This is a genomic window from Thermithiobacillus tepidarius DSM 3134 (assembly GCF_000423825.1).
Lineage (GTDB): Bacteria > Pseudomonadota > Gammaproteobacteria > Acidithiobacillales > Thermithiobacillaceae > Thermithiobacillus > Thermithiobacillus tepidarius.
Window position 1 is genome coordinate 1 of record NZ_AUIS01000018.1, and the last position, 51,905, is coordinate 51,905.

52 protein-coding genes, 1 tRNA gene, 1 pseudogene and 3 riboswitches are annotated in these 51,905 nt (G+C 66.7%); of the genes and pseudogenes, 17 read left to right on the forward strand and 37 right to left on the reverse strand.

The window, feature by feature from the left end:
- Window positions 1–189 (forward strand): annotated as a pseudogene (locus tag G579_RS19190) ((Fe-S)-binding protein); the annotation flags it as partial.
- A gap of 308 nt (window positions 190–497) precedes the next feature.
- Here the strand turns inward: G579_RS19190 and G579_RS19730 are convergent.
- The 7 genes from G579_RS19730 to rpsU form a co-directional block, all read right to left on the reverse strand.
- Window positions 498–725: a helix-turn-helix domain-containing protein gene (locus tag G579_RS19730; RefSeq protein WP_081662703.1), complete on the reverse strand. Its 228-nt coding sequence runs from the start codon at window positions 723–725 to the stop codon at window positions 498–500.
- A tRNA-Ile gene (locus tag G579_RS0109445) sits at window positions 684–760 on the reverse strand. The genes G579_RS19730 and G579_RS0109445 overlap by 42 nt, the downstream gene beginning before the upstream one ends.
- Before the next feature lie 106 nt (window positions 761–866).
- Window positions 867–2,717 (reverse strand): RNA polymerase sigma factor RpoD, encoded by a 1,851-nt coding sequence (rpoD, locus tag G579_RS0109450; RefSeq protein WP_028989989.1) that lies wholly within the window; start codon window positions 2,715–2,717, stop codon window positions 867–869.
- Between the two features lie 118 nt (window positions 2,718–2,835).
- Window positions 2,836–4,590: a DNA primase gene (dnaG, locus tag G579_RS0109455; RefSeq protein WP_028989990.1), complete on the reverse strand. Its 1,755-nt coding sequence runs from the start codon at window positions 4,588–4,590 to the stop codon at window positions 2,836–2,838.
- A complete protein-coding gene (locus tag G579_RS0109460; protein ID WP_038019250.1) occupies window positions 4,590–6,914 on the reverse strand; it encodes an endonuclease MutS2 in 2,325 nt (774 codons plus the stop codon). The genes dnaG and G579_RS0109460 overlap by 1 nt, the downstream gene beginning before the upstream one ends.
- Window positions 6,915–6,951: 37 nt before the next feature.
- Complete coding sequence (locus G579_RS0109465) at window positions 6,952–7,404, reverse strand: GatB/YqeY domain-containing protein (RefSeq protein WP_028989992.1); 453 nt, start codon at window positions 7,402–7,404, stop codon at window positions 6,952–6,954.
- Window positions 7,405–7,408: 4 nt separating this feature from the next.
- On the reverse strand, window positions 7,409–7,624 hold the full coding sequence (rpsU, locus tag G579_RS0109470) for a 30S ribosomal protein S21 (protein WP_028989993.1): 216 nt from the start codon (window positions 7,622–7,624) through the stop codon (window positions 7,409–7,411).
- Between the two features lie 224 nt (window positions 7,625–7,848).
- Between rpsU and tsaD the strand changes: the two genes are divergently transcribed.
- Window positions 7,849–8,853 carry a tRNA (adenosine(37)-N6)-threonylcarbamoyltransferase complex transferase subunit TsaD gene (gene tsaD / locus G579_RS0109475; RefSeq protein ID WP_028989994.1) on the forward strand — a complete coding sequence of 335 codons (1,005 nt, stop codon included), beginning with the start codon at window positions 7,849–7,851 and terminating at the stop codon, window positions 8,851–8,853.
- A complete protein-coding gene (locus tag G579_RS0109480) occupies window positions 8,850–9,374 on the forward strand; it encodes a tetratricopeptide repeat protein (protein ID WP_028989995.1) in 525 nt (174 codons plus the stop codon). Before tsaD ends, G579_RS0109480 begins: the two co-directional genes overlap by 4 nt.
- A gap of 53 nt (window positions 9,375–9,427) precedes the next feature.
- Here G579_RS0109480 and G579_RS0109485 read toward each other — a convergent pair whose 3' ends face one another.
- Both G579_RS0109485 and plsY read right to left on the reverse strand, forming a co-directional pair.
- A complete protein-coding gene (locus tag G579_RS0109485; protein ID WP_155989798.1) occupies window positions 9,428–9,850 on the reverse strand; it encodes a DsrE family protein in 423 nt (140 codons plus the stop codon).
- A 128-nt stretch (window positions 9,851–9,978) separates the two neighbouring features.
- A complete protein-coding gene (gene plsY, locus G579_RS0109490) occupies window positions 9,979–10,569 on the reverse strand; it encodes a glycerol-3-phosphate 1-O-acyltransferase PlsY (RefSeq protein ID WP_028989997.1) in 591 nt (196 codons plus the stop codon).
- An 80-nt stretch (window positions 10,570–10,649) separates the two neighbouring features.
- Between plsY and folB the strand changes: the two genes are divergently transcribed.
- Window positions 10,650–11,006, forward strand: coding sequence for a dihydroneopterin aldolase (gene folB, locus G579_RS0109495; RefSeq protein WP_028989998.1), 357 nt, complete (start codon window positions 10,650–10,652; stop codon window positions 11,004–11,006).
- Entirely contained in the window at window positions 10,999–11,514 is a 516-nt protein-coding gene (gene folK / locus G579_RS0109500; protein ID WP_051181334.1) for a 2-amino-4-hydroxy-6-hydroxymethyldihydropteridine diphosphokinase, read from the forward strand. Before folB ends, folK begins: the two co-directional genes overlap by 8 nt.
- 194 nt (window positions 11,515–11,708) lie before the next feature.
- On the opposite strand, the gene G579_RS0109505 is transcribed toward folK, so the two are convergent.
- Complete coding sequence (locus G579_RS0109505) at window positions 11,709–12,458, reverse strand: pteridine reductase (RefSeq protein WP_028990000.1); 750 nt, start codon at window positions 12,456–12,458, stop codon at window positions 11,709–11,711.
- A gap of 20 nt (window positions 12,459–12,478) precedes the next feature.
- Here G579_RS0109505 and G579_RS0109510 point away from each other — a divergent pair, with 20 nt between their 5' ends.
- Window positions 12,479–13,690, forward strand: coding sequence for a class I SAM-dependent methyltransferase (locus G579_RS0109510; protein WP_028990001.1), 1,212 nt, complete (start codon window positions 12,479–12,481; stop codon window positions 13,688–13,690).
- Here G579_RS0109510 and G579_RS0109515 read toward each other — a convergent pair.
- Together G579_RS0109515 and G579_RS18660 are read right to left on the reverse strand one after the other, a co-directional pair.
- Window positions 13,685–14,737, reverse strand: a complete 1,053-nt coding sequence (locus G579_RS0109515; protein WP_028990002.1) for a complex I NDUFA9 subunit family protein — start codon at window positions 14,735–14,737, stop codon at window positions 13,685–13,687. The genes G579_RS0109510 and G579_RS0109515 overlap by 6 nt on opposite strands.
- A 245-nt stretch (window positions 14,738–14,982) precedes the next feature.
- The gene (locus G579_RS18660; protein WP_081662704.1) at window positions 14,983–15,135 is read right to left on the reverse strand and encodes an entericidin A/B family lipoprotein; all 153 of its coding nucleotides are present in this window, start codon (window positions 15,133–15,135) and stop codon (window positions 14,983–14,985) included.
- 325 nt (window positions 15,136–15,460) lie between these two features.
- Here G579_RS18660 and G579_RS0109525 point away from each other — a divergent pair, with 325 nt between their 5' ends.
- Window positions 15,461–15,931, forward strand: coding sequence for a hypothetical protein (locus G579_RS0109525; RefSeq protein ID WP_028990003.1), 471 nt, complete (start codon window positions 15,461–15,463; stop codon window positions 15,929–15,931).
- A gap of 20 nt (window positions 15,932–15,951) precedes the next feature.
- Here the strand turns inward: G579_RS0109525 and lgt are convergent, their stop codons facing one another.
- Both lgt and G579_RS0109535 read right to left on the reverse strand, forming a co-directional pair.
- On the reverse strand, window positions 15,952–16,752 hold the full coding sequence (gene lgt, locus G579_RS0109530; RefSeq protein ID WP_028990004.1) for a prolipoprotein diacylglyceryl transferase: 801 nt from the start codon (window positions 16,750–16,752) through the stop codon (window positions 15,952–15,954).
- A 12-nt stretch (window positions 16,753–16,764) separates the two neighbouring features.
- Window positions 16,765–17,973 (reverse strand): EAL and HDOD domain-containing protein, encoded by a 1,209-nt coding sequence (locus tag G579_RS0109535; RefSeq protein WP_038019252.1) that lies wholly within the window; start codon window positions 17,971–17,973, stop codon window positions 16,765–16,767.
- A gap of 211 nt (window positions 17,974–18,184) precedes the next feature.
- Between G579_RS0109535 and G579_RS0109540 the strand changes: the two genes are divergently transcribed.
- Complete coding sequence (locus G579_RS0109540; RefSeq protein ID WP_028990006.1) at window positions 18,185–18,574, forward strand: rhodanese-like domain-containing protein; 390 nt, start codon at window positions 18,185–18,187, stop codon at window positions 18,572–18,574.
- A 127-nt stretch (window positions 18,575–18,701) separates the two neighbouring features.
- Here G579_RS0109540 and G579_RS0109550 read toward each other — a convergent pair whose 3' ends face one another.
- Window positions 18,702–19,643: a carbohydrate kinase family protein gene (locus G579_RS0109550; RefSeq protein WP_028990007.1), complete on the reverse strand. Its 942-nt coding sequence runs from the start codon at window positions 19,641–19,643 to the stop codon at window positions 18,702–18,704.
- A gap of 281 nt (window positions 19,644–19,924) precedes the next feature.
- On the opposite strand from G579_RS0109550, the gene G579_RS18305 reads away from it, so the two are divergent.
- Window positions 19,925–21,088: an OmpA family protein gene (locus G579_RS18305; RefSeq protein WP_051181336.1), complete on the forward strand. Its 1,164-nt coding sequence runs from the start codon at window positions 19,925–19,927 to the stop codon at window positions 21,086–21,088.
- 57 nt (window positions 21,089–21,145) lie between these two features.
- Here G579_RS18305 and G579_RS0109560 read toward each other — a convergent pair whose 3' ends face one another.
- The 3 genes from G579_RS0109560 to G579_RS0109570 all read right to left on the reverse strand — a co-directional run bounded on the left by G579_RS0109560 (window position 21,146) and on the right by G579_RS0109570 (window position 22,935).
- Entirely contained in the window at window positions 21,146–21,685 is a 540-nt protein-coding gene (locus G579_RS0109560; RefSeq protein WP_028990008.1) for a C40 family peptidase, read from the reverse strand.
- 64 nt (window positions 21,686–21,749) lie between these two features.
- A complete protein-coding gene (locus G579_RS0109565) occupies window positions 21,750–22,214 on the reverse strand; it encodes a TlpA family protein disulfide reductase (protein WP_051181340.1) in 465 nt (154 codons plus the stop codon).
- Window positions 22,215–22,353: 139 nt separating this feature from the next.
- The gene (locus tag G579_RS0109570) at window positions 22,354–22,935 is read right to left on the reverse strand and encodes a cob(I)yrinic acid a,c-diamide adenosyltransferase (RefSeq protein WP_028990010.1); all 582 of its coding nucleotides are present in this window, start codon (window positions 22,933–22,935) and stop codon (window positions 22,354–22,356) included.
- Window positions 22,936–23,388: 453 nt separating this feature from the next.
- Here G579_RS0109570 and G579_RS16860 point away from each other — a divergent pair, with 453 nt between their 5' ends.
- The gene (locus G579_RS16860; RefSeq protein ID WP_051181342.1) at window positions 23,389–25,407 is read left to right on the forward strand and encodes a putative bifunctional diguanylate cyclase/phosphodiesterase; all 2,019 of its coding nucleotides are present in this window, start codon (window positions 23,389–23,391) and stop codon (window positions 25,405–25,407) included.
- Here the strand turns inward: G579_RS16860 and G579_RS16865 are convergent, their stop codons facing one another.
- Genes G579_RS16865 through G579_RS0109590 form a run of 3 tightly spaced genes read right to left on the reverse strand, consistent with a single transcriptional unit; the run spans window position 25,408 to window position 28,027 of the window.
- Complete coding sequence (locus tag G579_RS16865; RefSeq protein ID WP_038019256.1) at window positions 25,408–26,190, reverse strand: ABC transporter ATP-binding protein; 783 nt, start codon at window positions 26,188–26,190, stop codon at window positions 25,408–25,410.
- Window positions 26,187–27,173: a FecCD family ABC transporter permease gene (locus G579_RS0109585; RefSeq protein WP_051181344.1), complete on the reverse strand. Its 987-nt coding sequence runs from the start codon at window positions 27,171–27,173 to the stop codon at window positions 26,187–26,189. Before G579_RS0109585 ends, G579_RS16865 begins: the two co-directional genes overlap by 4 nt.
- The gene (locus G579_RS0109590; protein ID WP_028990012.1) at window positions 27,173–28,027 is read right to left on the reverse strand and encodes a cobalamin-binding protein; all 855 of its coding nucleotides are present in this window, start codon (window positions 28,025–28,027) and stop codon (window positions 27,173–27,175) included. Before G579_RS0109590 ends, G579_RS0109585 begins: the two co-directional genes overlap by 1 nt.
- A 233-nt stretch (window positions 28,028–28,260) precedes the next feature.
- Here G579_RS0109590 and metH point away from each other — a divergent pair, with 233 nt between their 5' ends.
- The 5 genes from metH (at window position 28,261) to metF (ending at window position 35,367) form a co-directional block, all read left to right on the forward strand.
- Window positions 28,261–30,798 (forward strand): methionine synthase, encoded by a 2,538-nt coding sequence (gene metH / locus G579_RS16870; protein ID WP_211218709.1) that lies wholly within the window; start codon window positions 28,261–28,263, stop codon window positions 30,796–30,798.
- Between the two features lie 9 nt (window positions 30,799–30,807).
- Complete coding sequence (locus tag G579_RS19200) at window positions 30,808–31,677, forward strand: vitamin B12 dependent-methionine synthase activation domain-containing protein (RefSeq protein WP_081662709.1); 870 nt, start codon at window positions 30,808–30,810, stop codon at window positions 31,675–31,677.
- Window positions 31,678–31,803: 126 nt separating this feature from the next.
- Window positions 31,804–32,994, forward strand: coding sequence for a methionine adenosyltransferase (gene metK / locus G579_RS0109600; RefSeq protein WP_028990013.1), 1,191 nt, complete (start codon window positions 31,804–31,806; stop codon window positions 32,992–32,994).
- Between the two features lie 32 nt (window positions 32,995–33,026).
- Window positions 33,027–33,107, forward strand: a riboswitch (S-adenosyl-L-homocysteine riboswitch).
- A 17-nt stretch (window positions 33,108–33,124) separates the two neighbouring features.
- Window positions 33,125–34,435 (forward strand): adenosylhomocysteinase, encoded by a 1,311-nt coding sequence (gene ahcY / locus G579_RS0109605; protein WP_028990014.1) that lies wholly within the window; start codon window positions 33,125–33,127, stop codon window positions 34,433–34,435.
- A gap of 110 nt (window positions 34,436–34,545) precedes the next feature.
- Entirely contained in the window at window positions 34,546–35,367 is an 822-nt protein-coding gene (gene metF / locus G579_RS0109610; RefSeq protein ID WP_028990015.1) for a methylenetetrahydrofolate reductase [NAD(P)H], read from the forward strand.
- 284 nt (window positions 35,368–35,651) lie between these two features.
- Here metF and G579_RS16875 read toward each other — a convergent pair whose 3' ends face one another.
- Genes G579_RS16875 through G579_RS0109630 form a run of 4 tightly spaced genes read right to left on the reverse strand, consistent with a single transcriptional unit; the run spans window position 35,652 to window position 39,225 of the window.
- Window positions 35,652–36,086: a universal stress protein gene (locus tag G579_RS16875; protein ID WP_051181346.1), complete on the reverse strand. Its 435-nt coding sequence runs from the start codon at window positions 36,084–36,086 to the stop codon at window positions 35,652–35,654.
- Window position 36,087: 1 nt separating this feature from the next.
- Window positions 36,088–37,638 (reverse strand): DHA2 family efflux MFS transporter permease subunit, encoded by a 1,551-nt coding sequence (locus G579_RS16880; RefSeq protein ID WP_038019260.1) that lies wholly within the window; start codon window positions 37,636–37,638, stop codon window positions 36,088–36,090.
- Window positions 37,619–38,767: an HlyD family secretion protein gene (locus tag G579_RS0109625; protein ID WP_081662710.1), complete on the reverse strand. Its 1,149-nt coding sequence runs from the start codon at window positions 38,765–38,767 to the stop codon at window positions 37,619–37,621. Before G579_RS0109625 ends, G579_RS16880 begins: the two co-directional genes overlap by 20 nt.
- A gap of 17 nt (window positions 38,768–38,784) precedes the next feature.
- A complete protein-coding gene (locus G579_RS0109630) occupies window positions 38,785–39,225 on the reverse strand; it encodes a MarR family winged helix-turn-helix transcriptional regulator (RefSeq protein WP_028990017.1) in 441 nt (146 codons plus the stop codon).
- Window positions 39,226–39,622: 397 nt separating this feature from the next.
- Between G579_RS0109630 and G579_RS16885 the strand changes: the two genes are divergently transcribed.
- Window positions 39,623–40,423 (forward strand): endonuclease/exonuclease/phosphatase family protein, encoded by an 801-nt coding sequence (locus G579_RS16885; protein ID WP_038019263.1) that lies wholly within the window; start codon window positions 39,623–39,625, stop codon window positions 40,421–40,423.
- On the opposite strand, the gene G579_RS16890 is transcribed toward G579_RS16885, so the two are convergent.
- The 4 genes from G579_RS16890 to G579_RS19040 all read right to left on the reverse strand — a co-directional run bounded on the left by G579_RS16890 (window position 40,326) and on the right by G579_RS19040 (window position 42,668).
- Complete coding sequence (locus G579_RS16890; RefSeq protein WP_081662711.1) at window positions 40,326–41,030, reverse strand: protein-methionine-sulfoxide reductase heme-binding subunit MsrQ; 705 nt, start codon at window positions 41,028–41,030, stop codon at window positions 40,326–40,328. The two genes, G579_RS16885 and G579_RS16890, sit on opposite strands and share 98 nt — an antisense overlap.
- Window positions 41,030–41,992: a protein-methionine-sulfoxide reductase catalytic subunit MsrP gene (msrP, locus tag G579_RS0109650; protein WP_028990018.1), complete on the reverse strand. Its 963-nt coding sequence runs from the start codon at window positions 41,990–41,992 to the stop codon at window positions 41,030–41,032. Before msrP ends, G579_RS16890 begins: the two co-directional genes overlap by 1 nt.
- A gap of 89 nt (window positions 41,993–42,081) precedes the next feature.
- Window positions 42,082–42,504 carry a hypothetical protein gene (locus G579_RS19035; protein WP_051181348.1) on the reverse strand — a complete coding sequence of 141 codons (423 nt, stop codon included), beginning with the start codon at window positions 42,502–42,504 and terminating at the stop codon, window positions 42,082–42,084.
- A 2-nt stretch (window positions 42,505–42,506) separates the two neighbouring features.
- Window positions 42,507–42,668, reverse strand: coding sequence for a hypothetical protein (locus tag G579_RS19040; RefSeq protein ID WP_155989799.1), 162 nt, complete (start codon window positions 42,666–42,668; stop codon window positions 42,507–42,509).
- Between the two features lie 146 nt (window positions 42,669–42,814).
- Between G579_RS19040 and G579_RS0109665 the strand changes: the two genes are divergently transcribed.
- A complete protein-coding gene (locus tag G579_RS0109665; protein ID WP_028990020.1) occupies window positions 42,815–43,288 on the forward strand; it encodes a hypothetical protein in 474 nt (157 codons plus the stop codon).
- A 2-nt stretch (window positions 43,289–43,290) separates the two neighbouring features.
- On the opposite strand, the gene G579_RS16895 is transcribed toward G579_RS0109665, so the two are convergent.
- The 8 genes from G579_RS16895 to G579_RS16900 form a co-directional block, all read right to left on the reverse strand.
- Window positions 43,291–44,448 carry a hypothetical protein gene (locus tag G579_RS16895; RefSeq protein ID WP_051181350.1) on the reverse strand — a complete coding sequence of 386 codons (1,158 nt, stop codon included), beginning with the start codon at window positions 44,446–44,448 and terminating at the stop codon, window positions 43,291–43,293.
- A 152-nt stretch (window positions 44,449–44,600) separates the two neighbouring features.
- Entirely contained in the window at window positions 44,601–46,049 is a 1,449-nt protein-coding gene (gene gcvPB / locus G579_RS0109675) for an aminomethyl-transferring glycine dehydrogenase subunit GcvPB (RefSeq protein WP_028990021.1), read from the reverse strand.
- A 9-nt stretch (window positions 46,050–46,058) separates the two neighbouring features.
- Window positions 46,059–47,435 (reverse strand): aminomethyl-transferring glycine dehydrogenase subunit GcvPA, encoded by a 1,377-nt coding sequence (gene gcvPA / locus G579_RS0109680; protein ID WP_028990022.1) that lies wholly within the window; start codon window positions 47,433–47,435, stop codon window positions 46,059–46,061.
- A gap of 1 nt (window position 47,436) precedes the next feature.
- Window positions 47,437–47,829: a glycine cleavage system protein GcvH gene (gene gcvH, locus G579_RS0109685; protein WP_028990023.1), complete on the reverse strand. Its 393-nt coding sequence runs from the start codon at window positions 47,827–47,829 to the stop codon at window positions 47,437–47,439.
- 702 nt (window positions 47,830–48,531) lie between these two features.
- A complete protein-coding gene (gene gcvT, locus G579_RS0109690; RefSeq protein WP_028990024.1) occupies window positions 48,532–49,635 on the reverse strand; it encodes a glycine cleavage system aminomethyltransferase GcvT in 1,104 nt (367 codons plus the stop codon).
- A gap of 14 nt (window positions 49,636–49,649) precedes the next feature.
- Window positions 49,650–50,546: a lipoyl synthase gene (gene lipA, locus G579_RS0109695; protein ID WP_028990025.1), complete on the reverse strand. Its 897-nt coding sequence runs from the start codon at window positions 50,544–50,546 to the stop codon at window positions 49,650–49,652.
- A 51-nt stretch (window positions 50,547–50,597) separates the two neighbouring features.
- Window positions 50,598–50,678: riboswitch (glycine riboswitch) on the reverse strand.
- An 11-nt stretch (window positions 50,679–50,689) separates the two neighbouring features.
- Window positions 50,690–50,778, reverse strand: a riboswitch (glycine riboswitch).
- A 110-nt stretch (window positions 50,779–50,888) separates the two neighbouring features.
- On the reverse strand, window positions 50,889–51,446 hold the full coding sequence (sodC, locus tag G579_RS0109700) for a superoxide dismutase family protein (protein ID WP_081662713.1): 558 nt from the start codon (window positions 51,444–51,446) through the stop codon (window positions 50,889–50,891).
- Between the two features lie 63 nt (window positions 51,447–51,509).
- Window positions 51,510–51,905 (reverse strand): cytochrome b/b6 domain-containing protein (locus G579_RS16900; protein WP_169376789.1); only part of this gene is annotated, 396 nt, incomplete at its 5' end.

The window sequence follows — 51,905 nt, forward strand, 5'->3', positions numbered from 1 at the left end:
TTTACCACTGCCGTCGATACCGGCGGCACGCAGATGCTGCTGCCCACCGTGGACGAATGCGGGCCCTGGGGGCAGCACGAGGTCTATTTGTGCGGCTCGCCCGGCATGATCAACGCCGCCATCGAACTGCTGCGCTCCCACGGCACACCGCCGGAACATATCCACTTCGATGCCTTCACGCCGAACTGAAAGCCACGCAGGGCCTTCTGACGGGATAAGCAAAAGCGGCTTGGGCTCCGTTGCCCAAGCTGCTTTCATTTGGTAGACACCCAAACTAGTCAACGTAGTCGGCCACACTCCCCGCGGCTTGCCGAAGAAGTCCTTCGCTCCCGAAGATGACTCTTTCCAAAGAGGGCGTCTTCGGTGTTTTGGGGCATCCCCGCTAGGGGACAGGATCCGCTGCCAGTTTGTTCACCCCAAGCCGGGCGGCAATGCCTAAGCGTGCGCGGAGCGCTGCGATCTCGGCCACTGACGGTGCGCCACCGTTGTCGCGCTGCTCATGGCGCCCCCGTCCGCAGCGCCGCTTCCACGAGCGCCAGCAGCTCTGGAGAGACCTTCTCGGCGGCCTCCACCTTGGATAGGTAGGGCTGCGACACGCCGAGGCGGCGGGCCAGTTCCTTATGACGGAAAAACCAGCATTTTCGTGGGCTTGCGGGGAGTTTGGACGAGGGCGGATGGGTGTGTGGTGGGCCCGCTCGGACTCGAACCGAGGACCAAGGGATTATGAGTCCCCTGCTCTAACCGACTGAGCTACAGGCCCGGATGGGATAAGCCGTTGAACTGCTTCGGGAACAAGGGATTGTAGCCCAAAGGCCGGGTGGAAAAAACACCACCCGCCGGGAATCCGGCGGGTGGCTTGGGTGGGTTCAGAAGGTGGTGACTTCGCCTTCCACGAAGCTGCGCAGGCGCTCGGAGCGGCCGGGATGGCGCAGCTTGCGCAGGGCCTTGGCTTCGATCTGGCGGATGCGCTCGCGGGTGACATCGAACTGCTTGCCCACTTCTTCCAGGGTGTGGTCGGTGTTCATGCCGATGCCGAAGCGCATGCGCAGCACCTTGGCCTCGCGCGCGGTCAGGGTGGCCAGCACTTCCTCGGTGGCTTCCTTGAGCCCGGCGTTCAAGGCCGCCTCGACGGGCGCCACGGTATTGCGGTCCTCGATGAAGTCGCCCAGGTGGGAGTCCTCGTCGTCGCCGATGGGCGTTTCCATGGAGATGGGCTCCTTGGCGATCTTCAGGACCTTGCGGATCTTGTCCTCGGGCATCTCCATGCGCTCGGCCAGCTCTTCGGGACTCGGCTCGCGACCCATCTCCTGCAGCATCTGCCGGCTGATGCGATTGAGCTTGTTGATGGTCTCGATCATGTGCACCGGGATGCGGATGGTGCGCGCCTGGTCGGCGATGGAGCGGGTGATGGCCTGCCGGATCCACCAGGTGGCGTAGGTGGAGAACTTGTAGCCGCGCCGGTATTCGAACTTGTCCACCGCCTTCATCAGGCCGATGTTGCCCTCCTGGATCAGATCCAGAAACTGCAGCCCTCGGTTGGTGTACTTCTTGGCAATGGAGATCACCAAACGCAGGTTGGCCTCCACCATCTCCTTCTTGGCCCGGCGCGCCTTGGCCTCGCCGATGGACATGAGGCGGCTGGCTTCCTTGAGGTCGGCCACGGTCAGGCCCGCCTCGAATTCCAGGGCCTGCAGGCGGCGCTGCACGGCCTGGAGCTCGGCCCGGTAGTCGGCCAGCTTGGCCGCGTAGGGCTTGCCCGACGCCAGCACCGATTCCAGCCACTCGGCATTGCCTTCATTGCCGGGGAAGCTGCGGATGAACTCCTTGCGCGGGAAGCCGGCCTTTTCGACGCTGATCTCCATGATCTGGCGTTCGGCTTCGCGCACCCGTTCCACCAGGGCGCGCAACTGGTCGGCCATCACGTCGATCTGCTTGCTGTTGAGCTTGATCTCCATGAAGCTGACGGCCAGTTCCGCTTGGATGGCCTTGTATTCGGGGCTGCGGATGCCATGCTCGGCCCGCGCCGCCTGCAGGCTGTCGTACTTCTCCCGCAGCACGCGGAAGCGCTCGATGGCCTCTTCCAATTGCGGGCCCTTGTCGACGCTGCTCTCGCTGTCGCCGCTGTCCTCTTCGATCAGGTCCTCGTCCTCGTCGGCCAGGGCCTCTTCGGCCGCCAGCCCGTCCTGCTCCACCATCAGGTTGGGATCGACGAAGGCATCGACCACCTCGTCCAGGCGGATTTCTCCGGCAATGACCTTTTCCGCGGTCCTGAGCAGCGTTTCGATGGTGGTGGGGCACAGGGCGATGGCGCGGATGGCCTGCTGCGTACCTTCCTCGATGCGCTTGGCGATCTCGATTTCGCCCTCGCGGGTCAGCAGTTCCACGGAGCCCATTTCGCGCATGTACATGCGCACGGGATCGGTGGTGCGCCCGAAGTCCGCATCCACGGCGGCCAGGGCTTCCTCAGCGGCTTCCTCGACGTCCTCGGCGGCAGCGGCAGGGGCGGTCTCATCCAGCAGCAGGGTTTCGTCATCCGGGGCCTCTTCGTAGACCTCGATGCCCATGTCGTTGATCATGGCGATGACGTTTTCCATCTGCTCGGCATCCAACGCTTCATCGGGCAGGTGGTCATTGACCTCGCGGTAGGTCAAAAACCCTTGCTCCTTGCCCTTGGCGATCAAACGTTTCAGTTCTGTGCGTTGGGACTCGTTGTCCATGTATCCCTACCTCATCAACCAAAATGGAAACCGGTTTCCGGACCGGGCGGTGCCGAAGAACCGACCATTATAACCAATTGCTAAAATATTCACATACCTGCCCGCTGGCACGGCCCGCTCAGCTGCCGCGGCTGGGCCGGCGGCGTGGCATGAGCAGCAGGAATTCTTGAAGTTCTTCCGGGCTCAAGGGAGTATCCTTGCTGCCCGCGCGCTGCTTCAGCGCCTCGAAGCGCGCCTGCCGGGCCAGATGGTTCAGGGCCTCGACGCAACCCGCGATGTCCTTCTCCTGGTCATCCTCTTTCCATGCGAACTCGGCGGCCAGATTGCGGCTGGCCAAGCTGGCCAGCTTGGCCGCGGCCGGATCGTCCTCGAAACGGCTCAGGAGCATGGCAGTAGTGATATGCGGTGTCTCGAGAACGATATCAAGGGCCCGACAAAACAGAGGTATGCCGCGCTCTCCCAGGGTCTCCAGCCGCTGCCGGTCCACCTCCCGCCAAGCCGGATGGCCGGGGTGCTGCAGGAGCAGTGCCAAGCTGCGTCCCACCAAAGACAGGCGTACGGGCGCGGACCGGCGCACGGGGCGTTGCGGTCGAGGCTTATGACGGATTTGGATCGGCTCCAAGCCCACAAGTTCCCGCAAGCGCTGCTCGTACAGCACGCGCATGGGCCCGGTCGGCACCTTGTCGAGATAGGGTTTCGCCAAGCTGGCCAGGCGCGCGCGTCCATCCCGCTGCTGCAAATCCACCTGCTCGCTCAGGCGATCGAACAGATAATCGAGCGCCGGAGTGGCCTGGGACAGGCGCTGCAAGAAGGCATCCCGTCCCTGATGCCGGATCAGCGAATCGGGATCCTCGCCTTCGGGCAGGAACAGGAAGCGCAGCAGACGGCCTTCCTGCAGGGCTTCCAGCGAGCCTTCCAGGGCCCGCCAGGCGGCCTCCCGGCCCGCCCGGTCCCCGTCGAAACAGAAAATGATTTCGGGCGCGGCACGGAATAAACGTTCCAGATGCGCGTTGGTTGTCGCGGTGCCGCTGGTGGCGACGGCGAAGGCGATATCTTGCTGGTGCAGGGCGATGACATCCATGTACCCTTCCACCACGAGCACCCGCTGCTCGGCCCGGATGGCCTCGCGGGCCTGGTGGAAACCGTACAGCACCTCACTTTTGTGATATAGCTGAGTTTCCGGGGAATTCAAGTACTTGGGCTGCTTGTCCCCGTCGATGACCCGCCCCCCGAAGCCGATGATGCGGCCGCGATGATCCCAGATGGGGAAGATGATGCGGTCGCGGAAGCGATCGTAGTAGCCGTCCCCCCGCTCGCGGGCGACGACCAGCCCGTTGGCGAGCAGCCTTTCGCGTCCGCTCTGGTTTCTGCCGAGCTGCTGCAGGAGAAAGTCCCAGCGGGCCGGGGCATAGCCCAGGGCGAAGCGCTCGATCGTGGCGTCGTCGAGGCCGCGCCGGCGCAGGTACTCCCGGGCTTGCGGCGACTCGCGCAGGCTCTGCTGGAAGAGACGGGTGGCGGCCTCCAGCTGTTCCAGCAGATCCCGATGGCTTTCCGTGCTGGCCACCGTCTTGCCGTTGTCGGCGGGCAGGGGGAGTCCCGCGGCCTGGGCCAGGTCGCCGATGGCTTCCGGGAAGGACAGCCGCTCGTATTCCATGAGGAATCGGATGGCGTTGCCGTGGGCATGGCAGCCGAAGCAATAGTAGATCTGCTTGTCGGGGCTGACGTGAAAGGAGGGGGTTTTTTCCTGGTGGAAGGGGCAGCGGGCCACGTAGTCCTTGCCGGCCTTCTTCAGCGGCACGCGCGCATCGATGAGGTTCACCAGGTCGGTGCGCGCCAGGACCTCGTCGATGAAGGATTGGGGGATCAGGCCCATCAGCTGAGTTCCAGTTCGGTCACGCCCGCGCCGCCTCGTTCCGGGCGGGCCATGGCGAAGGACTTGACGCGCGGGTCGGCCCGCAGTACGGCGCGCACCATCTCGGCCAGCACGCCGTTGCCGGTGCCGTGCAGGATGCTGACCTGGGTCAAGCCGTGGGCGCGCGCCTCATCCAGGTAGCGTAGCAGATTCTCTTCGGCCTCGTCCCGCCGTTGTCCGCGCAGGTCCAGCTGCAGGCGCGGTTCGGCGGCCGGCCGGCTGACGGTGGCCGCGCGCTCCTCTTTGGGCAGCTGCAGGCCGCTCTTGGGCTCGAACTGGTCCAGGCGGCCCCAGAGCTGCTTGCCGCGCGCACTCACCTGGATGCGATTGTGCTCGGCATCCACCTGCAGCACCGTGGCCGGCAGCCGGTAGGGGTGGAAGAGGCCCACGTCGCCCGGCTGGGGAAGGCGAGAAGGTTGCTGCGGCCGGGTGGCGGGCTTTTTGCCCTGGAAGCGGGCATCGAGTTCATTCAGGCTTTGGGCGGCGCCGGTGGTGTCGCGGCCGGTCTTCAGCTGCTGGATGCGCTGCTTGACCTGGCGTCGCGCCTGGCCGAGGGTATCCTGCCACTCGCGCCGCGCCTCTTCGTAGGCGCGCTCGCGGGCGGCGGCTGCGGCCTGGCGGTCCGCTTCGGCGGCCTGCCGAGCGGCGGTTGTCGCCGCTTCGGCCGCGGCCGCGGCCTGGCGGGCGTCGGCGGCTTCGTTCAGAATGCGATCCCGCTCGCGCACCAGCCGGTCCACGGCGCTTTCCTGCTCTTGCAGCAGGACGCGCGCCCGCCCGGTGATCTCCTCGGGCAGTGCCAGCCGCTGGGCGATGTCGATGGCGTGGCTTTCGCCGCTGCGGCCCAACTGCAGCTGGTGGGTCGGGCGCAGGGCCTCGACGTCGAAGCGCATGCTGGCGACCTGCACGCCGGGGCGATTCAGGGCGTAGTGCTTGAGGGCCTCCAGATGGGTGGTGATCAGGCTCAGGCTGTTGCGCTGGCACAGGGCTTCGGCCACGGCCGTGCCCAGGGCCCCGCCCTCGCGCGGGTCGGTGCCGGAGCCGAGCTCGTCCAGGAGCACCAGGCTGTCGGCGTCGGCCTGCTCCAGCACCAGCCGCAGCCGCAGCAGCTGGGCGGAAAAGGTGGAGAGGTTGTGCTCGATGCTCTGCTCGTCGCCGATGACGGTCAGGATGCGGCCGAACCAGCCGCAGCGCCCCCGGGCGGGAATGGGCAGGCCCAGGTAGGCCATGACGTGCACGAGGCCCACGCTTTTCAGGAGGACGGTCTTGCCGCCAGTGTTGGGACCGGTGACGATCAGCTGGCGCAGCGCCTCGCCCAGCGCCAGATCGGCGGGCACCACTTGGCCCGGTCCCAGCTGCAGGCAGAGCAGGGGGTGGCGCAAGGTGCGCAGATCGAAGGCCGGGCGGGCGTCGATCTCGGGCAGCTCGCCGCCGTAGCCGCGCGCCAGCAGCAGGCCGGCGCGCACGCCGTCGAGGCGGCCGATCTCCGTCAGCATGGGCAGCAGGGCGGGCGCGGCCTCGCCGACGGCGGCGGTGAGCGCTCGCAGGATGCGCACCACTTCCGCGCGCTCGTCCTGCTGCTGGGTAATCAACTGGTTGTTGAGGTCGATGACGTCCAGCGGTTCGATGAAGAGGGTTTCGCCGCTGGCGGAGCGGTCATGGACGATGCCCTTGACGCGGCCCTTGTGGGTGGCGCGCAGGGGCAGCACGTAGCGCTCGGCGCGCAGGGTGACGAGCTGCTCCTGCCAGGCATCGGCCAGGTCGCCGCGGCCGAGCAGCTGCTGGAGCAGGCTGCGGATCTCGCGGCGGGTGCTCTGGATCTGGCGGCGCAGGCGGGCCAAGTCCGGAGAGGCCTGGTCGCGCACTTGGCCGTCCTCGTCCAGGCTTTGGCGCAGCCGCTCCGCCAAAGCGGCGGGCGCTTGCAGCTGCTGGCCCAAGGCACGCAGCGGGTTCTCGGGAGCGGCGTGTTCCAGGGCGGCGCGGTAGTCGCGCAGGGCGTCCAGCACGACGCGGACGTCCAGCAGGTCGCCGGCTTCCAGCCAGGCGCCCGGGCGCTGGGCGGCGCTGAGATGGGGACGGATGTCGGGCAAGGCATGGGCGGGCAGGTCCTCGCCCAGGCGCTGAAGGTCCAGCAGGGCCTCGCTCCAGTGCAGCCGCTCGCGGGCCTCGGTCAGGATGGCGGCGGGCTGCAACGCGGCCACATGGTCGCGGCCGTAGCAGTGGCTGACGTGTTCCAGCCAGTGGGCACGCAGGGCGGGGAGATCGAGACTGTCCAGGTGGGTGTGCATGGCCAGACAGGAATGCCCGGCGGATCCGGACAGGGGCTCAGGAAAGACCGGCTAAGTACGCCTTGACTTTGGCGCTGACCTGGCCCATGTCCGCCCGGCCCTGGAGGGTGGGGCGCAGCTGACCGATGACCTTGCCCATGTCCTTGGGGCCTTCGGCCCCGGTCTCGGCGACGGCGGCCTCGATCAGGGCATCGATCTGCGCCTCGGACAGGGGCTCGGGCAGGTAGCCCTGCAGCAGCGCGGCTTCGGCGAGCTCCTTGTCGGCCAACTCCTGGCGGCCGGCATCCGTATACTGGCCGGCTGCGTCCTTGCGCTGCTTGATGAGCTTCTCGACGACGCCGAGCACCTGCTCGTCGTTGAGCTCGATGCGCTCGTCCACCTCGCGCTGCTTGATGGCCGCCAGCAGCATGCGGATGGTGAGCAGGCGCTCACTGTCCTTGGCCCGCATGGCGGCCTTCATGTCTTCGGTGATACGGGCCTTGAGGCTCATGCTTTCAGTACATGCGCACCAGACGCTGCTGCTGACGGCGCAGGCGCTTCAGGGTGCGCTTGCGGGCCGCGGCGGCCTTGCGCTTGCGCTCTTCCGTGGGCTTTTCGTAGAACTCGCGGCGACGGACTTCGGACAGCACGCCGGCTTTTTCGCAGGAGCGCTTGAAGCGGCGGAGGGCAACTTCAAAGGGTTCGTTTTCTTTCACTCGAACAGTAGGCATGAATCGCGTTCACCTTTCGTTGAAAATTGGCGCCAATGGCTTTCCGGAAAGGCGGGATTATAGGCATGTGCCCTTTGAGTGTCAAAAGACTTTGGTACGATCGGCCGGATGGACGCCGCCCTGTCCTTCGACCTTTGCAGGATGCCAGGACAAGAACGCTTGCCGCCGGGGCTTGTCTCAGTGGAGACATTGACCCGGAATGGCTCAAGGGCAACAATGCGGCTATGCAGGTATTAGGAATAGAAAGCTCTTGCGACGAGTCGGGGGTGGCGCTGTTCGATACGGAACGCGGTCTCCTGGCCCACGCCTTGTTCAGTCAGATCCCCATTCATCAGGCCTACGGCGGCGTCGTGCCCGAACTGGCGTCGCGTGACCACGTCCGGCGTCTGCCCGGCCTCATCCGCCAGGTGCTGGGCGAGGCGGGCGTGCAGCGGCCCGATGCCGTGGCCGTGACCGCCGGCCCCGGTCTCATCGGCGCGCTGCTGGTGGGCGCCACGCTGGGACGCACCCTGGCCTACGGCTGGGGCGTGCCCATCATCGGCGTGCACCATCTGGAAGGCCATCTGCTGGCGCCCATGCTGGAGCCGGACCCGCCGCCCTTCCCATTCATCGCCCTGCTGGTCTCCGGCGGCCACACCATGCTGATCCGCGTGGACGGCATCGGGCGCTATACTTTATTAGGAGAGAGCCTGGACGACGCCGCCGGCGAAGCCTTCGACAAGACCGCCAAGCTGCTGCAGCTGGGCTATCCCGGCGGACCGGCCATCAGCACCCGGGCCGAGCAAGGCGACCCGGCGGCGGTGTCCCTGCCGCGGCCCATGCTCGACCGGCCCGGGCTGGATTTCAGCTTCAGCGGCCTCAAGACGGCGGTGCTGCACCAGGTGCGCCAATGGACGGCGCCGGGCACGCCGCAGCAGGTCGCCGATTTGGCCGCCTCGTTCCAGGAGGCGGTGGTGGAAACGCTCTTCGTCAAGTGCCAGCGCGCCTTGCGCGACAGCGGCTTGCAGCGCTTGGTGGTGGCGGGCGGAGTGGGCGCCAACCGGCGCCTGCGCGAGCGGCTGAAGCAGTTGCCGGCGGAGGTCTATTATCCCCGCCCCGAGTTCTGCACGGACAACGGCGCCATGATCGCCCTGGCCGGTGCCCTGCGCCTCCAGGCGGGCGAACACGCCTCGCCGGATTTCTGCGTGCGGGCCCGCTGGCCATTGGAGCAATTGGGGGTTCCCGCATGAGAGACACGGTCAGTGAAGAATCGTTGATTCAGGCACGGGTGTTGTCGGATGAGGACTTCCGGGAAGGGCTGGACTGGCAGCAGGTGGGCAGGCTGCCGGAAGCCATCCGCTGCTACCAGCGCTCCCTGACGCACGAGGAAAGCGCGGTGGTCTGGACCTTCATGGGCTGGGCGTTGGCCGAGAGCGGCGACCATCACGCCGCCATCGCCGCCTGCAAGAAAGCGATCAAGCTCGATCCCGAGTTCGGTCATGCCTGGAACGATCTGGGCGCCTATTTCATGGAGACCGGCCGGGTGGACGAGGCCCTCTTCGCCCTCAAACGCGCCCTGAAATCCAAGTATTTCGACGCGCCGCATCTGGCGTACATGAACCTGGCCCGCTACTACCTGCACCAAGGCAAGCTGCGCCGCGCCCTGGATGCGGCCAAGTCCGCCCAGGATCTCTCACCCGGCTACCGCCCGGCCATCAAGCTGGCGGAGTGGATCCGCGAGCGGATGGAGGAGTGGAACATCTGGGATTAGTCGCGCAGCCGGCTGCCGGTCCGCTCACCGCGACGCGCGCGCACGCCGGGGTGCTACCAACTGATCGACCGGGTGCTGTCGTCGAAAAGCGCGGCGCCGGTGACGTCCGGGTTGCCCTTCCTTATCCCTTGCAGCAGATCGTCGTCCTTCATGCCCAACTGTTCCATGCAGTGCTGGCAGGCAATCACCTTGCCGCCGCCGGCGATGAAGGCCTTGAGCATGCCCGGGGCCTTGCTGCCCGCCCTTGGCGTTGCCTTGGCAGCGGCCAGGCGGGTGCCCTCCAGGTTCAGGAAAATGACCACCGGATGGCCGTTTTTCAGCTGACGTTGCGCAAAGGTCAGCGCCATCTCGGCGCGATGGGGCGCATCGGAGGACAGGTTGACGAACAAACCGGCCTTGTCGGCAGCCCAGGCGGGGCTGTTGAGCATGGCCGCGCCGAGGATGATCCACAGGAAAAGACGCACAAGCTTTGCCATGATGACCTCCTCGTCGAAGGATGAGTTCAGCACAGTACCCGTGCTCCCGCGGCTGGTGTCGGGTGGTGCCGCCAAGCCAGTGTAGCGCGTTCACCCGCGCAGGGAAATGGATGCCGGCCTGTGCAGACTCAGGCCTTCTCGCCGATGCGCTTTTCCGTTCCCGCCAGGATGCGTTGGATGTTGCCCTGATGCCGCCATAGAAGCAGCAGGGCCAGCACCATGGCCAGGGTGAGGTAGGGCGCACCCGGCAGCAGCCAATGGCTGAGCAGCGGCGCGCTCACTGCGGCGCTCAGGGCGGCCAGGGAGGAGATGCGGAAGAGCAGGGCCACGGTGAGCCACACGGCCGCCAAGGCCAGCGCCAGCGGCACGGACAGGGCGAGATAGACGCCGAGGCCGGTGGCCACGCCCTTGCCGCCGCGGAAACCGAAGAAAACGGGAAAGAGGTGGCCGAGAAAGGCCGCCAGCGCCACCGCCGCCAGATCCCAGCCATCCAGCCCCAGGCCGCGGGCCAGCCATACCGGAATGGCGCCCTTCAGCAGGTCGCCCAGCAGGGTCAGCGCGGCGGCTTTCTTGCCCGCCATGCGCAGCACGTTGGTGGCGCCGGGGTTGCCGGAGCCCAGGCTGCGGGGGTCGGGCAGCCGCAGGGCGCGGGCGACCAGGACAGCGGTGGTGATGGAACCGATGAGATAGGCGACGACGACGAGTATGGCGGTCTGCATCCGCTCATTGGAACGGTTCGCGGGGGGTGTCGTCAAGGTCTGAATCGCTTATAGTGTCCGCCTCACAGGAGGAGGGATGCATGGACCTGCTTTTTTTGCGCGAATTGAAGGTTGAGGCGATCATCGGCATCTACGACTGGGAGCGGCAGGTCAAGCAGCCGCTGCTGATCGACCTGGACATGGCCGCCGACGTGGCCCGCGCCGCCGCCACGGACCGGGTGGAGGATACGGTCAACTACAAGGACATTGCCAAGCGCCTGATCGCTTTCGTGGAGGAGTCCCAGTTCCAGTTGGTGGAAACCCTGGCGGAACGCATCGCCGACATCGTCCTGAACGAGTACGGCGTGCGCTGGGTGCGCGTCACCCTGCACAAGCCGGGCGCCATCCGCGGCTCGCGGGACGTGGGCGTGCAGATCGAGCGGGGTCAGCGTGACTGAGACCGGCGCGGAGGCGGGCGAAGCGGCCTCCGTCTTCGTCGGCCTGGGCAGCAACGAGGGGCGGGAGGCGCATCTGCGCCTGGCGGTGGCAGCCCTGCGTGAGCGCTTCGCGCCCGTGCGCCTCTCGCCGGTCTACGAAAGCCCGGACAGCCGCTTCGGCGGCCCTCCTTTCTACAACCTGGTGGCCGGCTTCCGCACCGCCATGGCGCCGGCCGATCTGCGCGCCTGCTTCCGCGAAATCGAGGCCCGTTGCGGCCGGGTGCAGCGGCGGGAGCGCACCTTTCCGCTGGACCTGGACTTGCTGCTCTACGATGACCGGCTCGGTGATGATCCCAGGCTGCCCCACCCGGACATTCTCACCCGCGCCTTCGTGCTCAAGCCTCTGAGCGACCTGGCGCCGGATTTCGTGCATCCGGCCACCGGCCGGACGCTGGCCTGGCACTGGCTGCATTTTGATCGGGGGCAGCTCGGCGGATTGCGGGCTGTGGAGCTAAGAGTGGAGGGTTGATGGGGCGGTGGGTCACCGTTCAGCTGCCGTCGGCGCGGGCAGATCCGGATGTGGTGGCGGCCGGTGCCGTTGATCGTGAGGGGATGCTCCTGCCGTGCCCGCTTCCGTGCTTGCAGCCAGCCGGCGCGTCGGGCTGACGGGGCCGCCCATTCGCTCCAGCTTCAAATCACGATTCACGAATCGCGAGTCATGATTCAATAAACGCCGCGCCCCCCATCCACCGCCAGCACCTGTCCCGTGACGTACGGCGCATCGAGCAGGAAAAAAGCCACTGCCGCAGCCACGTCCGCGGGGCTGCCGGCACGCTTGAGGGCGGTCTTGGCCAGGATACCCTGGCGCGTGCCCTCGGCGGGGTGCTTGCCTTCGGCCCACAGGGCCACGCCCGGGGCGACGGCATTGACGCGAATGGCCGGTCCCAGGTCCTTGGCCAGCCCCTTGGTCAGCATGATGAGCCCGGCCTTGGACACGCTGTAGGGCAGGTAGTTGGCCAGCGGGCGCTCGCCGTAGATGTCGGCGATGTTGACGATGGCGCCCTGGCTGTCGCGCAGGGCGGCGGCGGCCGCCTGGGCCAGGAAGAAGGGCGCGCGCAGATTGGTGTTGAGCAGGTCGTCCCACTGCTCGGGACTGACTTCGTCGACCGGGGTGGGGTAGAAGGCCGAGGCGTTGTTGACCAAGGCATCCAGGCGACCGAAGCGGTCGAGCACGCTGTCCACCAGCAGCGGTAGCACGGCAACGTCGCGCAGGTCCGCCTGCAAGGTGAGGACCTCGATGCCGTGATCGGCGCTCAGCCGGGCCGCCAGCGCCTCCGCTTCGGCGCGGGATCGGTTATAATGGATGGCCAGGCGCATGCCCCGGGCGGCGAGGTGCTCGGCGATGCCCGCTCCGACCCGTTTGGCCGCGCCGGTAATGAAGGCCACTCGTTGCTCCGCCTGCCTATTTGCCATGATCGTCTCCGGAAAAGGCCATGTCTGATTCTCCCCATTGTCTCAACTCGGGCTCGCCAGTCAACCTGCGCCAGCCCCCGCAACTGCCCGAGCCCGGCGCCGAGGAGCGCGCCCACGAGGCGGCGCTGGCGGCGCTCATCCGTGCCGATATGGCGCAGCAGGGCGGCGCCATCCCCTTCCACCGCTTCATGCATCTGGCCCTCTATGCGCCGGGCCTTGGCTATTACGTGGCGGGACAGACGCGCTTCGGCATCGGCGGGGATTTCGTCACCGCGCCGGAGCTGGGCGACGTCTTCGCCCGCACTCTGGCCCATACGGCGGCGGCGGTGCTGGCGCAGGCGGGCGGAGACGTGCTGGAGGCCGGCGCCGGCAGCGGCGCCCTGGCGGCGGACCTGCTGGCGGCCCTGGAACGGCTGGGGCGTCTGCCCGAGCGCTACCTCATCCTGGAGGTGAGCCCCGACCTGCGCGCGCGCCAGCGCCAGCGCCTGGAGAGCCGGGTGCCGCATCTGCTGGCGCGGGTGCAGTGGCTGGACGAGCCGCCGGCGAGCATCACCGGGGTGGTGTTGGGCAACGAGGTGCTGGATGCCATGCCGGTGCACGCCTTCGAACTGGACGAGAGCGGGCAGGCGTGGGAGCGCACGGTGCGCTGGGCGGGGGGGGCCTTCGCCTGGGACCGGGCGGCGCCGATCGGGGCGCTGGCCGAGCGCCTGGCGCAGCTTGCGCCGCGTCTGGCCGCGCCTTATCAGTCGGAAGTCAATCTGGCGGCCGAGGCCTGGATCGCCGACCTGGGCGGGCGCCTGCGGACGGGGGCGCTGCTGCTGGTGGATTACGGCTTCCCCGCCGCCGAGTGCTACCACTCCCAGCGCAGCATGGGCACGCTCATGTGCCACTACCGGCACCATGCCCATGGCGACCCCTTGAGGCTGGTCGGCCTGCAGGACATCACGGCGCACGTGGATTTTTCCGCCATGGCGGCGGCAGGCGAGAGGGCCGGGCTGACGCTGCTGGGCTACGCCAGCCAAGCCCAGTTCCTGCTGGACGCCGGCCTGCAGGAGGTGCTGATGGCTTCCTTGTCGCCGGATCCGGCGGTGCAGATGGCGCTGGCCAACCAGGTCAAGCGCCTGACCCTGCCGAGCGAGATGGGCGAGCTTTTCAAGGTGCTGGCCCTGGGTCGGGAGCTGTCGGGCCCGCTGCCCGGCTTCGGCGGGCGCGGACGAGCCGGCGGTTTATAGTTCCTTTTCCCGCTCGCCATGGCGATAGCGGGACAGGCGCTCGGTGCGGCTTTTCTTGCCCAGGTAGGTCGGCACCACCGCTTCCACGGGGGTAGGCTGGATGCCGAAGACGGCCGGGAAGCTCTCGCCGGTGCAGACGTTGTCCACGGACAGGCTGCGCAGGTTGTCGCCGGTGAGCAGCTTGCCGGGCAGATGCTCCAGCACGCCGGCTTGGGCGTAGGCCATCCAGTCGGGCAGGTTCAGGACCGCCTTATGGCTGCCGATCAGGCTGCGGGTGTATTCGACCAGCTCGCGCAGGGTGTAGATCTTGGGGCCGCACAGGTCGTAGATCTGGCCGAAGGTGCGGGGGTTTTCCAGGGCGCGCACGTAGGCCTCGGCCACGTCCTCCACCCACACGGGCTGCAGGCGGGCGCTGGGTTTGGCCAGGGGCAGGAAGAGCGGAATGCGGCGCAGGAGGCTGGCAAAGCGGTTGAAGAAGCTGTCGCCGCGGCCGAAGATGATGGACGGCCGGAAGATGGTGACCTGCAGGCCGCGCCCCCAGACCAGCTTGGGGCCGTTCAGGTAAGTGAACCAGCCCAGTGCGGCGCTGTCCTCGCCGGCTTGGCGCACGATCTCCTGCCCCAGGCCCTTGGAGCGCTGATAGGCGCTCGGGCCCACCGGGTCGGCGCCGAGGGCGCTCATGTGCAGCACCCGCTGCACGCCGAGCTTGGCGCAGGTGTTGACCACCAGCCGCGGCAGTTCCACGTGCAGCTGATGGAAGTCGCCGCGCCGCTTCGGGGGCAGATCCTTGCGCCCGGTCCGGCGCTCGTTGAGGATGCCGACCAGGTTGACGACCGCGTCCATGCCCTCCAGATACGCGCTCAGGGCGGCCGGATCGAGCGGATTGGCTTCGATCAGTTCCACGTTGGGCATGACCAGCATGTCCCGGTGCCTCTCCCGCTGGCGGGTCAGAATGCGGACGCGGATGCCTTTGGCGTTCAGCTTTTCCGTGATGTGGCGGCCCACGAAACCCGTGCCGCCCAGAATGCAAACCTTGCGAATGGCCATGCCTCTCCCCTTTTGCCGCTCCGATCAGGTCGTGTTGCCTTATAGGAGTTTTGTCGAGGAGGCATTGTCCCTGTGCGGCTGCACAGCGTCAAGACGGCGCCGGGGTTGGCGGGGGAGACGGATTTCGAGGGACGATCATGCGCATGCCTGGGAGAGTCGGGCGCGACTTTGCTGCCGGATGCGACGGACGGGAAGGGAACCGCATCCCCTCACAGGAAGCTTTCCGTGAGGGGACCGTCATCCGGTTACTTGTTGGCTTTCTCCGCGGTGTTTTCCAGCTTCTCGCCGCCGGATTGCACGTCCTTGCCCAAGCCCTCCATGGTGTTGCAGGCGGTCAGGGTCAGGAAGCCGGCGAGCACCGAACCGAAAACCAGCGTATTTAGGATTTTGCGTTTCATACGGATATCTCCTTTGAGAAAGGACGGAATTAGCATTCTACAAGACAAAAGTCAGCACAATACAACCAAAGTCTGTACTGCGGCGACAGGGAAATCCGGCATCCCGGAACCAGGACGGCGTGCTTGCGCCATGCTTTCCGCCATGTTCCGGGATCTTGCGCAATATCCGTGCGTTAATTCGGTTTTTTCCGCACCGACCGCACCCGGCCCGGCAATAGAGCCGCGCGGCGGGGCCGATCGTCCCTCCGGCCAAGAGGGTACCCTTGAAACTTGCACTTGCTGCCCCTATCTAAATTGTAAGGAGTCAAGATCTGGAGGATTTCAAATGGGCATGGCGGAATGGGTGAAACGGGATCTGGCCGAGATCAAGGCCGCTGCCTGCGCATACGCCGAGCAGATCGGCCGTCCCTGGCTGCTCTTCAGCGAGCAGATGGGCGCGGCCCTGGCCGACACTCCCGACGCGGTGATATGGGAAAAGAGCGGTCAAGGCGGGCCGGAGATGCATGGCCTGCTGCTCTTCCCCGATTACAGCACGGCACAGGATTTGATCAATTACCGGCCCGAAGAGTTCGCCGGCGCGCGCCCGGTGCACATCCGCGATTGGCCTGTCTACGGCGAGCCGGACGAGATGACGCTGAGAGTGGCTGCCGGGGCCTACCTCGACGGGGCGCAGCGCCTGTCGGATGCCGTGCAGGTCCGCTTGCTGCCCTGGGCCGTCGAGGACGGGGCGCCGGGCATCCTGCTGCTGGATGCCAGGCTCAATTTCGTGGCGCCGGAGGAGAACCTGCTGCAGTAAAAAGCAGACGACGGGAGCGCTCAGGCGGGGCGGCTTTGGGCCGCCCCGTGCTTTTTGTAGGCCCAGGCCATGATGGCCAGGCCCAGGATCGCCATGGGCAGGCTGAGCAGCTGGCCCATGGTGAAGTCGCCGACGATGAAACCCAATTGCACATCGGGCTCGCGGGTGAACTCGACCAGGAAGCGGAAGGTGCCGTAGCCCGCCAGGAACAGGCCGAAGACCGCGCCGCGCGGCCGCGGCCGAGCGCTGTAGAGCCACAGCAGCAGGAAGAGCAGAACACCTTCCAGGAGCAGCTCGTAGAGCTGCGAGGGGTGGCGCGGCCAAGGTCCGCCGCCTGGAAAGACCATGGCCCAGGGCGCACTGCTCACCCGGCCGTAAAGCTCGCCGTTGATGAAGTTGCCGAGACGCCCCAAGCCGAGGCCGATGGGCACCACAGGCACGATGAAATCCGCCGAGTGCAGAAAGCTCTTGCCGAGCTTGCGGGTGTACAGGTATCCCGCCACGATGACGCCCAGCATGCCGCCGTGGAAGGACATGCCGCCCTGCCAGACGGCGAAAATCTCCAGCGGGTGGGCCAGGTAGTAGGGAAGGTTGTAGAAGAGCACGTAGCCGAGCCGCCCGCCCAGCACGACACCGAGCGCGGCATAGAACACGAAATCGGAGATCTCGTCCTTGCTCCAGTCCCAGTAGGGACTGCGTCCCCGCCAGATCAGCAGCAGCCAGGCGGCGAGGAAGGCCAGTACGTACATGAGCCCGTACCAGTGCACGGCCAGGGGGCCGATCTGGATGGCGACGGGGTCGATCTCGGGATAGACGAGCATAAATGGCGGCTCCTAAAGGGTGGCGGCCCAGGCCATGGCTTCCAGGTAGGTTTTGCTGATGACGTCCCCCGTCAGGCTCAGCTGGGCGCCCAGGGCCCGCATGGCGTCGGTGTCGCCGGCCTCCACGGCTTCCACCAGGCTCAGCACGGGGCCGTAGGGCCCCTGATGCAGGGTCAGGGCGGCTACGATGGCTTCGGGCAGGTGCAGCTCCTGCAGAATGCGCGACAGAGGGGTGTTGAGCAACGGCTCCATCAGCGAGAACATGCCGACGATGAAGAGCTGGTCGAGGCTGTCGCGCTGGTTGAACTGGCCGTTGCCGGCCTGCTGGCCGAGCAACTCGGCCAGGCGCCCGCGGGCGGCGGCGGTGGCTACCAGGGCGGACGGCGGTGCATCCGAGGTGCCGGCAAAGAGGATGAGGGTAAGCCAGCGATACAGTTGCTGCCGCCCCAAGGCGACCAGGGCGCGGCGGATGCTGCTGATCTCGTGCGTCTGCCCATGGCCGGCGGAGTTGATGTAGCGCAGCAGCCTGAAGGACAGAGCGGCATCGCGGCTGATGCTTTCCTCCAGGGCATCGATCTCCGCCTGGCCCATGAGCTGGTTCAGGATCTGGATGATGGTCAGCTTGCTGCTGTCCGGGCTGCGGTCCTCCAGCAGGCCGGGGCGGGCGAAGTAGAAGCCCTGGAAATAATCCAGACCGAGTTCCTGGCAGGACTGTGCCGTGGCCGGGCTGTCCACCCGGGTGGCGATCAGCTTGGCGGGAAATTGGCGCAGGGCTTTGCTGTAGGCTTGCATGCGCTCGGCGTCCGCCTGCCGGGCGTCGATCTTGATGAAGGCCATCAGGGGCAGCAGCGCCAGACTGACCGGGTTGGGAGTGAAATTGTCCAGGGCCAAGCGGTAGCCGCGAGCACGCAGGCCGTTGCAGCGCTCGACCAGGGCCGCGTCCGCCTGGTCGCCGGCCTTGATCTGGAGCACCAGGCGGTCCCGGGGAAAGAGGGAAAGCGTTTCCTCCTCCAGGAGCTCGGGGGCGAGTTGGACGAAACCCTGCTTGTCGGCCAGCACCTGCTCCGCGCCAAGGCCGCTGAACAGGCTGACCAGCACCGAGGCCGAGTCCAGCACGGCGTCGTCCGGCGCGGATTCCGCCTTGTCGCGCTGGACGAAGAATTCGTAGCCGAACAGTGCCTGTTTCCGATCGAGAATGGGGTGGTGGCCTAGGTAGTGCATGGGAATGCGCGGGTCTCGTTCACTTGGGCCTCTTTTGAGGCAACAGCCTAACATACTTCCTTGGCAAAAGGGCAACAGTCGGCCAGGCGCCGCCATGCCCCTGATGGTGTAGATAGGTGGCGCGGCGCGCCTTGTCCATCCGGTGGGCAAAGCGGGTGCTTGGGCATAAGATAGGAGCAACGTGGCCGGATATTTGAACAAGGAGGGCAGAATGGCCAAGACTTTGGGGGACTACGTGGCGGAGGCGCGCCGCCGGATTCAGGAAGTCGACGCGGAGACGCTGGACGACTGGACGCGGACGCGGGATGAACTCCTGATCGTGGACGTGCGTGAGCCCGAGGAGTATCGGGATGGTCATATTCCCGGCGCCATTCTGGTGCCGCGCGGCATGCTGGAGGGCGCGGCTGACCCCGGTTACCGGCACCGCCACCCCGCCCTCTGCGATGCGCGGGCCCGGCCGGTCGTGCTGTACTGCGCCAGCGGCGGCCGCTCCGCCATGGCCACGGCCACGCTGCAGGACATGGGCTTCGAGGAGGTTTACAACCTGGCGGGCGGCTTCGAGGTCTGGGAGGCGGAGGACCTGCCCGTTGACGAGGGATGAAGGCGTGGGGCGCCCGGTCATGGCCTGCCGACTTGCACGACACGCCGGCGCTGCTTGCGGCCGACCGGCAGGACCGTGAACGCCCCCGCTTCCCGGAGGGCGTCCGCGGCCACTCCGCTATCGAGGGCTACTCGCAGCTGTAGCCGAAGTTTTCCGCAAAGCGGGTGCTGAACTCGCTCCAGGCGAAGGTGTGGTTCTGCGTACCGTGGGTTTCGATCTTGATGGCGCCCATGAGCGAAGCCACTCGGGCGGTGGTCTGCAGATCCATGCCTTGTTCCAAGCCGAAGAGCAGTCCCGCGCGATAGGCGTCGCCGCAACCGGTCGGGTCCAGCACCTGGGCGGGGCGCGCAGGCGGCACCTCCAGCATCTGGCCGTTGGCCAGGATCAATGAGCCTTCCTCCCCGCGCGTGATGATCAGCGCTTCCACCCGTTCCGCCAGTTGGGCGGCCGTCAGCCCGGTACGGGCTTCGATCAGCTTGGACTCATAGTCGTTGACGGTAACCACCGAGGCCAGCTCGAAGAAGTTGAGCAGATCCGGCCCATCGAACATAGGCAAGCCCTGGCCCGGATCGAAGATGAAGGGAATGCCGGCTTCGGCGAACTGGGCGGCGTGCTGCAGCATGGCCTCGCGGCCGTCGGGGGAGACGATGCCCCAACTGACGGCGTCGAGCGGCGCTTGCCGGATTTGGGTCAGATGGGCCTCGCTCATGGCGCCCGGGTGGAAGGCGGTGATCTGGTTGTCGTCCAGGTCTGTGGTGATGAAAGCCTGGGCCGTGTAATGCTCATCGAGGACCAGGATGTGGCGGGTATCGATGCCCCAGCGCGCCAGCCATTCCTGGTAAGGACCGAAATCGCGTCCCGCCGTCGCCATGATGAGCGGCTCGCCGCCGAGCAGCTTCAGGTTGTAGGCGATGTTGCCGGCGCAGCCGCCGAACTCCCGGCGCAGGCTGGGCACCAGAAAGGAAACGTTCAGGATGTGCACCTGCTCGGGCAGAATATGGCGCTTGAACTGATCCGGAAAGACCATGATCGTGTCGTAAGCCAGCGAACCGCAAATTAGATTGGCCATTCTGGAAATGCTCCGTTATTCGAAGTCAAAGAAAGGAATATTTAAATCCACAAAAGATGCTGCTTTTTGCCCACAGCCATCCGACCTCAGTCCTAATACCTTAGCTAGTAGAAAAAGGCTTCACTTTTGCATATTATAGCCGCACAAAGAATTTTTTTGGTCGAGGCAGTGCCGGACAAAGGCAAGGAATGTTGTAATGATGACACAAATTCCTGCGCCTTTCAGTGCTTATTTGAAGTGCAGAAGATCGTTGATAAACACGAACCAACAAGGAGAATCTTATGCGCAAGTCGACCCTTCTGGTGGCCGCGATCGCAGCCACACTCAGCACCAGCGCCTTGGCTCAAAGCCCGGTGGGCAGCAATCGCGCCACGGTGGGTGAAATTTACGGCAACATCTACGGCGGCGCGACTTTCTACGATAGCGACGCCCTCTTGGGGCTCGGCAGCAAGAACAATGCCGGTACCGGCGGTGTGCGTCTCGGCACCCGGCTGGCCCCGCACTTCGGTGCCGAACTGGACTTCGACTATTCGCACACGCCTTTCAAGACGCTGACCGATGACCGCTTCCGCGGCCAATTCACCGGTGCCCTGGTCGGCGTGCTCTACGCCTTTGACCGGGACAGCACCCCCTTCATGACCATCGGCGTGGGTGCTTCCAGCAACCGCTTTCCGCAAAGCACCGAGCGCACCGAGCATCTGATGACCGTTTGGGGCCTTGGCTACAAGCACCGCGTGGGCCGCAGTCTGGATCTGCGTGTGGATGCCCAGGATCAGATGCTGTGGAATACACCGGCTGACCGGGGCGGCGTCCTCAATAATTTGAAGCTCACCGCTGGTGTCGGCTTTGCCTGGGGCGGCCGCAAGCCCATGCCCCAGCCCGTGGCCGCGCCGGCTCCGACGCCCGCGCCCGCACCGGCCCTGCCGCCGGCGGTGCCGCCCGCGCAACTCGAGCCGATGCCGGCGCCCGCGCCTGTGACGGAGGTGGAGCGCACCCTGTTGGAGCACCGGCCGGTGGTGATCGAAGCGGCCAATTTTGATTTCGATTCCGCCAAGATCAAGCCGTCGGCGCGTCAGCAGCTGGATGAGATCGCCCAGTTTGCCCAGAAGTATCCGGATGCCAACTTCACCGTGGATGGCCACACGGACAGCATCGGCACCATCGAGTACAATCGCAAGCTGTCTTTGCGCCGCGCCCAAGCGGTCAAGAACGAGCTGGCCAAGCAGGGCGTGGCGGAGGACCGGATGCAGGTCAGAGGGCTCGGCGAGAGCCGGCCCATCGCGTCCAACAAGACGGCGGCCGGCCGCGCCAAGAACCGCCGCGTGGAAGTGCGGACCACGGTCACCGTGGAGCGGACGACCCGCGAAGTGCGGCCGGGCGGCATGCAGCAACCGGGTGGGATGCAGATGCAGCCTGGAGGAATGCAGCCGGGCGGCATGCAGTAATCGCGCTGCAACGCAATGCAACGGGCCCGTCAGGGCCCGTTTTTGTTTGATGGGCCTTTAACGTGCGGCTATTTGTCCCGGACTTTCCGGGCGCCTGAATCCTTCCAGGCGGGCTTTCCAGTAGGTTTCGTTCAGGTTGGAGATCTTGACGTGCTGGCTGCGGCTGCTGGGCGCGTGCACGAACTGGTTGTTGCCGATGTAAACGCCCACGTGGGAGAAGGGGCGGCCGCTGGTGTTGAAAAAGACCAGATCGCCAGGGCGCAGCTGTTCCGCTGAAATGGCGGGCAGGGCGCGGGCCATCTCGCTGCTGGTGCGCGGCAGGCGCAGGCCGTCTTGGCCGTAGACATGATAAACGAAGCCGCTGCAGTCGAAGCCCTCGCGGGGGGAGCTCCCACCGTAGCGGTAAGGCGTGCCCTGCAGGCTCAGAGCGTAGCTGACCACTTCCGGCTTGGCCTGCGGCAGTTGGGCGTAGCCGTCCGGCGCGCGGCTCGCGGCGGTCTGGGGGCCGGTGGTGAGGCTGGCGCAGCCGCTGAGGGCGACGGCGGCAAGCAGGGACAGGGCGCGCAGGCAGGCGCCAAGGCTGGTGGCGTGGGACATGTGTTCCTTCCTTGTTCTTGTGCCGCTTCCATTCTGGGAGGAAGTCGGTTCAGGGAACCCTACCCTACAACAAGGGATCGATCAAGCTTTTCAGTCGCCCCGGATGCAAGGGGCCGGTCACCCGGTGCACGATGCGGCCCTGCCGGTCCACCACGAAGGAGGTGGGAATGCGGTTGATTTCGCCCAGGCCCGCGGTGCCTTCGGCGGTGCTCAGCAGGGCGACGGGAAATGGGGTCTTTTCCGCGGCGACGAAGTCCTGCACCGCGGCGAGCTCGTCGTCGGCCAACGCCAGGATGGTGAAGCCCTGGTGCTGGTGGGCGCGGTAATAGTCGGCCATGGCGGGCATTTCCCGCCGGCACGGCGGACACCAGGGGGCCCAGACGTTGATCAGGACCACCTGTCCGCGATGCTGGGCAAGATCGAAGTTCCGGCCGTCCAGGAGCTGGGCGCGGATGGGCGGCGCCGGCGTCATGGGGTCGCTGATCCAGGCCGGCGGGCGCCACCACAGATAGGCGACGGCCGCGATCATCAGCCAGGTGCTCCAGTGAGGCATCCAGTGGCGGCCTGGGCGCCACCAGGGTTTTGAGGGAGTGGTCTCGGGCATGTTTATCGATAAGGGTGACTGGAAACTTTGGGGTGAGCGTTCGCTGTTTAGGGTGTGGGCAGCTCTAGCCGAGGTGCCGGCCCGGTTGCCAGAGTACATCATCCCGGCCATGGCCGTTCAGCACTCGCGCCAACACGAAGAGCAGATCGGAGAGCCGGTTCAAATACGTGATGTTGTTCGGATTGACGGTTTCTGTGCGGGCCAGCGTAACCAATTCCCGCTCAGCGCGGCGACATACCGTGCGAGCCAAGTGGCACGTTGCGGCGGCGCGTGTGCCCCCGGGCAGGATGAATTCCTGTAAGGGTGACATCTGCTCATTGTAATGATCCAGGGTTTCCTCCAGCCAAGTCACGGCGCGCGTCTGGATGCGAAACTTTGCTTTGGTCGCTTCCTCATCTGCCGGCAGGACGGGACAGCTCAGTTCTGCTCCCAAGTCGAAAAGTTCGTGCTGGATGCTGCTCAACACCTCCCGCACATCTTTGGGAACCGCTTCCGCGAGCACCATGCCGAGTGTGGCATTCAGCTCGTCCACTGACCCCATCACGGCCACGCGCGGGTGGTCCTTGGGCAGGCGCGATCCATTGCTGATCCCGGTCGTTCCGTCGTCACCGGTGCGGGTGTAAATCTTGCTCAGGCGGTGACCCATGTCTCGCTCCCAAAAATTCGTCCGGCCAGTTAAAGCGGGGTAGCCTCGCATAGCCTGCCACCACGTTGCGGCAGCGGTCCAGCAGATAAATCTGCCGCTCTGGCCATGAGCCGTCCAGACGGGGATGCCGGCCGAGCCTATCGGCAGGCCCAAGCCACCGCAGCAGGTGTCGACGCGGCCGCAGGCGCTGGAGCACGAAAGGCCGCTTCGCTTCCTTGGGTGGGCTCGGCCATCGGGTGTCCGCTGCATATGCGGCTCCCATACTACCGTTCTTGCGGCCGATTACGAAGCCCCTTGAGCCGGAGTGCAGGCAGCCTGGCCGGTCTGCCGCGAGAGGACCGTTCGGTAGCGGCGGAATTTTTTCGTCTATCATTGAAAAACGAGGATCTGGCTCGGGAGCCCCTCCCCGCATGGCCAGTACTACAACGATAAGCTTTGTCTAACAGAGTGGATATGCCGAAACAAAACGAGCGCAAGCTGCCTTACATCGAACCCACCATCCGGACCATCATCGGCGTATACGTTACCGCCTGCGGGATCCTCTTCTACCTGCATCCCGATCAGCGCTGGATCTGGATCTTTCTCCTGGCTTTCGCTGGCGTCAATCTGCTCATCTCTGCCGCCACCGGCTTTTGCATCATAGAAAAGAGCCTGAAACTCCTCCGCTTCCGCAGCGAACTCGACGAAATCACGGAATTGAACAAGGCGCGCGCCGCCGCCGAGGCGCGCGCGGATTACCTGAACACCCTGAGTCTCTTCGACGAGGTGGTGATCGAACTGTCCTTGCGCGGCTGCATCGTCCAAGTCTCCGATTGTTGGGGCAAGCTGCTGGGAGGCAGCGCGGGGCTGATCACCGGCCAGCCGGACACCTGCCTGGCCGATTACCTGGAACGGGATGACCGGCCATTGCTGGAGGAAGGGCTCGCGAAACTCAGGGGCGGCGAGCAGGATACGGTGAGCGTCCGCTTCCGCTTGCAACGGCAGGATGGAGGGGAAAGCTGGGTCGAAGGCCGCTTCACCCTGCATCGGCAGGAAGGCCGGATCCAGGGTATCCGGGGGGTGCTGCGTGACATCACCGAATCCTACCTGCAGGAAAAGCGCATTACCCAGATGGCCCTGCATGATGCCCTGACCGGCCTGCCCAACCGCATCCTGCTGGAAGACCGGATGGATCGCGCCATCTGCCAGGCCAGGCGGATGAGCCAACGCGTGGCCCTCATGTTCGTGGATCTCGACAACTTCAAGCAGGTGAATGACGTCTACGGCCACAAGGCGGGCGATCAACTGTTGCTGGCGGTTACCAAGTGCCTGCAGGAGTCGTTGCGCGAATCGGACACTCTCGCGCGTTGGGGCGGCGATGAGTTCGTCATTCTGGTTCCGGAAGCAGACAACCTGGACAGCGTCCGCGCCTTGGGAGAGCGCCTGCTGGAAAGCGTGCATAAGAAACTCTTCCTGGAAGATGTGGATGCCTACATCTCCCTGAGCATTGGGGCTGCCATGTTCCCGGATGATGCGGAAAGCTGCGAGGCGCTGCTCATCCAGGCCGACAAGGCGCTCTTTCACGCCAAATCCCAGGGGCGCAACAACATCCAGCTGTTTTCCAGCTTGCAAAGCCAAGGACTGGTAGACAAGGAGTTCGATCTGGGATCGCGTCTGCGTGCCGCCGTCAGGCAGGGGCAGATACAGGTGCACTACCAACCCCTGGTGGATGCCAGGAGCGGCTGCATCCAGGGACTCGAGGCACTGGCCCGCTGGCATGACGAGAAGCATGGCTGGGTCGGTCCCGGCACTTTCGTGCACATGGCGGAATGCCTGGGCCTGATCCATGCGCTGGGCCAGCAGGTGATCGAGCAGGCTCTGGCGCAACTGAGGCGCTGGCAGGAGCAGGGATTGTCGCTGCGCTTGTCGGTCAACATCTCAAAGCGGCAACTGTTCTCGCCGGATTTCGTCCACATGCTGCTGCGGCTGACGGAGCAGCACGCCATCCAGCCCCGGCAATTGACGCTGGAGGTTACCGAAAGCCTGGCCATGCAGGATGCCGGGCAGGCGGCCGCCTGCCTGGCCGAACTCTCCAAGGCGGGCTTCGTCATCTCCCTCGATGATTTCGGCACGGGCTATTCCGCGCTGTCGCACTTGCATGAAATGCCCGTGAACGAGCTCAAGATCGACCTCTCCTTCGTGCGGCGGATCAAGACGGCAGGAGGTCGCAGCATGGTTCAGAGCATTGCTGACATGGGGCATGCCCTGGGTTTGTGCCTGGTGGCGGAAGGGGTGGAGGACGGCGAGAGTGCCCAAATCCTGCGGGAGATCGGCGTGGAGGTCCTGCAGGGATATTACTTCGGCCGTCCGATGCCGGCCGCGGCCTGCCACGATTGGATCTTGCAGAGAAACTGCGTGAGGCGGGAGTCGACGGAGCCGCTTGGCGGACAGCCCACTTCGGCCTCGAACAATCTCAGGTCGGCCATGGGCTGATCAGTCAGGCCCGGGCCGGCCCCAGTAGAAAACCGGAAAGCCGGGTCCGTCGACTTGGCCGACCGGACAGTCGTAGAGCGACGTCAGCACACTGGCCTGCAGGACTTGCCTCCGGTCTCCCTGGATATGATTGCCGTCGGGGAAAAGCAGCAGGATCCGGTCACAGAAACGGGCGGCCAAATTGACGTCGTGCAGCGCGACGATGGCTGCACCGGCTTGGGTAATCACCCGCTGGCGCAGCCATTCCATCCATCGCAGCTGGTGGCGCGGGTCCAGATGATTGTTGGGTTCATCTGCCAGCCAGAGTCGGGGCGCCTGGACCATTGCAGCCGCCAAGGCCACCCGCTGTCGCTCGCCACCCGACAGCTCCTGCAGGAGCCGCCCGGCCAGGGCGGACAAGTCCATCGTGGCCAAAACCGCCTGCACGCGCGCTTGTTCCTCTGCGCCAACCCGCCCCCACAAGCCCAGATGCGGGTGGCAACCCAGCAGTACACGGTCCCAGACTCGCATGGGCACTCCCATCTCCTGCTCTTGCAGGATCAATGCGCGAAAACGGGCAAGCTCGCGCGATGGCCAATCCCCGAGGGCGCGCCCCGCCAGGCGGATGGCGCCGGGCGGGCTGGGGAGCAGGCCGGTCAACTGCTGCAAGAGAGAGCTTTTCCCGGTGCCGTTGGGACCGAGCACGGCCCAGACTTCTCCTGTCCGGATTTCCAGGTCCAGATGGCGGTAAAGTGTGCGGCCGCCGCGGTCGAGGGCAAGTTGAGCGGTGCTGAGCAGGCTCATTGACGCTGGCGATGCAGCAGGTAAAGGAAAAGCGGTGCCCCGAGCAAGGCGGTCACGGCACCCACCGGGAGCTGCAAGGGCGCGGCGATGCTGCGCGACAGCGTGTCAGCGAGGATCAGCAGATCGCCGCCGAGCAGTGCCGCTCCTGCCAGCAGCCAGCGTTGGCTGCTGATGTCGAGCACGCGCAGCAGGTGCGGTACGAGCAGGCCGATGAAGCCGATGCTGCCTGCCACGGCAACCGCCGTGGCAGTGAGCGCGGCAGTCAAGGCGAAGAGTCCCCAGCGCAGTGCCGTCACCGGCAGGCCCAGCGCGCTGGCATGCCTTTCCCCCAGGTTCAGCAGCTCCAGCCCGCGGGCCAGAGGCAAGGCCACCGCGAGCCCTATGGCCAGCATGGCCAGAGCCGGTGGCCAGGCATTGCTTTGGGAGAGATCGCCCATGAGCCAGAACAGCACGCCGCGCAGCTGTGCATCCGGGCTGATGCTGAGCAGAAGCGCGAGGGCGGCGCCAAGAGCGGCGGCGAGCATGACGCCGTTGAGCAGCAGGCGTTCCGGCAGCAGCTGCGGACTGCGGGCCAGGGTGAAGAGGATCAGCGCCGTTCCCAGTGCTCCCAGAAAACCCGCCATGGGTTGCCACGGTGCGGCCGCGCCCAACAGCATCGCCAGCAAGGAGGCCAGCGCCGCCCCTCCTGAGAGCCCGAGGATGTAAGGATCCGCCAAAGGATTGCGCAGCAGGGTTTGCAGGACGGCGCCTGCCAAGGCGAGCAGGCCGCCGACGGCAAAGGCTGTCAGCACCCGCGGCAGGCGCAGGGTCCACAGGATGTCGCGGCTCAGCGGATCGGGCCGCCAGAGCCGGTCGGGGCTCAGAGGCTGGCTGCCCCAGAGGAGGCCGGCGAGTAAGCAGAGGGGGGTGAGGAGCAGGAGCGCGGCGAAGAGGATCCGCTCCCGGCGCTGCCAAGGCAGGATGCTGGTATGGACGGTGTCCATCAGCGGGTTCCAGCCAGGGTTTGGCACAAAGCCGCCACGCCTGGCAGGATGCGCGAGCCGGGCCGGTGCAGGCGGTCGGCGTCCAGGCGGTAGAGCCGCTGGTGCTTGACGGCCGTCAGCTGCGGGAAGCGGCGCCACTGGGCGAATGGCTCGGGGCCGTCGTCGCCGGCCAGGATCACGTCCGGATCGGCGCTCAGCACCGCTTCCATGCTGACCACGGGGCTCGGGGCCGGCAGGCCGGCGAAGATGTTGGCGCCGCCGCAGTGGCGGATGGCGTCGCTCAGGAAGGTATGGCCGTTGATGGTAATCAGCGGCTTGGGCCAGAGTTGATAGAAGACCCGCAGCGGCATCCGGCCGGCGGGCGGACGCAGGCGCGCCAGTCCCGCGGCGAGTTCGCGTGCCAGCAGCCGGCCCCGTTCCTGCCGGCCGCTCAAGGCGCCGAGTTGTTCGATGAGGCGGGGGATGTCGTGCAGCCGCTGCGGGTTGGAGTAGAAGACCGGGATGCCCCGGCCGCTGCTCAGCCGTGCCAGCGCGGCATCGCGTCCGGCCTCGCCGAAGACGAGGATGAGGTCCGGGCGTGCCGCCAGCAGCCGCTCCATATCCCAGCGACCCAGCGCGCCCATGCGGGCGGTGCCCGGCACGAGGGCGACGCTGCTGTCGTCCACGCCCACCAAGCGGGCGCCGGCACCCAGATCCAGCAGTGTTTCCGTGAGGCTGGGCGCCAGGCTGACGATGCGTTGCGCCGGCGCCGCCAGGCTGAGCACCCGGCCGCTGTCGTCGGTGACCGTGATCGCGGCCCGGGCCGGGGCCCAAGGCAGGCACAGGGCCAGAAGCAGGAGGAAAAGCCGATGCATGCCGGCATCTTGCTGCATCGCCCCCGGGCTTGGCAAGGGGTGCTGCCGATGGCGTGTGCCACCGGAAGCGCATTCATGTTGTGGATGAAAAATTCTGGCTTAGCGCAGACACCGACTTTTGATACATTCAGCTGGTCCGGGCGAATCTGCTAAGCTAAGAATCGCCGTATTCGCCCAAACAAAAATCGATTTCTCCCAACTTCCGAGATTCGCCACGACCGATGAGCGCCTTCATGGAACGCCTGCGCGAGCGGGTGCTTATTGCCGACGGCGGCATGGGCACCAGCCTGCATACCTTCGACCTGGACCTGGACAAGGACTACTGGGGGCTGGAGAACTGCTCCGAAGTCCTAGTCCTGTCGCGTCCCGACGTGGTGGCGGCGGTCCACAAGAGCTTCTTCGATGCCGGCAGCGACTGCGTCGAGACCGATACCTTCGGCGCCAACAAGGTGGTGTTGGCCGAGTTCGGCCTGAGCGAGCGCACCTTTGAGATCAACGAGAAGGCGGCGCAGATCGCCCGCGGCGTGGCCGATGCCCTGTCCACGCCCGAGTGGCCGCGCTTCGTGATCGGTTCCATCGGCCCCGGCACCAAGCTGCCGAGTCTGGGGCATACCAGCTACGACGTGCTGGAGGACTCCTATGCCGAGCAGGCGCGCGGGCTCATCGCCGGCGGCGTGGACCTGCTGCTCATCGAGACCGCCCAGGACATCCTGCAGGTCAAGGCGGCGGTGAACGGCTGCAAGATCGCCCGCGCCGAGGCGGGCATGGACGTGCCCATCTTCGCCCAGGTGACCATCGAGACCACCGGCACCATGCTGGTGGGCACGGACATCGCCGCCGCCGCCACCGCCATCCACGCCCTGGGGGTGGACGGCATGGGCATGAACTGCGCCACCGGCCCGGCCGAGATGTCCGAGCACGTGCGCTGGCTCGGCGAGAACTGGCCGCACCTGATCTCCGTCATGCCCAACGCCGGCCTGCCCATGCTGGTGGAGGGTCAGACCGTCTATCCGCTGGGCCCCCGGGAGCTGGCCGACTGGATGCTGCGCTACGTGGAGGAGGACGGCGTCAATCTGGTGGGCGGCTGCTGCGGCACCACGCCCGAGCACATCCGCGCCCTGCGCGAGGCCATCGGCTTCGATCGCCGGCCCAGGGCCCGCAGCCCGGAGTGGGTGCCCGCCGTGTCCAGCCTCTACTCCCAGGTGCCGTTGCGCCAGGAAAACGCCGTGCTGGCCGTCGGCGAGCGCGCCAACGCCAACGGCTCCAAGAAGTTCCGCGAGCTGCTCGCCGCCGAGGACTGGGACGCCATGGTGGGCGTGGCCCGCGATCAGGTGAAGGAGGGCTCGCACGTGCTGGACGTGTGCACCGCCTACGTGGGTCGGCCCGAGGTCGCGGACATGCAGGAGGTGGTGAACCGCTATCGCGGCCAGGTGACGGTGCCGCTCATGATCGACTCCACCGAGGTGCCGGTGCTCGAGGCGGCCCTGAAGCTCCTCGGGGGCAAATCCATCATCAACTCCATCAATTTCGAGGACGGCGAGGAGAAGGCGGAGCGGGTGCTCGGCTTCGCCCGCAAGTACGGCGCGGCGGTGGTGGCGCTCACCATCGACGAGGAGGGCATGGCCAAGGAGGTGGAGCAGAAGCTCGCCATCGCCCACCGGCTCTACGACTTCGCCGTCAAGCGCTACGGCCTGCCGGCTTCGGATCTCATCTACGATCCCTTGACCTTCACCATCTGCACCGGCGTCGAGGAGGACCGCCGCCACGGCATCAACACCCTGGAGGCCATCGAGCGCATTCGCCGGGAGCTGCCCGAGTGCCAGATCATGCTCGGGCTGTCGAACATCTCCTTCGGCCTCAAGCCGGCGGCGCGGCACGTGCTGAACTCGGTCTTCCTGCACCATGCGCAAAAGCGGGGCCTGACCGCCGCCATCATCCACGTGGCCGCCATCAAGCCGCTGCACCAGATTCCGCCGGAGCACGTGGAGGCCGCCGAGGACCTCATCTTCGACCGCCGCGACAAGGGCTTCGACCCCCTGCTGCGCTTCGTGGAGCTCTTCAAGGACGTGACCGTGGCCAGCGCCAAGAAAGCGGCGCCGGCCACCGTCGAGGAGCGGCTCACCCAGCGCATCGTCGACGGCGACAAGCAGGGCCTGGAGGATGACCTCAAGGCGGCGCTGGAGCAGTACCCGCCGCTGGAGATCATCAACACCTTCCTGCTGGACGGCATGAAGGTGGTGGGCGAACTCTTCGGGTCGGGGCAGATGCAGTTGCCCTTCGTGCTGCAGAGCGCCGAGACCATGAAGGCGGCGGTGGCCTTCCTGGAGCCCTTCATGGAGAAGGTGGAGGGCGAGGAGAAGGGCATCCTGGTGCTGGCCACGGTCAAGGGCGACGTGCACGACATCGGCAAGAATCTCGTCGACATCATTCTGACCAACAACGGCTACAAGGTGGTCAACCTGGGCATCAAGCAGCCCATCGACAGCATCGTCCAGGCCGCCTGCGACTGCGGTGCCCACGCCATCGGCATGTCCGGGCTGCTGGTCAAGTCCACGGTAATCATGAAGGAAAATCTGGAGGAGATGCGCCGCCGCGGCCTGGACATCCCGGTGCTGCTGGGCGGCGCGGCGCTGACCCGCCGTTTCGTGGAGAACGACTGCCGCGCGGCCTACGGCCACCCCGAGCGGGTGCACTATGCCAAGGACGCCTTCGAGGGGCTCAAGCTCATGGAACAGATCATGGCCTGGGATGCTGCCCGGCGCGCCGGCTAGGAGAGGGAAATGACCGAATTGGAAGCGGACCACGGGCGGCAACCGGCGGTGGAATCCTCCGATCCGGTGCGCCGCGACAACCCGATCCCGATCCCGCCCTTCTGGGGCGCGCGGGTGATCGAGCACGTGTCCCTGCGCGCCATCGTGCCCTACATCAACCGCAACACGCTCTATAAATTCCAGTGGGGCTTCAAGGCGCCCGAGATGTCGCCGCAGGAATACAAGGCTTGGGCACGCACCGAGGTGGACCCCATCTTCAACCGGCTGGTGGCGGCTTCGGAAGCGCAGAGCATTCTGCAGCCCAAGGCGGTCTATGGCTATTTTCCGGCGCAGAGCGAAGGCGACGACCTCATCGTCTACACGGACCCGGAAAGCCGCCAGGAGCGCGCCCGCTTCACCTTCCCGCGCCAGAAGACGGCGCGGCGGCGCTGCATCGCCGATTTCTTCCGGCCGGTGGACTCGGGCGAGATGGACGTGGTGGCCTTCCAGCTGGTGACCGTGGGGCAGCACGCCGCGGACCATGCCCGCGAGCTCTTCCACGGCGATCAGTACCAGGAATACCTCTACTGGCATGGGCTCAACGCCGAGGGTGCGGAAGGGCTGGCCGAATACATCCACAAGCAGATCCGCGCCGAGCTCGGCTTCGCGCGCGAGGACGCACGCGACATCCAGGCCATGATCAAGCAGGAATATCGCGGCAGCCGCTATTCCTTCGGCTATCCGGCCTGCCCGAACCTGCACGACCAGCACAAGATCCTGGACCTGCTGGGAGCCGAGCGCATCGGCGTGGTCATGGGCGACGAGGATCAGCTCTGGCCGGAGGACAGCACTTCCGCCATTGTGGCGCATCACCCGCAGGCCAAGTATTTCGGCGTGTGACGCAGCCGGCGGCCATGAAAAATCTCGTTCAGTTTCGGTGCGAACCTTTGCTATAGTTCGCCCACAGCCGGGAAAGCCGTAGATATTCCTGATTTCATTGCTTGTTATCGAACAAGGGGGCCTCGAATGCCGCGCAACTACCTCTTCACCTCCGAATCCGTATCCGAAGGCCATCCGGACAAGGTCGCCGACCAGATCTCCGACAACATCCTGGACGCGATCCTGTCCCAGGATGCCCGCGCGCGGGTGGCCTGCGAGACTCTGGTCACCACCGGCCTCGTCATGATTGCCGGCGAGATCACCACCAGCGCCCAGGTGGACTACGCCCAGGTGGCGCGGCAAACGGTCAAGCGCATCGGCTACAATTCCTCGGAAATGGGCTTCGACTGGGAGTCCTGCGCGGTGCTCACCACCATTGACCGGCAGTCGCCCGACATCGCCATGGGCGTGGACGAGGGCGCGGGACTGGATCTGGATCAGGGCGCCGGCGATCAGGGCCTCATGTTCGGCTACGCCACCAACGAGACCTCCGTGCTGATGCCCATGCCCATCTACTATGCCCACCGCCTGACCGAACGGCAGGCCCTGGTGCGCAAGGACGGGCGCCTGCCCTGGCTGCGGCCCGACGCCAAGAGCCAGGTGACCATCTGCTACGAGGGCGACAAGCCGGTGGCCATCGATGCGGTGGTGCTGTCCACCCAGCACAGCCCGGACATCGGCTACGAGGCGCTCAAGGAAGCGGTGATGGAGGAGATCATCAAGCCGGTGCTGCCGCCGGAGATGCTTACCAAGAACACCCGCTACTTCATCAACCCGACCGGCCGCTTCGTCATCGGCGGGCCGGTGGGCGACTGCGGCCTGACCGGGCGCAAGATCATCGTCGACACCTACGGCGGCGTGGGCAGCCACGGCGGCGGCGCCTTCTCCGGCAAGGATCCGTCCAAGGTGGACCGTTCCTCCAGCTATGCCGGCCGCTACGTGGCCAAGAACATCGTGGCCGCCGGCCTGGCGGACAAGTGCGAGGTGCAGATCGCCTACGCCATCGGCATTTCCCAGCCGGTGAGCTTCATGGTGGACACCTTCGGCACCGGCAAGCTGCCTGACGAGCAGATCGCCGAGCTGGTGCGGGCGCACTTCGACCTGCGGCCCAAGGGCATCATCCAGATGCTGGACCTGCTGCGTCCCATCTACGGCAAGACCGCGGCCTACGGCCACTTCGGCCGCGAGGAGCCCGAGTTCACCTGGGAGCGCACCGACAAGGCCGAAGCCCTGCGGGACGCGGCCGGCCTGAAGTCCCGCGAGGCGGTGGGCGCGTAAACAGTACTCCGCCGCCGGCGCGGCGGGGTGTCCTGTCTGAGGAGCGTTGCAACAGGCGTCAGTCCTGCCAGGCTCAGAGAGGACCGGGTTCAATGCAACGGCGCTCGTTCATTCATGGGGAGAATGCGTAATGAACGCTGTGATCAACCAGAACTTCACCGACTTCAAAGTCAAGGACATGTCCCTGGCCGACTGGGGCCGCAAGGAAATCCGCATCGCCGAGACGGAGATGCCCGGCCTGATGGCCCTGCGCGAGGAATACGCGGCCAGCCAGCCCCTGAAGGGCGCGCGCATCGCCGGTTGCCTGCACATGACCATCCAGACCGCGGTGCTCATCGAGACCCTCACCAGCCTGGGCGCCGAGGTGCGCTGGTCCTCCTGCAACATCTTCTCCACCCAGGACCATGCGGCCGCCGCCATCGCCGCCACCGGCGTGCCGGTCTTCGCCTGGAAGGGCGAGACCGAGGAGGAATACTGGTGGTGCGTGGAGCAGACCATTTTCGGGCCGGACGGCTGGACGCCCAACATGCTGCTGGACGACGGCGGCGATCTGACCCTGCTGGTGCATGAGAAGCACCCGGAGCTCCTGAAGGATATCCAGGGCGTCTCCGAGGAGACCACCACCGGCGTGCACCGCCTCTACCAGATGATGAAGGAGGGCAAGCTCGGCATCCCCGCCTTCAACGTCAACGACTCGGTCACCAAGAGCAAGTTCGACAATCTCTACGGCTGCCGCGAGAGCCTGCTGGACGGCATTAAGCGCGCCACCGACGTGATGATCGCCGGCAAGGTGGCCGTGGTGGCCGGCTACGGTGATGTGGGCAAGGGCTGTGCCCAGTCCCTGCGCGGCCAGGGCGCCCGCGTGCTGATCACCGAAATCGACCCCATCTGCGCGCTGCAGGCGGCCATGGAGGGCTACCAGGTGGTCACCATGGACGAGGCCGCGCCCATCGGCGACATCTTCATCACCGCCACCGGCTGCACCCGGGTCATCACCCGCCAGCATATGGAGCAGATGAAGAACGAGGCCATCGTCGGCAACATCGGCCACTTCGACGACGAGATCGACGTGGCGAGCATCCGCGACCTGTCCTGGGACAACATCAAGCCGCAGGTGGACCACGTGATCTTCCCCGACGGCAAGCGCATCACCCTGCTCTCCGAGGGGCGTCTGCTGAACCTGGGCAACGCCACCGGCCACCCGAGCTTCGTCATGTCCAACAGCTTCACCAACCAGGTGATGGCTCAGATCGAGTTGTGGACCCAGCAGGGCAAGTACGAAAAGCGGGTCTACACCCTGCCCAAGCATCTGGACGAAAAGGTGGCGCGCCTGCACCTCAAGAAGCTCGGCGTGCACCTGACCGAGCTCACCGACGAGCAGGCCAAGTACCTGAACGTCGCCAAGGAAGGCCCGTTCAAGCCGGAGCATTACCGGTATTGATCAGTGAAGCATGACTCGTGATCCGTGATGCGACCGGGGTGCGGCGCGACGCCCGCCTCCCGGTCCAGCATGGTTGTCACGTTTCACGAATCACCTTTCACGAGTTCGCCATGACAGAGCATTCCATCGAATTCTTTCCCCCGAAGAACGCCGCGGGCGAGGCGCGGCTGCGGCAGACCATCGCCGAGCTGCTGCCGCTCAAGCCTGCCTTCGCTTCCGTCACCTTTGGAGCGGGCGGGTCCACCCGGGAGCGCACCTTCGACACGGTGCGCCTGATCCAGGACGAGTATCCCCTGGAAGCGGTGCCGCACCTGTCCTGCATCGCCTCCACCCGGGAGGGCGTGCGCGAGATCCTGGAGCGCTACCGCGCCCAAGGCATCAGGCGCATCGTCGCCCTGCGCGGCGACCTGCCCGAGGGCATGGACACGCCCGGCGAGTTCCGCTTTGCCAACGAACTGGTGGGCTTCATCAAGGATTTCGGTGGTTTCGAGATTCACGTGGCCGCCTATCCCGAGGCGCATCCCCAGGCGCCCGATCCGCTGGCGGACCTGGACAACTTCGTGCGCAAGGCCGAGGCCGGGGCGGACGTGGCCATCACCCAATACTTCTACAACAACAACGCCTACTATCAGTTCGTCGACGACCTGCGGCGCCGGGGGCTGGACATCCCGGTGGTGGTCGGCGTCATGCCCATCGTCAACTATGGCCAGATCGCCCGCTTCTCGGCCCTGTGCGGCGCCGAGATCCCGCGCTTCATCCGCGAGCGCATGGAAGCCTACGGCGACGACCTCGAATCGCAGCGCGCCTTCGGCATCGAGGTGGTCACCCGCCAGTGCGAGGACCTCCTGCGCCAAGGCGTGCCGGGCCTGCATTTCTATACCCTCAACCAGGCCGAGCCGACCGCCAGCATCTGGCGGAACCTGGGGATTTAGGAGCGCGAGCGTCTGGGCCGGGCCTGCAGGCGCGGGCTCGCCCGCGAGTGATCGGATGCCGGAAAGCCGGCGGCAAAGCCACCCGCTGTCGGGCCGCTGCCGACACCTGCCCCCTGCGGGTTCCGTCCGCTCAATCCCTTGCACCGCCTCTGCGATCGCATAGGCATCGGCAGCGTGATGCGGGACATGATGCTTCGTCCGGCCCGGCCGGGTGCTCGCGGCTGCAGCCGTTCCCATCCCATTGGCGCTACCGGGCCCCGCCACGGCTGCTGCCCGGCTTACGTTCAGTCCGTCACCGCCACCAGGATGCTGCAGGGCGCCTGTTCCACCAGGGAGGCGCTGACCGAGCTGCGCCACCACATGGACAGCCGGCTGCGGTTGCGGTGGCCGAGCACGATCAGGTCGGCCCGCAGATGGCGAGCCGTGGCCGCGATCTGCTCCACGGGCTCGCCGAAGGCCAGATGGCCTTCCGCCTCCAGCCCGCGCTCCCGCAGCTTGGCCACCCCCTCGTCGAGGATCTCCCGGGCCAGCTCTTGCTCATGGGTGAAGATTTCCTGCGGAATGACGCCGTCCACCACCGCCACGGCGGGCAGCAGCCGCATCACCGCCAACAGGTGGGTTTTCTGGGCCCGGCAGCGAACCGCCATGTCCGCGCCTTCGCGCAGGGCCTGGCGGCCTTCCCGGGTGCCGTCGTAGCAGAGCAGTATGGTCTGGTACATGTCACGCCTCCTTCGTTCGACCCATGAGCCAGGCCGGGAGCATGGCGGCGAAGAACACCAGCGCCACCAGGAGAAAGCTGTCCCGGAACGCCATGGTGCTCGCCTGCAGGTAGATGGTCCGGCCCAGGTAGTACAGAGCGCCCGGCAGCTGCAGGTCCTGCGGGGTGCCGGCCTGTACGAGCAGCCCGCCGACCGCGCGCGCGAACTCGGCGGTGGCGCTGTTGGCCGCCGTCTGGGTGGCGGTCAGGGCATCGCTGTAGAAGAAGCTGCGCCGATCCAGAAAAACGGACAGCAGGTTGACGCCGAAGGCGCCGCCCAGTTGGCGGATGAAGTTGATCACGCCTGATCCCTGGCCGAGGAGCGCCGGGTCCAGGGCCCGCAGCGCGCCGGCATTCAGGGAGGGCATGATGAGCCCAAGGCCGATCCGCCCCGCCAGGATCCACCAGGCCAGAGTCCAGAAGGGCGTATTCACGTCCACCGATCCCATCCAGTATGAGGATAGTCCAAAGCAGAAGAGTCCGGCGATGATGGGCCAGTGGGGCGCCAGACGGTCGCTGAGGCGTCCGGCGATGGGAAAGACCACGCCCAGGGCCAAGCCCGCCGGCATCAGCAGGAGGCCCGACTGGGTGGGCGTGAGGTGCTGGATGGTCTGCACGAAGAGCGGCACCAGATAGGTGGAGCCGAAGAGGCCCACGCCGAGGATGAAGGCCACGCTGGCGGCGGCGGCGAAGCGGCCGTTGGCGAGGATGCGCAGGTCCACCATGGGTTGGGAAGCGCGCAACTCGCGGATGATGAAGGCCGTTCCCGCCGTCCCGGCCAGGCCCAGCAGGGAGAGAACATAGTTCGAGGTCCAGCCCTCCCGCTGGCCGTTGGACAGGCCGGTCAGCAGGGCGGCCAGAAACAGGGACAGGAGCAGAAAGCCCGGCCAGTCGAGCGCGGCGCGCGGGCCGGCGCCCTCCCGCCCCGGCATGAAGAGATTGGCCAGCAGGATGCCCGCGATGCTGGTGGGCACGGCCACGTAAAACACATAATGCCAGCTGAAGTTGTCCACCAGCACCCCGCCCAGGGCCGGACCCAGGGCAGGGGCCAGCACCACGCCGATGCCGTAGATGCCCATGGCGCTGCCGCGTTCCTCGGGCGGGAAGACCCGGAACAGGGTGTACATGGCCAACGGCTGCAGGATGCCGGCGGCGGCCCCCTGGAGGACGCGGTAGAAGATCAGCAGGTTCTCGTTGGGGCTGTTGCCGCTGAGCACGGAGGCGGCCAGGAAGAGGCTCATGGCGCCGATATAGGTGCAGCGCTGCCCGAAGCTGTGCACCAGCCAGGCATTCAGCAGCATGGTGGCGGTGGTGGCCGCCAGGAAGCCGGTGGCCAGCCATTGGACCTTGTCCTGGCCCATGCCGTAGGCTCCCATGATGTCCGGCATGGCCACGTTGACGATGGTGGTGGAGAGCACCGTGGAAATGGTGCCCATCATCACGGTGGCGGTGACCAGCCATTTGTAGCGCGGCCCGTAGCGGGCGAAGAACGCCTCAGTGCTGTCGGATGTCAATGTCCACCTCCACCATCATGCCCGGCCGCAGGAGACCGTTTGCCTGCTGCACGAGGATGCGCACGGGCAGCCGCTGGGTGATCTTGGTGAAGGTGCCGCTCGGGTTCGGGTCCGGCAGCAGGGCGAACTGGCTGGTGGCGGCATGCCCGATGCGATAGACGGTGCCGCGGAACCGGCGGTCGGGATAGGCGTCCACATGGATGTCCACCGGCTGCCCGACCCGCAGCTTGGCGATTTGGGTTTCCTTGACGTTGGCTTCCACCCAGATGTTGCGCGGGTCGAGCACCATGGCGATGCGCTGGCCGGGCGAGACGTGCTCGCCTCGCTGCACGAAGGTCATCACCGCCACGCCGTCCACCGGACTGCGGATTGTATGCTCCTGCAGATTCACGCGCTGCCGCTGCAGCTCGGCGCGGATCTCGTCGGCCTGATGCTGCAGCACGGCCTGCTGGCGGTCCAGCACCTGTACCTGGCGGCGGCTGCCGCCGGCGGCGCTGAGGGTCCCGCGGGCGGCATGCAGCTCCGCTTCGGCCTTGCGATAGGCCTGCTGCACCTGCTCGTAGGCGGTGCGGGCGTGTTCCATGTCCTGCTGAGGAATCATTTTCTGGGTCGCCAGCTCGCGGGCGCGCAGATAGTCGGCCTGGCTCTGGCGCAGCTGCGGCGCGAGTTCCGCCAAGGTGGCTTCGGCGGCGCTCAGGCGGCTGGCCTGGCTCTCGTACTGGCCCTGGGTCTCCTGGCCGGTCATGCCCTTTTGGGCGCGCACCAGCTCCGCCTGCGCCAGGGTGGCCTGCAGCTTGGCTTCCAAGGCGGCTACCTGCAGGCGGGCTTCGCGTTCGTCCACCCGGGCCAGGATCTGCCCCCTGCGGATCCGATCGCCCTCGATGATGTCCAAATCGGTCAGTTGGCCGGCCACGCGGCTGCTGAGCACGATGACATCGCCGTCCACCCGCGCGTCGTCGGTACCGACGTGGGTCACGCGGTGGTAGAGCCAAGCCCCCGCCCAGGCGAGGAGCAGCAATGCCGCCATGGCGGTCAGCCAGACGCGCCCGCGCCGGGAGCGGCCGAGGGGCACGAGTGCTGCACGCAGGCGGCGTTGCCTTGCTTCCGGGTGCGCTTCCGTTTCCGGCATGGAGACCTTCAGGTTGTTCAGCTGAGTTCTTCTGTCCGGGCCTTGATGCGTTGGATGACTTCCATGCAGGTGGCCAGGTCCTGCACGGGAATGCCGTCGAGCAGTTCCGCGCGCAGTTCCGCGGCGGTTTGCCACATCTGCTCCAAGGTGGCGTCGGCTTTCGGGCAGAGGTGCACCGTCTTGCTGCGCCGGTCATGGACCGCCTCGCGCCGCTCGATCCAGCCGTCGGCCGACAGCCGGTCCAGCAGGCCGACCAGCGTGGGCCCCTCGATGCCGATGCGCTCGGCCAGTTCCTTCTGAGTCATGCCGTCGCGGTCTTTGGATAGGTACAGAAGGACCACCCACTTGGCCTGACTGAGGCCAAGCGGTTTGAGGCGCTGGTCCAGCTTGCTGCGCCAAGCGCGCGCGGTTTCGGCCAGCAGGATACCGAAATTTTCCGGATTAAACGGTCGGGTCATGGGCGCAGCGCATCTGGTTGAATGCTAGCAAGCTATCAATTTGCGCGGCTCCGGTCAATCCGGTATTGCGGCTCCCTGAGTTGGGCTTGTGCCACAGTCGCATTTCTTCTCCGGGTCTCGGGCTGCATCTATGGCCTGTGGCTCATTATGCCGAGTGCCGGGCCAAAGGCTATCCAATGGAGGTCTTAATTTCCCCGAACGACGGATGATGCTTGCTACCAAAGTAGCGCTGGCTCCGGCCTCGAGCTTTTGTATAGTAAGCGGAGCTGCTGCTGCACGCAGCAGGTTCGGGTGCCCCCGGCGCCAGCATCGCGGAACAGGTTTGCCGCGGGGCGTGCGCCGGCCGCTTGGCGTTGGGGCGGGTAGCGGTTATCCTGCAAGTTCCATGAGAACGCCGATGCTCACATCTGCAGATACGCAGCCGGAAGAGTTCAGGATTCTGACCTACAACATCCAGGTAGGCATCGGCTCGCACCGCTTGCGCCACATGATCCTGCACGGCTGGCGCTACGTCATGCCGCATGGCCAGACGATCCGCAACCTGGAGCGCATCAGCAGGCAGATTCGCGAATACGACATCGTGGGCCTGAACGAGGCGGACGCGGGTTCCTTTCGCACGCGCTACCTGAACCAGGCGCATTTCCTGGCCAACAAGGCCGGCTACCCCTACTGGGAGCAGCTGGTGACCCGCGACCTCGGCCACTTCGCCCAGCACACCAACAGCGCACTGAGCCGCTTTCCCACGGAAAAGGTGCTGCGCCACCGGCTGCCGAGCCTGATGGACGGCCGCGGCGTGCTGGAGCTGCACTATCGGGTGCATGGTCGCCTGCTGGTGGTGCTGGTGACCCACCTCGGCCTGCGGCGCGGCGCACGCCTGCTGCAGATGCGCTACCTGGCCAGGATCGTCAACCAGTATCCAAGCGTGGTGCTCATGGGCGACTTCAACTGCGTCGCCCATTCCGAGGAGATGGCCTGGCTCCTGAGCCACACCCATCTGCAAGCGCCGCAGCACTGTCCCGTGACCTTTCCCAGCTGGCGTCCCGTGGTGGCCCTGGATCACATTCTGGCCAGCGAAGATCTCGACATCCAGGAGGTCACCGTCATTCCCGAACCCCTGTCCGACCATCTCGCCCTGGGCGCACGCCTGCGCTGGCGCGCGCCGCAGGAGGAGCCGGCCGGGCGGGAGCTCGCGGGTTAGCAATGCCCTGCGGCCGGCGCGCGCCCGCCGCGCCCTTCCAGTGGCGCAGCAGGCGGAAGCCGAGCAGCATGCCCAGGATGGCGGCATAAAGCAGCGGCTGCGCGAGATCCGCTTTCACCAGCCACAGGTAATGAAGCACCCCGCCGATGGCGCTGGCATAGACCAGCCGGTGCAGTCGTACCCAGCGCTTGCCCAGGCGCCGTATCATGCCCGTGGTGGAGGTGGCGGCCAGCGGAATGAGCAGGACGAAGCTGAGAAAGCCTGCGGTGATGAAGGGCCGTTCCGGAATGTCCGCCAGAATGCTGCGCCAGTCGAAGAACTGGTCGAGCCAGACATAGGTGGTGAAGTGCAGGCAGGCGTAGAAGAAGGCATAAAGCCCGAGCATGCGGCGCAGCTTCATAGGCCATTGCCAGCCGCTCAGCCGGCGCAGGGGCGTGGCCGTCAGGCTCAGCAGCAGGAAAATCAGCGTCCAGTCGCCGGTCGAATGGGTGATGGCCTCGATGGGATTGGCGCCGAGCTGGTCGGCGTAGAAGTCGACGACGAGCTGCGCCAGCGGGACCAGGCTGGCGGTGAAGACGCCCAGTTTGAGCCAGAAGATCGGTTTCACTAGAAATACTTCTTGAGGTCCATGCCCCGGTACAGATGGGCTACCTGCTCGCCGTAGCCGTTGAAGAGCAGGGTCGGGCGTTTGCGGAACTCGCCGATGCGCCGCTCGCGCTTCTGGCTCCAGCGCGGGTGGTCCACGTCCGGATTGACGTTGGAGTAGAAACCGTACTCGCCGGGGGAGGCGCGCATCCAGGTGCTGGACGGCTGCTGGGCCACGAAGCGGATGCGCACGATGCTCTTCGGCCCCTTGAAACCGTACTTCCAGGGCACCACCAGGCGCAACGGCGCGCCATTTTGATTGGGCAGGGTCCGGCCGTAGAGGCCGACGGCCAGGAGGGTGAGCGGGTGCATGGCTTCGTCCAGGCGCAGGCCGTCCACGTAGGGCCAGGGCAGCACGTCGCGGCGCTGGCCGGGCATCTGCCGGGGATCGTAGAGGGTGATGAAGGCCACGTACTTGGCCTGGCCGAGCGGCTCCGCCTGCTTGATGAGCGCATTCAGAGGCAGGCCGATCCAGGGAATGACCATGGACCAACCCTCCACGCAGCGCATGCGGTAGATGCGCTCCTCCAACGGGGCGAGCTTCAGGATCTCGTCAATGTCGTAAACGCGCGGGTGCTTGACCAGGCCTTCGACACTGACGGTCCAGGGGCGGGTACGCAGATTCCCGGCCAGTTTGGCGGGCGCTTCCTTGCTGGTGCCAAACTCGTAGAAGTTGTTGTAGGTGGTAATGTCCTTGAAGGGGGTGGGCTTTTCGCTGGTGCTGTAGGGGCTGCGGCGGACCCCGGCCAGCGGCGTGGTGGCCTGCGCCGCGGCGGCGCTGGCGAGGAGGCCGGGCAGTAGCAGGCCGCCGGCCACCCCGGCCGCCGCCACCGCGCTGTGCTTCAGGAAACGGCGGCGGTCGAGGTACAGCGATTCGGGCGTGATCTCGCTGCCTTGGATGTCGTCGGGCCGTTTGATCAGCATGGCTCCCTCCTGCGCCTGAAAAGTGGTCGTTCTTTACTGGGTTCAAGTATAGATCGATTTTAAAGTCGCAGGTTCCGTCGGGGCGGAGGCTAGGCGGGTGGGAAGGGAAGCTGCGGGGGGCGGCGGTCACGCGTCAGTGGGCGTCGGCATTGCGTCGGGTGGGCCGTCGCCCAGGCCTCCGCCATCTCCATGTAGGCGGGCACGCCCGTTTCCCAGTAGAAGAGCGCCTGGTCCCATTCCTCGACGGCCGGCGCGCCGGCCTCTGCCACCACCGCCGCCATCATGGCCGATAGGATCACCCGCGCCGCCGCCTTTTTCTCCAATTGCGTGATCTGCCGCCAGACGTCGGGAAAGAAGTAGTTGCGCACCAAGTCGGGCCGGCTCGGCAGCAGCATGCTCAGCACCTTTTTCAGGGTGCGGTGGGCCTCGCCCCAACTGCCGACCAGATCCGAGGCGATGAGCTTGTGGATTTCGGCGCGGCCCTTGGCGGTGACCATGGCATCGATGGCCATGATCAGCCCCGCTTGCCGGCCGGGCGCGCGCCGGATACGGGATGCACGCCGGTTTTCTGCATGACCTGGCCGGGCGCCGTCTGCTTCTTGATCTGCCCCGGCGGGATGGCGCAGGCGCTCAGGGTGAAGGCGGCCAGAATGGCGAACGGCGCGTTTCTCTTCATGCGAGGCTCTCTCGTTGGACACCGGGTCACAGCTTAGCATCATGCCGGCCCGCCTGCACCGGCCGCTCTTGGTCCGATGACAGGCGCACCGGGCGCGCGGCAAGATGGCGCAATGGCAAATGCAGTATCCAGACGGAGGTGACCCGATGAAAAGCTGGCAGGAGGCGATCAAGGACGGGGCGGTGTCCGGCGGCATGGCCGGGGTGGTCATGAATCTGGCCACGGCGGCGGCCGGCCAGGTGGAGACCGGCCACGCTGCGGCAACCCTCAACGCGGTCAGCCACAGCCTCTGGGGCGATGAAGCCGCCCGGGAGGATGGCGTGTCCGCCAAGTACACCCTGAACGGCCTGGCCCTGAACGAAGGCGCGACCGTCATGTGGGCCACGGTCTACGAAAAGCTCTTCGGCCACTACGCCGACCGCGGCCAGGTCCCCATGGCGCTGTTGGGGGGCGCGGCGGTGGCCGGAATCGCCTACGTGGTCGACTACCATCTGGTGCCCAAGCGCCTGACGCCGGGCTACGAAAAGCGCCTGTCCAAGCGCGGCCTGGGCGCGCTCTACGGCGTGCTGGCGCTCAGCCTGGCGCTGGGCGGGCTGCTGAAGCGCAAGCGTCCTGCCTGAGCTCAAAAGCCGAAGATGCGCCGCAGCGACTTGACCGGGTTGTCTGGTTCGGCGCCGTCCCGGGGCGGCGTGGGCCTGGCCTCGTCGGTGCTTGCGTCCGCGGCGGCGCTGTCCATGCCCAGCATGGCCATGCCGGTGGACTTCAGGCGCACGTGCGCGGTCCAGAGCGGACTCTTCGGCCGCGGCGGCTGGGCCAGATGCAGATCCTCGCCGTAGGCCACGAGACGCAGCATGGCGCCCTGGGCATCCTTGAAGATGCCCTGGGGAATGGCGCACTCGGTGGTGGTGGGCGCCAGCACGGCCTTCTCCCGGATGAAGCGGCGCACGTCCTCGCTGGGCAGGTAGTCCAGCAGCCCGAAGCCGGTGTCCGGCACTTCGCTGGAGTTCCAGATGACCATGTCGCCGCCCGTGGTGCTGCCCATGGCCTGGGCGAAGTAGCCGATGGCGGTGGGGATGCCGCGCCACTGGACGCGGATGCTGTCGCCGAGGCCGCCTTGCAGGGCGGTGAACTCCACCGGCGCCATGAAGTCCTGCTGCGCTCCCAGGGTGAAGCGGATGTCCGGCATGTAGTTGCCGTGGACGAAGTGCTCGCCCTGCAAGGAGCCGCTGGCGGGCACGTCCCGGCGGTGCTGTTCGTTGGGCCACTCGGCATGGGCCCAGCCGGCCCGCGCTCCCGGCGCGAAGGCCCGGGAGCCGCTGCGCCCCGCCAGGGTCTTGCCCAGGGCCGTGGGGCTCATCTGCGCGGTATCGATGACGCGCGGCTGCCCGGCGCGCACCGTCGCGCCGCAGCCCCAGTACAGCAGCATGCGTGCTTTGGGCCGTTCCGCCTGGCCCGGCAGGCCGGGCACGCCCGGCGCTGCGCGGGCCTGCGTCGGGGGCAGCAGGGGCAGGGTGGGACCCATGCCCAGGCCGGGCGGCACGTCATGGGTGGCCTGCGGGTCGGCGGGCAGGGCGCGTGGGGCGTCGAGCTGAAGCAGCAGGTTGCGCTGCGGTCCGGACGGTATCCCCGCCATGCGGCCCAGCATGTCGCCCATGCCGGGCAGGCTCTGATTCTGAGTCTCGATGCTCATCCAGTATTGGGTGGGCGGCGCGGCGCCGGCGGCGGCCGGCAGGAGCGCGGCCCCGCAGAGAATGGCAAAGCCCAGGCTGTGTCTGCTCATCTTCCCCTCCTGTGCGGACGGGCCGGCCCGCCCGTCCCACCCGTTTGCCGTCGATAATGTCAGTATAGTGCACGGCAGCCGAGCGACACGGCGCAAAAAAAGACGGCCGCGCAGGCCGTCTTGAGGTGCCCATGGCACGGGGGAGTCTCGTGTCAGCCCCGGTAGGCCAGATCCAGTTCCTTGGCCGCCTTGACGTCGTCCAGGCGCCGCACCGGCAAGGTGTAGGGAGCGCCCTTGACCATGGCGGCATCGCGGCGGGCCTCGTCGAGGATGGTCCGCATGACGCGCACGAACTCGTCCAGGGCCTCCTTGGCCTCGGTCTCGGTGGGCTCGATGAGCAAGCACTCGGGCACCAAGAGCGGGAAATAGGTGGTGGGCGCGTGAATGCCGTAGTCCAGCAGGCGCTTGGCCACGTCCAGGGCGCGCACGCCGGTTTCCTTGGCCAGCTTTTCCAGGGTGACGATGAACTCGTGGGTGGCGCGGCGCTCGGGGTAGGCCAGGTCGAAGCCGGCCTTGCCGAGCTCGGCCATCAGGTAGTTGGCGTTCAGCGTGGCGAACTCGGCCACCTGGTGCATGCCTTCGCGGCCCAGCAGGCGGGCGTAGACATAGGCGCGCAGCAGCACGCCCACGTTGCCCATGTGGGCCGACAGGCGACCGATGCTCTGCGGCCGCTCGGCCTCGGTGAGCAGGCGGTAGCCGCCGTCCTTGTCGCGGGCCACCAGCGGGATGGGCAGGAAGGGCTCCAGACGCTTGCTCACGCCCACCGGACCGGCGCCGGGACCGCCGCCGCCGTGGGGCGTGGAGAAGGTCTTGTGCAGGTTCATGTGGATGACGTCGAAGCCCATGTCGCCGGGCTTGACCTTGCCCAGGATGGCGTTGAGGTTGGCGCCGTCGTAGTAGGTCAGGCCGCCGGCTTCGTGGATGATCTTCTGGATGGCGACGATCTTGCGCTCGAAGACGCCCAGGGTGGACGGGTTGGTCAGCATGAGCCCGGCGGTTTGCGGGCCGACGGCGGCCTTCAGGGCTTCCAGGTCCACGTCGCCTTGGTCGTCGGTGGGGATCTCGCGCACGGTGTAGCCGCACATGATGGCGGTGGCCGGGTTGGTGCCGTGGGCGGCGTCGGGCACCAGGATCTCGGTGCGCGCCGTGTCGCCGCGGGCGTCATGGTAGGCGCGGATCATGGCCACGCCGGCGAACTCGCCCTGGGCGCCGGCGGCCGGCGTCAGGCTCACCGCCGCCATGCCGGTGACGTCCTTGAGATATTCCTGCAGCTCGTAGAGGGTCGCCAGCAGGCCTTGGCCGGTGCTGGCCGGCGCGTGGGGATGGCGGCTCAGGAAGCCGGGCAGCAGGGCCAGCGTGTTGCAGGCCCGCGGGTTGTACTTCATGGTGCAGGAACCCAGCGGATAGAACTGGGTGTCGATGGAGAAGTTCTGCTGTGACAGGCGCGTGTAATGGCGCACCGCCTGCAGCTCCGAGACTTCGGGCAGGCGGGGCTTGGAGCGGCGCCGGAACTGCTCGGGGATGTCGCTGGTGTCCGCCTTCTCCCGCAGGGCCTGGGCGGTGTTCACGCGGCCGGCTTTGGCATGTTCGAAAATCAGCATGGATTCTTCCTAGGCGAAACGGGACAGGTCGAAGGCCTTCAGCGACTTGGCGAAGGCTTGCACGTATTCGGCGAGGTCGGCATCGGACTTGGTTTCCGTCGCGCAGACCAAGAGGGCGTCGCCGAGCTCGGGATAGTAGGGCGTGAGGTCGAAACCGCCCAGGATGCCCTGCGCCTCCATGTCCTTGAGCACCGCATTCGCGGCGCGCGGCAGACGCACCACCACTTCGTGGAAGTAGGGCCGGGCGAAGGCGATCTCGGCGCCGGCCAGGCCATCGAGCTGCTCGGCCAGCCGCCGGGTGTTGGCATGGCTGGCGGCGGCCACCCGCGCCAGGCCCTCCGGCCCCGTCAGCGCCATGTAGATGGTGGCGGCGGTGACCATGAGGCCCTGGTTGGTGCAGATGTTGCTGGTGGCCTTGCTGCGGCGGATGTGCTGCTCGCGCGCCTGCAGGGTCAGCGCGTAGCCGCGCTTGCCGTCGAGGTCGGTGGTGGCGCCGATGATGCGGCCCGGCATCTGGCGCACGTAGGCCTGCTTGCAGGCCATGAAGCCGAAGTAGGGGCCGCCGGAGGACAGCGGGATGCCCAGGGGCTGGCCTTCGCCCACCACGATGTCGGCACCGGTCTCGCCCCATTCGCCGGGCGGCCTCAGCAGCGCCAGGCTGGTGGGATTGACCACGCCGATGGCGAGCATCTTGTGGGCGTGGGCCCAGTCGGTGAGGGCGTCCACGTCCTCCAGCACGCCGAAGAAGTTCGGCTGCGGGATGACCAGAGCAGCGAAATCTTCGCCCGCGAAGCGCTCCAGGGACTCGGGAATGGTGTGGCCGCCTTCGGTGCAGTAGGGCAGCTCCACCAGCTCGATTCGCTGGTGCTTGACGATGCTCTCCACCACCCGGCGCCAGATGGGGTGGACCGTGGCGGGCATGAGCACGCGGCGCGCGCTCTTGTGGATGCGCACCGCCATCAGCACCGCTTCCGCCAAAGCCGAGGCGCCGTCGTACATGGAGGCGTTGGATACGTCCATGCCGGTGAGGCTGGCCATCATGCTCTGGTATTCGTAGAGGAGCTGCAGGGTGCCCTGGCTGGCCTCGGCCTGGTAGGGGGTGTAGGCGGAGTAGAACTCGCCGCGCGTGGTGAGCTCCCAGACGGCGGCGGGGATGTGGTGCTCGTAGGCGCCGGCGCCGATGAAGCAGAGGGGTTGGCGGTCCTGCTCCGCCCGCTCGCGCATCAGCCGCTGCACCTCCATTTCCGACAGCCGCTCGGGCACCCGCTCCAGCGGGCCAGCGCGCAGCTCGGCGGGGATCTCATCGAACAGGGCCTCGATGCTCGGTGCGCCGATGGCGGCGAGCATGGCCTGGATGTCTTCGTCCGTGTGGGGAATGAAAGCCATCTTATCCCTCGCTGGCGACCAGCGCCTCGTAGGCGGCCGCGTCCATCAGGCCGTCGTAGTCGGCCGGGTTGTCGGCCTTGATCTCGAAGATCCAGCCGGCGCCGTGCGCATCCTGGTTGATGGTCTCGGGCGTGCCGCTCAACTCCTCGTTGGCGCCGACGATCTCGCCGGCGATGGGAGCGTAGACGTCGCTGGCGGCCTTGACCGATTCCACCACCGCGCAATCCTGCTTGGCGTTCACGTGGCGGCCGATCTCGGGCGTTTCCACGAAGACGAGATCACCCAACAGTTCCTGGGCATGATCGGTGATGCCGACGCGGAAGACGCCGTCGCCCTGGGGCTGGACCCATTCGTGGCTGTCGGTGTAGCGGCGATCGGTGGGGACGTTGCTCATGGTTGATCTCCTTTGAAATTGGGTATTCTTTCTGCAATCCGTCAAATTCGTAATCTGTAGGTTGGGCTGCGCGCAGCGAAGCCCAACGTTGGTGCGTCCAAGGGGCGGGCTGCGCCCGCGGGTGCTTGGGTGTCGGGGGTTGCCCGACGGCAAGTCACCTTGCCATTCGCTGCGCTCAGACACACGCTCCCTCGTTTCCCGCGGCCGCTGCGGTGCTCGGCGGGACAACGGGGGTGGAAAAACCAAAACCCTGAATCCCGCTGTTGCCATTGGCGGTAGGAGCGGGCTGGCCCGCGATGGTTTGCCTAGCGGCATAGTGGATCGCGGGCCAGCCCGCTCCTACAAGCCAGGATGCCGGCTCGCCAGGCCTGGCACGGCAGCGCAGCCACTCGGATATCGCTCCCGCCGGGCGTGGGCCGGGTGAGGGGCGCCGTGGTGTCGTCCCCGGCAGCGCTCCCGGGCCACGTGGCCGCCCATGGCTGTAGGAGCGAGCGCGCTCGCGATGAAGGTGGCGGCCGGCCGCCTTCGGATCGCGGGCCAGCCCGCTCCTACCCTCCCCTCCCGTGAGCCAGCGCGGTCCAGCCCGCTGCCGGGGCGCCAGCCCGCTCCTTGTCAACAGAATCCGTTGGGTTTTGCACCGCTCATCCAACCCGCGCCAGAAACTTGCATGTTCCTGTACCCGCCCGGTATCTCCACAGGCGGTCAAAAATTCCTTTGCCCCTGTTTGACGAAAGGCGGCCTGACCACCTGGGCCGGCACCGCCTTGCCGCGGATTTCCACCGCCAGCGCGTCGCCCGGCGCAAAGGCTCCCTGCACGCGGGCGAAGGCGATGCCCAGGCCCAGGGTCGGCGAGAAGGAGCCGCTGGTGATCTCGCCGATCTGCTTTCCTTCGGCATCGAGCACCGCTTGGTGGGCGCGCGGGATGCCGCCGGCGGGGATGACCAGGCCCACCAGGCTGCGCGGCACGCCGGCGCGCTGCTGGGTTTCCAGGGCGGCGCGACCGATGAAGTCGCGGCTGTCCTTGAGCGCCACGGTCCAAGCCAGGTTGGACTCCAGCGGAGTGGTGCCCTCGTCCATGTCCTGGCCGTAGAGGTTCATGCCGGCTTCCAGGCGCAGGGTATCGCGCGCGCCAAGGCCGGCGGGGCGGACGCCGGCGTCCAGCAGGCGCCGCGCCAGCCCCGGCGCCGCCGTATTGGGCAGCATGATCTCGAAGCCGTCCTCGCCGGTGTAGCCGGTGCGGGCGACGAAGTACTCGGCGCCGTCGATCTTGAAAAAGCCGCCGGTAAAAGGCTTGAGCGCGTCCACGGCGGGCTCGCCGAGCACGACCGTGGTCTTGGCGCGGGCCTGGGGGCCTTGGACGGCGAGCATGGCCAAGTCGTCGCGCCGGCGCATGTCGACCGACGGTGCGTAATGGGCGCGCTGGCTCTCGATCCAGGCGAGGTCCTTCTCGGTGGTGGCGGCGTTGACCACCATGCGGTAGCAGTCGGGGCGGATGAAATAGACGATGAGATCGTCCACCACGCCGCCGGTCTCGTTCAGCATGCAGGAATAGAGCGCCTTGCCGGGGGTCTGCTGGATCCTGGCCACGTCGTTGGCCAGCAGCGTTTGCAGGAAGCGTCCGGCCTCGGCGCCGTGGAAGTCCACCACGGTCATGTGGGAAACGTCGAAGAGTCCGGCATCGCGGCGCACCTGATGGTGCTCCTCCAGTTGCGAGCCGTAGTGCAGCGGCATGTCCCAGCCGCCGAAGTCCACCATTTTGGCGCCATGGGCGGCATGCCAGTCGTACAGGGGGGTGCGTAGGCCCATCTTTCGTCCTTTTGTCAGTCTTCTGCGTGATAGCTGGAGCGCACCAGCGGCCCGGCCTTGACCCAGGTGAAGCCCATCTCCCGGGCGGCCGTTTCCAGCTCGGTGAATCGCGCCGGTTCGATATAGGCCCGCACCGGCAGATGCTGCATGGACGGGCGCAGATACTGGCCCAGGGCCAGCCGCCGCACGCCTGCGGCGCGCAGGTCGCGCAGCACCTCCAGCACTTCCCCGGTCGTCTCGCCCAGGCCCAGCATGAGGGCGGATTTGGCCTCGACCCCCGGCAGGGCGGCGGCCGCCGCCAGCAGGCGCAGGGAGCGCGCATAGTCGGCGCCGGGTCGTACCGCTTTGTAGAGCCGCGGCACGGTTTCCATGTTATGGCCCCAGACGAAGGGCGAGTGCCCGGCCAGCGCGCGCAGGGCGGCTTCCTGGCAGTTGCGGAAGTCGGGAGTCAGGAGCTCGATGCCGATGGCGGGCTGCCGCGCGCGCAGCAGGCGCATGGTTGCGGCGAAGATGCCGGCGCCGCCGTCGGGCTGGTCGTCGCGGTTGACGGAGGTGATCACCACGTATTTGAGGCCCATGCGGGCCGCGGCCTCGGCCACGCGCCGGGGTTCGTCCGCGTCCGGCGCGCTGCCGGGCTTGCCGGTCTTGACCGCGCAGAAGCCGCAGGCGCGGGTGCAGATGTCGCCCAGGATCATGAAGGTGGCCGTGCCCCGGCTCCAGCATTCGCCGCGGTTGGGGCACTTGGCCTCCTCGCAGACGGTATGCAGGGCATGCTGGTGGACGGCGTGCTGGGTCAGGCCGAAATGGGGCGCGTCGCCGAGCGGCTGGCGGATCCAGGCGGGCATGGGGCCGCAGTTGGGCGTGGCGGCGCGCTGGGCGTGCAGGGGGATGACAGGCTTGCCGGTCTGCATGGTCGGTTCTCCGCTCGGCTTCGATAAAGGGGCACCCGGCCGCTGGCCGCGTGCCTCCCCTCTGTCCGGTGACCTGAGAGCTTGAGCCCCGTCGGTGCTCCGCCTGGGCGGAGTCTCTCCAGAGTTCCTGAGCCGTAAGCGACGGCAGTCCCGCAGTCCTTCTGCCTGAGATTTTTCGGGAGGGTTGATCCTTCGGCGTTGCGCGCTGCGCAATCTCTCCCGCGGGACGTCTCGGAGGCCTTAATGTAAACCAAGGCGGGAGAGAAGGCTAGTGCGGGAGTCGCGTCAGCCCGGGAGGAAGCGCGATGCGCCCGAGGGGCCGGGCGCATCGTCGGCAGGAAATTACTGCACGACGCCGCAGGCAATGCGGGCGCCGCCGCCGCCCAGCGGGTGGGGATGGTCGGCGAAGTTGTCGCCGCCGGCGTGCACCATGAGCGAGCGGTTGCGGATGTCGGCCAGCTTCAGGCGCGGCGCCACCACGCTCATGTCCACGCTGCCGTCGGCTTGGGCGGTGAGGGGCGGCAGATCGCCCAGGTGGCCTTTGCCATAGGGGCCTTCATGACGGCCGGTCTTCTCCGGGTCGTAGTGGCCGCCCGCGGCGGCTGCCGGCACCATCTTGCCATCCTGCTCCTTGGGCGCGCAGCTGGGGTTCTCGTGCACGTGGAAGCCGTGCACCCCGGCCGGCAGGCCGCGCAATTGGGCGGTCAGCACCAGGCCGTTCGGGCCGTCGGCGGCGCGAACCGTGCCGAGCTCCCGGCCGACGCCGGAAGGCGTCGCCTCATGCATGACGACGGTCACGCCCGGTCCGCTGGCCGCGGCGCTGGGCTGGCCGGTATGGCTGCAGCCCGCTGCCGCCAGCGAGAAACAGAGAATCGCCGATGCGGTCGCGAGTGGCTTCATGCTGATCTCCTTCTTGTGTTGATATGCGGACGAGAGTCGGTTTTTACCACAGGCGCCGGACCGTCACCACCGGGGCCGGATGCGTTCGAAGACGGGGTGGCCCATGAGCTGGTGCAGGACGGCGATGGCGACGTGGCCGCCCCAGTAGATCCACACGAAGGTGGCGATGAACTCGTGCGCCTCCCGATCGGTGTGCAGGGCGGGCGGCAAGTTACCGTTCTCCGGCAGCCACAGGAAGAGGATGAAGCCGGTCAGCGCCGAGCCGAGCACCGCCAGCAGGCCCAAGGCGTGGGTCAGGGCCGACAGGCCGCTGTGCTCCTCGCGCCAGGGCAGGCGCAGGCGCCGCAGCGACTGCAGATCGGCTTTCAGCGCGCGCCATTGCGCCGCCCGCAAGGGCAGCATGGTGCTCCAGCGTACCGGCGCCGGGCCGACCAGGCTCCAGACGAGATGCGCCAGGAC

What these genes read in the sequence shown, in the direction of transcription:
- rpoD (WP_028989989.1), bottom strand. Translation starts at nt 2,717, where the DNA reads ATGGACAACGAGTCCCAACGCACAGAACTGAAACGTTTGATCGCCAAG.
- dnaG (WP_028989990.1), bottom strand. Translation starts at nt 4,590, where the DNA reads ATGGGCCTGATCCCCCAATCCTTCATCGACGAGGTCCTGGCGCGCACC.
- G579_RS0109460 (WP_038019250.1), bottom strand. Translation starts at nt 6,914, where the DNA reads ATGCACACCCACCTGGACAGTCTCGATCTCCCCGCCCTGCGTGCCCAC.
- G579_RS0109465 (WP_028989992.1), bottom strand. Translation starts at nt 7,404, where the DNA reads ATGAGCCTCAAGGCCCGTATCACCGAAGACATGAAGGCCGCCATGCGG.
- rpsU (WP_028989993.1), bottom strand. Translation starts at nt 7,624, where the DNA reads ATGCCTACTGTTCGAGTGAAAGAAAACGAACCCTTTGAAGTTGCCCTC.
- tsaD (WP_028989994.1), top strand. Translation starts at nt 7,849, where the DNA reads ATGCAGGTATTAGGAATAGAAAGCTCTTGCGACGAGTCGGGGGTGGCG.
- G579_RS0109480 (WP_028989995.1), top strand. Translation starts at nt 8,850, where the DNA reads ATGAGAGACACGGTCAGTGAAGAATCGTTGATTCAGGCACGGGTGTTG.
- G579_RS0109485 (WP_155989798.1), bottom strand. Translation starts at nt 9,850, where the DNA reads ATGGCAAAGCTTGTGCGTCTTTTCCTGTGGATCATCCTCGGCGCGGCC.
- plsY (WP_028989997.1), bottom strand. Translation starts at nt 10,569, where the DNA reads ATGCAGACCGCCATACTCGTCGTCGTCGCCTATCTCATCGGTTCCATC.
- folB (WP_028989998.1), top strand. Translation starts at nt 10,650, where the DNA reads ATGGACCTGCTTTTTTTGCGCGAATTGAAGGTTGAGGCGATCATCGGC.
- G579_RS0109505 (WP_028990000.1), bottom strand. Translation starts at nt 12,458, where the DNA reads ATGGCAAATAGGCAGGCGGAGCAACGAGTGGCCTTCATTACCGGCGCG.
- G579_RS0109510 (WP_028990001.1), top strand. Translation starts at nt 12,479, where the DNA reads ATGTCTGATTCTCCCCATTGTCTCAACTCGGGCTCGCCAGTCAACCTG.
- G579_RS0109515 (WP_028990002.1), bottom strand. Translation starts at nt 14,737, where the DNA reads ATGGCCATTCGCAAGGTTTGCATTCTGGGCGGCACGGGTTTCGTGGGC.
- G579_RS18660 (WP_081662704.1), bottom strand. Translation starts at nt 15,135, where the DNA reads ATGAAACGCAAAATCCTAAATACGCTGGTTTTCGGTTCGGTGCTCGCC.
- G579_RS0109525 (WP_028990003.1), top strand. Translation starts at nt 15,461, where the DNA reads ATGGGCATGGCGGAATGGGTGAAACGGGATCTGGCCGAGATCAAGGCC.
- lgt (WP_028990004.1), bottom strand. Translation starts at nt 16,752, where the DNA reads ATGCTCGTCTATCCCGAGATCGACCCCGTCGCCATCCAGATCGGCCCC.
- G579_RS0109535 (WP_038019252.1), bottom strand. Translation starts at nt 17,973, where the DNA reads ATGCACTACCTAGGCCACCACCCCATTCTCGATCGGAAACAGGCACTG.
- G579_RS0109540 (WP_028990006.1), top strand. Translation starts at nt 18,185, where the DNA reads ATGGCCAAGACTTTGGGGGACTACGTGGCGGAGGCGCGCCGCCGGATT.
- G579_RS0109550 (WP_028990007.1), bottom strand. Translation starts at nt 19,643, where the DNA reads ATGGCCAATCTAATTTGCGGTTCGCTGGCTTACGACACGATCATGGTC.
- G579_RS18305 (WP_051181336.1), top strand. Translation starts at nt 19,925, where the DNA reads ATGCGCAAGTCGACCCTTCTGGTGGCCGCGATCGCAGCCACACTCAGC.
- G579_RS0109560 (WP_028990008.1), bottom strand. Translation starts at nt 21,685, where the DNA reads ATGTCCCACGCCACCAGCCTTGGCGCCTGCCTGCGCGCCCTGTCCCTG.
- G579_RS0109565 (WP_051181340.1), bottom strand. Translation starts at nt 22,214, where the DNA reads ATGATCGCGGCCGTCGCCTATCTGTGGTGGCGCCCGCCGGCCTGGATC.
- G579_RS0109570 (WP_028990010.1), bottom strand. Translation starts at nt 22,935, where the DNA reads ATGGGTCACCGCCTGAGCAAGATTTACACCCGCACCGGTGACGACGGA.
- G579_RS16860 (WP_051181342.1), top strand. Translation starts at nt 23,389, where the DNA reads ATGCCGAAACAAAACGAGCGCAAGCTGCCTTACATCGAACCCACCATC.
- G579_RS16865 (WP_038019256.1), bottom strand. Translation starts at nt 26,190, where the DNA reads ATGAGCCTGCTCAGCACCGCTCAACTTGCCCTCGACCGCGGCGGCCGC.
- G579_RS0109585 (WP_051181344.1), bottom strand. Translation starts at nt 27,173, where the DNA reads ATGGACACCGTCCATACCAGCATCCTGCCTTGGCAGCGCCGGGAGCGG.
- G579_RS0109590 (WP_028990012.1), bottom strand. Translation starts at nt 28,027, where the DNA reads ATGCATCGGCTTTTCCTCCTGCTTCTGGCCCTGTGCCTGCCTTGGGCC.
- metH (WP_211218709.1), top strand. Translation starts at nt 28,261, where the DNA reads ATGGAACGCCTGCGCGAGCGGGTGCTTATTGCCGACGGCGGCATGGGC.
- G579_RS19200 (WP_081662709.1), top strand. Translation starts at nt 30,808, where the DNA reads ATGACCGAATTGGAAGCGGACCACGGGCGGCAACCGGCGGTGGAATCC.
- metK (WP_028990013.1), top strand. Translation starts at nt 31,804, where the DNA reads ATGCCGCGCAACTACCTCTTCACCTCCGAATCCGTATCCGAAGGCCAT.
- ahcY (WP_028990014.1), top strand. Translation starts at nt 33,125, where the DNA reads ATGAACGCTGTGATCAACCAGAACTTCACCGACTTCAAAGTCAAGGAC.
- metF (WP_028990015.1), top strand. Translation starts at nt 34,546, where the DNA reads ATGACAGAGCATTCCATCGAATTCTTTCCCCCGAAGAACGCCGCGGGC.
- G579_RS16875 (WP_051181346.1), bottom strand. Translation starts at nt 36,086, where the DNA reads ATGTACCAGACCATACTGCTCTGCTACGACGGCACCCGGGAAGGCCGC.
- G579_RS0109625 (WP_081662710.1), bottom strand. Translation starts at nt 38,767, where the DNA reads ATGCCGGAAACGGAAGCGCACCCGGAAGCAAGGCAACGCCGCCTGCGT.
- G579_RS0109630 (WP_028990017.1), bottom strand. Translation starts at nt 39,225, where the DNA reads ATGACCCGACCGTTTAATCCGGAAAATTTCGGTATCCTGCTGGCCGAA.
- G579_RS16885 (WP_038019263.1), top strand. Translation starts at nt 39,623, where the DNA reads ATGCTCACATCTGCAGATACGCAGCCGGAAGAGTTCAGGATTCTGACC.
- msrP (WP_028990018.1), bottom strand. Translation starts at nt 41,992, where the DNA reads ATGCTGATCAAACGGCCCGACGACATCCAAGGCAGCGAGATCACGCCC.
- G579_RS19035 (WP_051181348.1), bottom strand. Translation starts at nt 42,504, where the DNA reads ATGGCCATCGATGCCATGGTCACCGCCAAGGGCCGCGCCGAAATCCAC.
- G579_RS19040 (WP_155989799.1), bottom strand. Translation starts at nt 42,668, where the DNA reads ATGAAGAGAAACGCGCCGTTCGCCATTCTGGCCGCCTTCACCCTGAGC.
- G579_RS0109665 (WP_028990020.1), top strand. Translation starts at nt 42,815, where the DNA reads ATGAAAAGCTGGCAGGAGGCGATCAAGGACGGGGCGGTGTCCGGCGGC.
- G579_RS16895 (WP_051181350.1), bottom strand. Translation starts at nt 44,448, where the DNA reads ATGAGCAGACACAGCCTGGGCTTTGCCATTCTCTGCGGGGCCGCGCTC.
- gcvPB (WP_028990021.1), bottom strand. Translation starts at nt 46,049, where the DNA reads ATGCTGATTTTCGAACATGCCAAAGCCGGCCGCGTGAACACCGCCCAG.
- gcvPA (WP_028990022.1), bottom strand. Translation starts at nt 47,435, where the DNA reads ATGGCTTTCATTCCCCACACGGACGAAGACATCCAGGCCATGCTCGCC.
- gcvH (WP_028990023.1), bottom strand. Translation starts at nt 47,829, where the DNA reads ATGAGCAACGTCCCCACCGATCGCCGCTACACCGACAGCCACGAATGG.
- gcvT (WP_028990024.1), bottom strand. Translation starts at nt 49,635, where the DNA reads ATGGGCCTACGCACCCCCCTGTACGACTGGCATGCCGCCCATGGCGCC.
- lipA (WP_028990025.1), bottom strand. Translation starts at nt 50,546, where the DNA reads ATGCAGACCGGCAAGCCTGTCATCCCCCTGCACGCCCAGCGCGCCGCC.
- sodC (WP_081662713.1), bottom strand. Translation starts at nt 51,446, where the DNA reads ATGAAGCCACTCGCGACCGCATCGGCGATTCTCTGTTTCTCGCTGGCG.